Origin of the sequence: Marinibacterium profundimaris, from assembly GCF_002210095.1 — a bacterium.
GTDB lineage: Bacteria > Pseudomonadota > Alphaproteobacteria > Rhodobacterales > Rhodobacteraceae > Marinibacterium > Marinibacterium profundimaris.
Genome location: NZ_AQQR01000011.1, coordinates 55,534 through 110,348 on the forward strand (window position 1 = coordinate 55,534; position 54,815 = coordinate 110,348).

Genomic DNA, 54,815 nt, shown 5'->3' on the forward strand with positions numbered 1-54,815 from the left:
TGGCCATGGCCTCGATCCGGTCGCTTTCCTTGACCCGCAGTTCCTTGACGCCCTTCATCACCGTCTGCCCTTCGGCGAAGGCGGCGACGACCGACAGGATCGGGTATTCGTCGATCATGCTCGCCGCGCGCTCCGGCGGCACGGCGATCCCCTTCATCTCGGGGGAATATCTTGCGCGCAGGTCGGCGACGGGCTCGCCCCCTTCCTCGCGCATGTTCTCGAAGGTCAGGTCGGCACCCATCTCCTGCAGGGTATAGAACAGCCCCGCCCGCGTCGGGTTCAGCCCGATGCCCGGCACCAGCACGTCCGAGCCCGGCACGATCAGCGCGGCGCAGACCGGGAAGGCGGCGCTGGAGGGATCGCGCGGCACGGTAATGTCCTGCGGCTTCAGCTCGGGCTGGCCGGTCAGGGTGATGACGCGGCCTTCATCGGTCTCGTCGGTGGTGATCTCGGCGCCGAAGCCTTCCAGCATCCGCTCGGTATGGTCGCGGGTGGCCTCCTTCTCGATCACGACGGTCTGGCCGGGGGCGTTGAGCCCGGCCAGCAGCACGGCGGATTTCACCTGCGCCGAAGGCACCGGCGTGGTGTAGCGCACCGGCACCGGGTCGGCGGCACCGACAAGGGTCAGCGGCAGGCGCCCGCCGGAGCGGCCATGCGACGCGGCGCCGAACAGCGCCAGCGGATCGGTGATCCGCGCCATGGGCCGCTTGTTGAGCGAGGCATCGCCGGTGAAGGTCGCCGCGATCGGCGAGGTTGCCATGGCGCCCATGATCAGCCGCACGCCGGTGCCGGAATTGCCGCAGTCGATCACCTGGTCGGGCTCGGCGAAACCGCCGACGCCCACGCCCTGCACCGTCCAGGCGCCGGGGCCGTCGTTGATGACCGTGGCCCCGAAGGCGCGCATCGCCTTGGCGGTGTCCAGCACGTCCTGCCCTTCGAGCAGGCCGGTGATGCGGGTTTCGCCCACGCTGAGCGCGCCGAGGATCAGCGCACGGTGCGAGATCGACTTGTCGCCCGGCACCTCGGCCTCGCCTGTCAGCGCGCCGCAGGGATGCGAGGTCATCGGGATCGTGGGGCCATGTGCGGACATGCGCATCTCCTTGGACTTACGTGCGGTCCCGCGATTAACGCATCGGGGCCGTTAGCGTCCAGAGACAAAGGGCGCCGCACCGGATGGGCGGCGCCGGGCCGCGCTTAGCCGGGCCGGCCGGTCAGCCAACGCAGCGGGTTCGTCTCGGCGATCTGGCGAAAGATCTCCTCTCCCAGCTCGTTGCGCAGACGGAAGCAGACGGCGCGCTCCGACAGCACCTCCTGCCGCGTCATGTAGTAATCCGAGCCGAAAAGCACATGGGCGCGCAGCCGGTCGGCTCCCTCGCCTTCGGAGGTCAGGAAGTGCCTGAGGAAGGGAATGTTCTCTTCGAAATCGAAGAGCGTGTAGGAGATGTCGGTATAAAGGTTGGGGTAGTCGCCGCTTTCGATCATCCAGCGGATCTGGTTGAACCAGTTTCGGTCGCGCCGATGCTCGTCCGCCGGCGGCCTCGGGTTTTCCGGGTTCACATAGGCATGCCAATCGCGCGAGCCGCCGAAATGCGCGAGGCAGACCTTCAGATCGGGGAAGGCCTTCAGCACCGGATCGAACGCATGTGGTTCGGTATACCGGTCGGCCCAGAAGGCGTTCAGGGGCTTGGGCGTGCCGGGATCGGCCGGATCATAGCGCGTCCGGCCCTGCACGCCCCCGCGCGAGCAATGGGACATGATCGGCAGCCCCTCGGCCTCGGCCCTGGGATAGACATGCTCCATCAGCGCAGGATGGTCGGGCGGAAAGCCCAACCGGGGGTAGATCTTGATCCCCTTGAAATGCAGCTTGTTGAGCGCGCGCCAAAGCTCTTGTGCCTGCGGATCTGCCCGGGGATCAATCGTGGCGAAGGGGATGACCTTCCGGCCCAGCGTCTCGTCCGCGGCCAGGCGCGCGAGTTCGTCGTGCTGGTCCCTGAGGGGAACGGGCACCGCGCCATGGCCGATCTGGCTAAGATCCATCGGCAGGACGACAAAGCGCGTCCGGTCGGGGGAATGGCGACAGAGGTTTTCCAGGATGCTCTTCTGCGTGGGCATCTCGGTTTCCGCGTGGAACCGGCGCAGGCGAAGTATCTGCTCGGCGGCATCGGGAAAGCCCAGGACCCGCACCAGCCAGGCGATCGGGCCGGCCAGCCCGGGGAAGCGCTTGACCGGGGCGACGAGGCGGCTGGGATAATGTTGGGGCGTATGCGTCCTGTTGAACAGGTGCACATGGCAATTGACGATCTCGATCGGTTTCTCGGCCATGACTGCCCCCCGTGAATCACTCCCGGGAGAGTATAGCAGCCTCAGCCGTCGCGAATGAACGTCAGGTAATGCGGCACGCGGCCCTCCCGCAGGGCCTTCTGTTCGTAGCGGGTCGAGATCCAGTCGTCCCAGGGGTCGCGCCAGTCGGCGGGGCGCTCGGCGGTCCAGGTAAAGCCGGCCTTCGGCACCTCCTCCAGCGTCTGGCGGACGTAGTCGGGGATGTCGGTCGCGACACGGAACACCGCGCCGGGTTTCATCACCCGGGCCAGCGGCTCCAGGTGTTCGGGCGTCACGAAACGGCGGCGGTGATGGCGTTTCTTGGGCCAGGGATCGGGATACAGCAGGAAGGCCCGCGAGATCGAGGCCGGGGCCAGCACGTCCATCAGGTCGCGCGCGTCGCCGGGATGCACGGCGAGGTTCTCGACGCCCGCCCGCCGGATCTTGCCCAGCAGCATGGCCACACCGTTGATGTAGGGCTCGGCCCCGATGATCCCGACATCCGGGTTCGAGGCCGCCTGGTGCACGAGATGCTCGCCCCCGCCAAAACCGACCTCCAGCCACACCGGCTTGCCCCCGAAAAGCGTGTCGAGGTCGAGCGGCCTGCGCTCGGGGTTGTCGTCCCAGTCGACCGGGCCGGGCGACAGCTGGCCCAGATCCTCGTCGAGATAGGTCTTCTGGCTTTTCTTCAGGCTCTTGCCCTTGAGGCGGCCGTAGAAGTTGCGGTGGGGGCGTTCGGTGCTCATGGGCTGGGCGTTTAGCGCGCGGCGCGGGGCGCGGCAACACTTCGGCGCGGGCGGGGCGGCGATTGCCGGGCGCGGTGCGGGCCGTCGGGGGCCGTCGGGGGCCGGGTTTTGCAGGGGCAATGCGGCACTGACGGGACACGGTCACCGAAAAGCCCCGCAATTGCCGCCTCCCGGGGCGGGACAAAGCGCGCGGGATGCGGTTTTATGGCGCCGCACCACCGGAGAGCCCCTACATGTTTCTAGCCATTTCCCTTCCGATCCTGACGCTGGCGGTGCTGGCGGCCTCGCTCTGGGCCTCCTGGCGGGCGATCCGCACCGCGCGGACGCCGCAGGGTGCGGTCGGCTGGGTCGTGTTCCTGCTTACGGCGCCCTATATCGCGCTGGTGCTTTACCTCTTCCTCGGACACCACCGCTATCGGCATTACCAGGTCTCGCGCCGGGAAAGCGGGCGCATCGTCGAGGCGGCGCGGGATTTCACCACGCGCTTTGCCCCGGGGCCGACGCCGGACGGGCTGAACCCCGAACCCTTCGAGAAGCTCGCCGCCATGGGCGCCACCCGCGGCAACGACATGGAGCTGCTGGTCGACGGCAACGCCACCTTCGACGCGCTTTTTGCCGCGATCGACGGGGCCGAGCACTACATCCTGGCGCAGTTCTTCATCATCCACGACGACGAGATCGGGAAGGCCTTTGCCGACCGGCTGATCGATGCCGCCGACCGGGGCGTGAGTGTGCGGCTGATCTTCGACCCGATCGGCTGCCGGACCCTGCCCGATGCCTATCTGGACCGGCTGCGCGACGCCGGTGTGCATGTCCCGCGCAAGCAGAAGCTCGCGCGCCGGTCGGGGCGGTTGCAGATCAATTACCGCAACCACCGCAAGACGCTGATCGTCGACGGCCACATCGGCTTCACCGGCGGGTTGAACGTGGGTGACGAATACCTGGGCCGCAGCGAGCGCTTTGGCCATTGGCGCGACACCTTCATCCGGGTCACCGGCCCCATGGTGGCCGAACTGCAGCTGGTCTTTGCCGAGGACTGGCACTGGGGCACGCGCGAGACGCTGGTCGCGCCGCTGCACTGGGAGCCGGCCGCGGCCGAGGCCGACATGACCGGGCTGGTCCTGCCCGCGGGCCCGGCGGACGAGGTCGAGACGGGGACGATGTTCTTCCTGTCGGCCATCGTCGCGGCGCAACACCGGCTGTGGATCGCCTCGCCCTATTTCGTGCCCGACACGGACGTTCTGAGCGCTCTGAAACAGGCCGCCATGCGCGGGGTGGACGTGCGGGTCATGGTCCCCGATGCGATCGACCACACTCTGCCCTGGCTTGCCGCCTTCGCGGCCTTCGACGAATGCCGTGCCGCCGGGGTCGAGATCTGGCGCTACAAGACGGGCTTCCTGCACCAGAAGGTCGTGCTGGTCGATGACCGGATGGCGGCGGTGGGGTCGATGAACATGGACAACCGCTCGTTCCGGCTGAACTTCGAAACCATGGCGGTACTGTTCGACAAGCGCGCCGCCGCCGCCGTCGAAGAGATGCTGACCGAGGATTTCACAAAGGCCGAGAAGATGGAGAAGAGCCTGTCGCAACAACCCCTGAAGATCCGTGTCGGCGCGCCGGTGGCGCGCCTGTTCGGACCGCTGCTATGATACGGGTCGCCAGCTACAACATCCGTAAGGCGCGCGGGATGGACCAGAAACGCGCGCCCGAACGGATCCTCGAGGTGATCTCTCGCCTGGGCGCCGACGCGGTGCTGCTGCAGGAGGCCGACCTGCGGCTGGGCTCCCGCCCCACCGCCCTGCCCCGCGAGATGATCGAGCGCGAGACGGATTTCCACGTGGCACCGCTGGCCGAGAACGACGTGAGCCTGGGCTGGCACGGCAACGCGCTTCTGGTGCGCAAGGGCTACGAGCTGGAGCAGGTCAACCGCTACAACCTGCCGGGCCTGGAACCGCGCGGCGCGGTCTCGGCCCTGCTGAGCGGCGGCGAGGAACAGGTGCGGCTGGTCGGCGTGCACCTGGGCCTGCTGCGCCCGTCACGGCGGCTGCAGCTTGAGATGATCCGCAACGTGCTGGACGACGACCACGTGCACCGCACGGTGATCGGCGGGGATTTCAACGAATGGTCGGCGCGCCACGCCCATGGGCCGCTGGAGCCGGATTTTCACATGGTACCCGAGCAGCGCAGCTTTCCCGCGACCTACCCGGTGGCGGCGCTGGACCGGATCGCGCACGGGCCCGGGCTGCTGCTGACGGCGTCCGGTGTCGAGGACGGGCCGGAAAGCCGGGCGGCCTCGGACCACCTGCCGATCTGGGCGGATTTCGCGATCCGCTCGCCGGAGTAACCGGCGCCGGGCGACAGCCGCGGGACCCGACCCCAAGATCAAACGCAAAAGGGCCGGCGCATTCGCCGGCCCTTTCGTGCAGAGTACAGACGTCCGGCTCAGACGGCCTTCTTGAAGGCCTCGGCCAGGTCGGTCTTCTCCCAGGAGAAACCGCCGTCCGCTTCCGGCTCGCGGCCGAAGTGGCCATAGGCCGAGGTGCGGGCGTAGATCGGCTTGTTCAACTCCAGGTGGGTGCGGATGCCGCGCGGGGTGAGGTCCATGACCTCGGCCGCGGCCTTTTCGATGACCTCGTCCGGGACCTGGCCGGTGCCGTAGGTGTCGACATAGACCGACAGCGGCTTGGCCACGCCGATGGCATAGGACAGCTGCAGCGTCGCCTTGTCGGCAAGGCCGGCGGCCACGATGTTCTTCGCAAGGTAGCGCGCGGCATAAGCGGCCGAGCGGTCGACCTTGGTCGGATCCTTGCCCGAGAAGGCACCGCCGCCATGGGGGGCCGCGCCGCCATAGGTGTCGACGATGATCTTGCGGCCCGTCAGGCCCGCGTCGCCGTCCGGCCCGCCGATCACGAAGGTGCCGGTCGGGTTGACCCACCATTCGGTGTCCTCGGTGATCCAGCCCTCGGGCAGCACTTCGCGGATATAGGGTTCCACGATGGCGCGGATGTCGTCGCTGGACTGGTCCTCGCTCTCGTGCTGGGTCGACAGCACGATCGAGGACACGCCCACCGGCTTGCCGCCTTCATAGACGACCGACAGCTGGCTTTTCGCATCGGGGCGCAGGCTCGGCTCGGCGCCGGACTTGCGGGCCTCGGCCAGGCGGCGGAGGATCTTGTGCGAATACTGGATCGGCGCCGGCATGAGTTCCGGCGTCTCGTTGGTGGCGAAGCCGAACATGATGCCCTGGTCACCGGCGCCGTCCTTGTCGACGCCCTGCGCGATATGCGCGGATTGCTCGTGCAGGAAGTTCAGCACGTGGCAGGTGTTCCAGTGGAAATGCTCCTGCTCGTAGCCGATGTCCTTGATGCAGTCGCGGGCGATCTGGGTGATGCGCCCCATGTAGTTCTTCAGCTTTTCCTGATCGGACAGGCCGACCTCACCGCCGATCACCACCATGCCCGACGTGGCAAAGGTTTCGCAGGCGACGCGGGCGTTTGCCTCCTCGGTGAGGAAGGCATCGAGGATGGCGTCGGAAATCCGGTCGCAAACCTTGTCCGGGTGACCCTCGGAAACGGATTCCGAGGTGAAGGTGTAGTTGTTACGGGTCATGAAAGGTGCTCCATTGAGTGTCTGTCCGTCACGCCAGGAAGCCGTTGTGACGGTGCTCGATTGGCCTATGCCGCCCGGAGGGGCTGGTCAATCGGAAAGTGTCTCGATCTTTCGTGATCCCGGGGAAAGCGCCCATCCCAGCAGCAGAAGTGTCACGATCAGCCAGGGCAGATCGCCGCTGCGCGCATAGAGCGTGGGCGGCAGGGGCGCGGGAAGGGCCGCCTGGACATAGCCGGTCTTGCCCAGTCCGAGGCTGTCGAGGATGCGGCCGTCGGGGGCGATGATGGCCGAAATGCCGGTATTGGCGGCACGCAGCATGGGCAGGCCCTGTTCGACCGCGCGCATCCGGGCCTGGGCCAGGTGCTGGTAGGGGCCGACGCGCTGGCCGAACCAGGCGTCGTTGGTGACCTGCAGTAGGAAGGCCGCCCGCCCCGGGGCACCGTTCACGTCCTGGGGAAACACCGCCTCGTAACAGATCAGCGGCAGCGCCCGGCCCAGCGGGCCGAAATCCATCAGCGCCGGTCCGGGGCCGGAGCTGTAGCCGTCGCCATCCTCGGCCGCGAGCCCCTGGATCCCGACCCGCTTGGCCAGGCCGCCCAGCGGGATGTACTCGCCGAAGGGCACCAGGTGATGCTTGTCGTAGACGCCCGTCGCAAGGCCGCCCCGGTCCAGCCGGACAAGCGCGTTGTAAAGCCGCCCATCCTCGTAGCGGCGGATGCCAAGCGCTACCTGCGCGTCGCCCGCGGCGGCGGATATGGCCTCGTACCAGGGGCCGGCCCGCTCGTGCACGGGGGCGATGGCGCTTTCCGGCCAGACGATCAGGTCGGGCCGCTCGCCCGCCGCGCTCAGCTCCAGCTGGCGCTGGAAGAAGACGGGGATGAACTCGGGATCCCATTTCTGGTGCTGTGGCGCATTGGGCTGGATCACCCGGACCAGATGACCGGTCGACCCGATCCCGGGCCGTGAAAGCTGCGCCGCAACGGTCAGCCCCAGCAACAGCGCCAGCGGCACCAGCAGCGCGGGACGGTCACGGTGCAGGATCCACAGCCCCACCCCGAAGGACGCGGCCAGCGCCAGCAGGCCCAGCCCATGCGGCCCGATCCAGGCCAGCAGCGGCAACATCGGACTGTCGACCAGCGTCTGCGCGGGCGCCGCCCAGGGAAACCCCGTCATAAGGTAGGCCCGGCCGAATTCGGCCAGCCCCAGGCAAGGGACCAGCAGCAGGCCGCGCCGCAGCGCCGTCCCGGCCAGCCGGTGCGCGGCCCAGGCACCCGCCGCCCAGAACAGCGCCAGCCCGCCGGCCATGAAGATTAGCGCGAAGGGCGCCATCCAGCCATGGCGTTCGATATCCACCAGGAAGGGCTCGACGATCCACATCAGCCCGTGTGCCAGGAAGCCGGTCGCAAAGGCCCAGCCGATGCAGGCGGCGCGCCCGGCCGTGCCCGCCGCGGTCAGCAGCACCGGCAGCAATGCCCAGCCCGCCAGCGTCACGATCCAGAGCCCGTAGGGCTCCAGCCCGAACCCCGACACGGCGCCAAGCCCGGCGGCAAGCAGCATCTGCGCCCAGGCCGGCCAGCGCGCCAGGAAAGCGGCGGGGTACATGTTCAGTGGCTGTCGTCCGGCAGGCGCACGCGCAGGCGCTTGATCCGGCGCGGGTCGGCATCGACCACCTCGAACTCGGCGCCGTCGGGATGTTCCACCACCTCGCCGCGCGCCGGCACCCGGCCCGAAATCATGATGACCAGACCGCCAAGCGTGTCGATCTCTTCCTCGTCCACCTCTTCGCTGTCGGTGAGCGAGCGGCCGATCTCTTCCTCGAATTCGTCGAGCGGGGTCTTGGCCAGAGCCAGGTAGACGCCGGGTTTCTCCTGCACCCAGGTGCGGTCCTCGTCGGTGTCGTGCTCGTCCTCGATCTCGCCCACGACCTGTTCGAGCAGGTCCTCGATCGTGACAAGCCCGTCGACCCCGCCGTATTCGTCGATCACCAGCGCCATGTGGCGGCGTTCGGCCTGCATCTTGGTCAGCAGAACCCCGATCGGCATCGAGGGCGGCACAAAGAGCAGATCGCGCAGCATCGAATGCAAGTCGAACGGCGTGTTCTTGCCGTTGAACCCGTGTGTCAGGGCGAAATCCTTCAGGTGAACGAAGCCCACCGGCGTATCCAGGGTGCCCTCGTAGACGGGGATTCGGGTCATGCCGCTCTCGCGGAAAACCTCGACCAGTTCATCGGCGGTGACCGTATCGGGCACCGCGACGATGTCGGCAGACGGGATCGCCACGTCTTCCACCCGCATGCGGCGCAGGTTCATCATCCCATGTCTTGGAGGTTCGGGTGCGGTGATCTCGGCCTCATCGTGGCCATTCACGGCAGCTCCGGGGCTCAGCACCCCAACTATCCGGCCAAAAAACCCACCCTGACCGGTACTTTCCTCGTCGTCCTCGTGCGCGCGCTGCGCTGCGCCAGACGAACCGTCGATATCGCCCATTTTTCCTATCTCAAACCGGGCCATCAGGACCCATTTGCGACGATATATGGATTTTCCAGCCCCAGTCCAGAGAGGATCTCCACCTCGAGCGCCTCCATCCGGGCCGCATCCGCATCGTCGACGTGGTCATAGCCCAGAAGATGCAACACTCCGTGAACCACCAGATGCGTCACATGGTCCGCCATTGGCTTGCCCGCGGCACTGGCTTCGCGGGCGCAGGTGTCCCATGCGATGGCGATATCCCCAAGCGTCAGATCCCCCCCGGGATCGGGTTCGGGCGTCAGCGGATCGCCGCCGGGCGTGTCGGGCGACAGGTCCTCGGCCGGCCAGCTGAGCACGTTGGTCGGCGCGGGCTTGCCCCGGAACTCGGCGTTCAGCACGGCGATGCGGGCGTCGTCGCAGGCCAGCAGGGATATCTCTGCCGCCTCCGGGGCGAGACCCAGACGGGTCAGCGCCGCATCGGCCGCCCGGTCCGCCAGGGCCTCGAGGTCCAGCGCCTCCCAGCGGCTGTCCTCGGTGATCGTCTCCACCGGCATGTCGGTCAGTCCAGCTTCAGGCTCAGCGCCATGTCGTCCAGCTCCCGCGTGAGAAAGCCCGAGGCAGGATCGGAAACATGGGCAAGATAGGGTTGCGAGGCGTCCAGCCGGATGTTGTCGGCGGCGACCAGGGCGCCTGCGCGCAGCCTTGGCGACAGCAGGTGCAGCACCGGCAGGTACATGCTTTTCCAGCCGTCGAGCAGCACCATGTCCAGCGGGCCCTCCACCGTTATCAGCGTCTCGCGCGCGTCGCCTTCCAGTAGGGTCACGATGTCCCCCACCCCGGCGCGGTCAAAGCTCTCGCGCAGGGCACGGCACTTTTCGGGATGCACCTCGGTCGTGAAAAGCTGACCGCCCGTCTCGCGCAGCGCGGCGGCCAGGTAAAGCGTCGACAGCCCGAAGGAGGCGCCGAATTCCACCACCCGCCGGGCCTGCGCCCCGCGCGCCAGCATGTAAAGCAGCCGCCCCTCTTCCGGCGACACGGCCAGGTATTCGGATCCCAGGCGCACGATGTCGTCGGTGTCCTCTTCCGGCAGGAACCCGCCCCGCGCCTCGCGCGCCTCGTCCGACGCGCGCGAGGCGGCATGCAGCCGCGACAGTTCCGCGGCGATGGCGGGATCCCGGGGGAGCCACATCGGTTCAGGCGGTTTCATCGGCCTCGTAGGCTTCGATGATCGCCGCGACCAGCGGATGGCGCACCACGTCCTTGGCCGTGAAATAGTTGAACGAGATCTTGGGGATCGACTTCAGCAGCCGTTCCGCGTCGGCCAGCCCCGAGGGCACACCGCGCGGCAGGTCGACCTGGCTGCGGTCGCCGGTGATGACCATGCGCGAGCCCTCGCCGAGGCGGGTCAGGAACATCTTCATCTGCATCGCCGTGGCGTTCTGCGCCTCGTCCAGCACCACGAAGGCATTGGCCAGCGTCCGGCCGCGCATGAAAGCCAGCGGCGCGATCTCGATCTGCTTTTCCTCGCGCAGCTTCTGCAGCTGCTTGCCGGGCAGGAAATCGTTCAGCGCGTCATAGAGCGGCTGCATGTAGGGATCGACCTTTTCCTCCTGGGTGCCGGGCAGAAAGCCCAGACGTTCGCCCGCCTCGACGGCGGGGCGGCAGAGGATGATCTTGTCGACATGGCCCTGGATGAACATGTTCACGCCCACGGCGACGGCGAGGTAGGTCTTGCCGGTGCCGGCCGGACCAATGCCGAAGGCCAGTTCGTTCTCGTACAGCGACTGCACATAGGCCTTCTGCGCGTCGGTGCGCGGCTCGACCAGCTTCTTGCGGGTCTTGATCTCGATCGTGCCGCCCTGGAACATCTCCAACTGGTCACCGGAGGTCTCTTCCTCCTCGACCGTGTTCATGCGGATCTCGCGGTCGATATCGCCGGCCTCGACGCTCTTGCCGGCCTCCAGCCGCTGATAGAGCGCCTGCAGAACGTGGGCGGCACGTTCCATCGCACCGTCCTCGCCGTGGATCGCCAGCGCGTTGCCGACGCGGATGATCTGCACGCCAAGCTTCTGTTCGACATCCGCCAGGTTGCGGTCGAACTCGCCACACAGGTCTATGAGCAGACGGTTGTCAGGGAAATCGATGCGCACCCCGCGTGGGGCGCTTTCGGAAAGGGGCGGGGTCAGGGCGCCTATGGCCAATCCGGTCTCCTTGTCAGATCTCATGATCGACCGTGCCAAGATCCGGGGGACCGTGCAAGCGCAGCGTGGCGAAAATTCACGCGATTGCAACAAAAGGGCCGCCCCATTGGGCGACCTGTGCCGACTTGTCCGGCGGGATCGTGCCGTCTGCGGCCGTTCCCGGTGCATGACGCAAGGGAAGGCAGCGCCCGGTGCCCCCGTGTGTCAGAGCAGGTCCGGAACCCCCGAGCCGCCCTTGAAATTGCCGGTCGCGGTGTTGGGCGGGGCAATACCCGAGCAGACGGGCTTGCCGTACTTGTCGAGCCGCTGGGACAGATAGCCTTCGAGCCCGTCGTCGATGATCCAGTGGTCGCAGCCGTTGGGGTCGACCCAGATGCCCGCCTCGAGCGTGGACAGGCTCTTGCGGTCGATGAAACCGTCGTAGCTCTTGTCCTCGCCCACGCAGGCGGTCAGCCCGGTGACGATCGCGAGGGGGACGATGATCCTGGAGAATGTCATTCGGGGGCCCCTCACTGGATGCAGATGATTTCGACGCGGCGGTTTCTGGCCATGCCGTCGCGGGTGGTGTTGGAAGCCACCGGCATCCGTTCGCCGTAGCCACGCACGTCGGAGATCCGCGCCCCGGTGGAGGCGGCGACCTTGGCCACCGAATTGGCGCGCCGTTCCGACAGGCGAAGATTGTACTCGTCCGAGGCGCGCGCATCGGTATGACCGATGATGATGAAGGCCGTGGCCGAGGATTGCGTGAAGAACTCGGCCAGGCGCTGCTTGCCGGCGGGGCTGACATGGGAACTGTCGGTCGAGAAGAACTGATCCGTGTTCAGCACGCCGCAGAGGTTGCCCCGGCGGCAGACCGGGATGCCCTGGCGGTTCACGTGGGGCGACATGTAGCCCTCGGCCCCGTCGTCCATCACCCAATGCTCGCAGCCGTCGGGATCGACCCAGATGCCCGGCACGTATCGCTCTCCGGACACGGTTGCCTGAGCCGACACGGCGTGGGGCGCCGCGATGATCTGCATCGCGGCCAGGGCCCCGACCAGCGCCAAACCCGCTACCCGGGCTCCGATCCGATCAAACACGCTTGTTCTTCCCTCGTTCTATTATTCTGCCGGACGCGGCCGGGGCCGCGACCTTCGCTGTTCTCACGCAAGGTTAAGCAAAGCCCAAGGGATTGTGAAGAAATTCCGGGAAGACCTCGCGCAGGCATAATGCCGGCACGACCCCTGCCGCAGCCCGGCCAGGCGAATCGCGCCTTTGAAAACTTGGGCGCGGCGGATCCCGAAGAGGCAAAGCGCGACATTTCGGCCGCCGCACATTTATGCGTTTCCCCGAGGCGCACAATCCACAGATTGCGCCATAATTGTGGCACATCTCCGGTCATCGCCCGCGCGTATGGGCCAGGTGCTTGGTCTTCGCCGCCAGAGTTAACTATTGCTGACCCGGAAATCTGGACGGCGTGGCCAGGCGCGGCCAGACAGGATTTACCGTCAAATTGCAGGATACCAATATGACCTCCATTTCTCGCCACATGTCGCGCGGCCTTCTCGGGATGGCCCTGGCTTCGATGATCCCGCTCGGGGCCGCTGCGCTGGATTACCCGACACGTCCCGGCACCGCGCCGAACCAGATCACGATTTCCTGCTTCCGCGGGCTGGTCGATGCCGTGGTCTGGGACCGCCCCAACGCGGTCTTCGTCGATGACCTCGTGCGGATCGGATACGAGTATCCGCAGGCCTACGCGATCGCGCAGACCGTCTGCCGTGACGAATATGGCGTGAACAACCCGGGCTACATGACCCAGCGCCTGCAGCAGCTGATGGCCACCACCCCCGTCACGCGCTGAGGCGGCACTTACCTGTGCAAAGAGGCCCGGGTCATGAACGCCGGGTCCGGACGCATCGGACCAGGTGCACAGGATGCGCCCGCCTCGCCCCGGACCATGCCGGGGCGCCGGATCAGACCAATTCGCCTGCGAGCGAATTGGGGCCCGACGCGGTGATCCGCACCCGGGCCAGATCACCGACAGAGACCTTGTCCGTGGTCACGTGAACCGCATGAAGGTGATCGGACTTGCCGACCATCTGCCCCGGGTTCCGCCCCGCCTTTTCGAACAGAACCCCGACCTCGCGGCCGACCATCGCGTCCTGCGCCGCGCGCTGCTGCCTGGTGATCAGCGCCTGAAGACGCTGCAGCCGGTCGTCGGCCTCGGCCGGATCGACCTGCGCGCGTTCCGCCGCCGGGGTGCCCGGACGGGTGGAATACTTGAACGAGAAGGCCGAGCCGTAGCCCACCGTCTCGATCAGAGCCATCGTCTCCTGGAAATGCGCCTCGGTCTCTTCGGGGAAACCGACGATGAAATCGCCCGACAGAAGGATGTCGGGGCGCGCCGCGCGGATGCGCTCGATCAGGCGGATATAGCTTTCGGCCGTGTGGCTGCGGTTCATGCGCTTGAGGATAAAATCGCTGCCCGATTGCACCGGCAGGTGCAGGTAGGGCATCAGCTTCTCGCAATCGCCATGGGCGGCGATCAGGTCGTCTTCCATGTCGTTGGGATGCGAGGTGGTGAAGCGGATGCGCTTGAGTTCGTCGATCTCGGCCAGCTCTCGGATCAGCTGCGCCAGCGTCCAGTCGCCCCCCTGCGGACCTTCGCCATGGTAGGCATTCACGTTCTGGCCCAGCAGGGTGATCTCGCGCACGCCACGCTCGACCAGGTCGCGCGCCTCGGTCACCACGCGGGCAACGGGGCGCGAGACCTCGGCACCCCGTGTATAGGGCACCACGCAGAAGGCGCAGAACTTGTCACAGCCTTCCTGCACGGTGAGGAAGGCGGTCGGTCCGCGCCTGGCCTTGGCGCGGCCCTTGAGATGCTCGAACTTGTCCTCTTCGGGGAAATCCGTATCCAGCGCCTTCTCGCCGCCGCGCGCCTTCGCTTCCAGCTCGGGCAGGCGGTGATAGCTTTGCGGGCCGACGACCAGGTCGACCATCGGCTGACGCCGCATGATCTCCTCGCCCTCGGCCTGGGCGACACAGCCGGCCACGCCGATCTTGAGATCCGGGCGTTCGGCCTTGAGCCCCTTGAAGCGGCCCAGTTCGGAATAGACCTTCTCGGCCGCCTTCTCGCGGATATGGCAGGTGTTGAGCAGGATCATGTCCGCATCGTCGGGCGTCGCGGTCTCGACATAGCCCTGGCCACCCAGCGCCTCGGCCATGCGTTCGCTGTCGTAGACGTTCATCTGACAGCCATAGGTCTTGATATAGAGCTTCTTCGGAGCGGACATGGGGCGCGGTTCCGGATTGTCGGGAAAACGAGGGGCTGACTACCGCATGGCGCGTGATCTTGCAATGCGCGGCGGATTGTCGGACGCTCGCCGGCGGCCGGGCCGTCCCGAAACGCACCCTTGTCGCGCGGCGGGCGGTCACGCCTTGGCCATCAGCACGGGGTATGGCACTGGGTATGGCGCCGCCGGGCCGGGCGGCCCGCGACGAGAGACGGAGCAGGTTTTGTACTACGGGTCGTTCGAGGATTTCCTGAATAAGCCGGATCGCTGGGCGGTCGGCCCGCTGGCGATGATCTTCGTGGAAGACGAGGTGGAGATCGACACCACGCTGCGCCACCACCGCGACTGCGGCTTTCGCACCATCGTCGCCTTCATGCCCGACGACTACCCCTCGGCCCCCGACCTGGTGGAGCAGATCCACCGCGTGCGGCTGGACACGGTGCGGCGGGACGTGGTGCCCGACACCGTGAACCGCATGATCGCCGCGGCGCCGGGGCTGTGGATGTATTACTGCTACAACGCCGAGTACCTCTATTACCCGTTCTCCGAGACCCGCAGCGTGGGCGAGATGCTGAGCTTTCATACCGAAGAGCGGCGCGATGCGATGCTGACCTACGTGGTGGATCTCTATGCCGACGACCTGAAGGCCCATCCTTCGGCGGTCTCGCTCGACCGGGCGCATCTGGACCGCACGGGGTATTATGCGCTCGCCCGGCTGGATCCGGACAGCGGTTTCGCCCTGGAACGGCAGCTGGATTTCTTCGGCGGGCTGCGCTGGCGGTTCGAGGAACACGTGCCCAGGACAAGCCGGCGGATCGACCGGGTCGGGCTGTTCCGGTCGAAGCCGGGCCTGTCGCTGCGCGGCGATCACACCTTCGACGACGAGGAATACAACACCTACGCCTGTCCCTGGCATCACAACCTGACGGCGGCGATCTGTTCCTTCCGGACCGCGAAGGCGCTGAAGCGCAACCCCGGGTCGACGTTCGACATCACGACGTTCCACTGGCACAACTCGGTGCCCTTCAACTGGCAGTCGCGGCAATTGCTGGACCTTGGGCTGATGGAACCCGGGCAGTGGTTCTGAGCGGGCTGCGCGACCGCTGACGGGTCCCCGCGCGCCGGACTGCCCCGGAAACCGGGGTGGGCGGGTGGGAGGTTCGCCGGGGCAGTCCGGCCCTTCCGCACGGCACCCTCCAATCACAAGCCAGCCGGCCGGGCGGCGGCTACGCTCCCGCCCGACCCACCCCGCTGCGCCGCCGCCCTTGCGCGCAGCGGCCAGGGCCGGTTCAGGGCAGCGGGTCAGTCCGATACAGCCGGATCTTCAACCCGCCGTGAGGCACCTGCACGCCGGTGGGCAGCCAGGGCAGGCCCGTCGCCTTCGCCAACCCGCCATCGGTCGTCACCAGCCCGACGCGCCAGCCCCGGAACCGGGTCTTCAACCCCTCGCCCAAGGCACCGTACAGTCCGAAGAGCAGCTTCCGGTCGCCGATCCGCGCGCCATAGGGCGGGTTGATCATCACCAGCCCCGGCGGGCCATCGGGCGGCGCGGCCTCGGACACCGGGCACTGGCGGAAGGACACCAGCCCGTCCAGCCCCGCCCGCGCGGCATTCTCCGCAGCCATCGACACGGCGCCCGGATCCCGGTCCGAGCCGCCAAACCGGAAATCGGGACGCGCCCCCTGCCCGGCTGCCGCGCGCATCGCGGCCCAGATCCCGGGGTCGAAATCCGGCAGGCTCTCGAAGGCGAAACCGCGGCTGCGGCCCGGGGCAAGGCCCAGGGCGATCTCGGCCGCTTCCAGCGGGAAGGTGCCCGAGCCGCACATGGGGTCATAGACCGGCTCGCGGCCGTCATAGCCGCACTGGCGCAGGAACAACGCGGCAAGCGTCTCGCGCAGGGGCGCCTTGCCGACGGCCTGCTTGGTCCCGCGCATGTGCAGCGGCGCGCCGGAGGTGTCGAGGCTGAGGGTGCAGAGATCGTCCTCGATCCGCGCCATGATCTTCAGCTTCGGCGCGCGGCTGTCCGTCTCGCCGCCGCCCGCCGCCTCGCCCAGGGCCTCGCGAATCGCCGTCTCGATCCGCTGGGTGGCGGCGCCGGCGTGATAGATCTTGGACTTGCGGCAGACGGTTTCCACCTGCACCTGCCGCCCCTCGCCCAGGATCGACATCCAGTCCACCCGCCGCACCCGCTTGTCGAGCTGCGCCAGGTGCATGGCCCGGAACTCGGCCAGCCTGACAAGCACGCGCGTCGCGCCCCGGCTCAGCAGGTTCACGCGCCAGACCTCGGGCCAGCCGCCGCGCAGCGTCACGCCGCCCGGCACCTCGGCCGCGTCGGCAAAGCCCAGGGCGCGCGTTTCCTCGGTCAGCACGTGTTCCAGCCCCGGGGGGCCGGCGAGGAAGATGTCGAACGGAGGTTCGGGCCGGATCGGGGCGGCCGGCGCCGGCGGGGCGACGGCGGTTTCGCCCGCGGGGCGTTTCTTGCGGCGTCGCGACGACGAGGTGCGGGCCATCAGCGGACCCCGCCCCGGACAATTGAACCGGTCATATTCGGGCAGGCGCGGCTCAGTTGCGGCGACGCAGGCGGATCACCACGTCGACCGAGGCGATCTCGGCCCCTTCGGGCGCTTCCGGCAAGCGGGTGATTTCCAGCTGGTCGGCCGGCGCGTCGAACAGATGCGCCTCGTCCTCCCAGAAGAAATGCGGGTGGTCATGGGTGTTGGTGTCGAAGTAGCTCTTGGAGCCGTCAACCGTCACTTCCTGCAGCAATCCTGCCTCGCAGAAGGCGCGCAGCGTGTTGTAGACGGTGGCCAGGGACACAGCGACGCCCCGATCCTTGGCCGAGTCGAACAGGCTTTCGGCCGTCACGTGCCGATCCTTCCCGTCGCCCACGAGCAATTCGGCCAGCGCCACGCGTTGCCGCGTCGGGCGCAGCCCCGCCTGGCCCAGCCAGGTCATCGCTCTTTCCTCGGATTGTGCCACCGGTGCCACGGGCAAGACCTCCCAGACGTCCATTCAAAGGTCTATATAAAGCTTGACCTGCCCCGAACTCAATGGGAATCCGGCAAAAACGCCGGGACAGGCCATGGAGGGGCCAGAATGAGGCCCGGATCCCGATCCGCAAACCGCCGCAGGAGAGGACCGCGGCGTAGCCGGCCGAGTGGCCCTGACATTTTGCCTCTGTCCCTGTGGCCCGCATGGCCTTGCAGGACATCCGGCGGCGGTGATAGAGGGGTCGAAATGCACCATTGAGACGAGCAGGAGACGCGCCAGCATGGCGAACCTTCCCACCTTCTTCGACAAGGATGCGCTCCTGAAATGCGCCCGTGGCGAACTTTTCGGCCCGGGGAATGCACAATTGCCCGAACCGCCCATGCTGATGATGGATCGCATCACCGATGTCAGCGCCGATGGCGGCAGCCATGGCAAGGGCCATGTCGTGGCCGAGTTCGACATCCATCCGGACCTGTGGTTCTTCGAATGCCACTTCCCCGGCAACCCGATCATGCCCGGCTGCCTTGGCCTTGACGGGCTGTGGCAGCTGACCGGCTTCAACCTTGGCTGGCGCGGCATGCCCGGCAAGGGCATGGCCCTTGGCGTGGGCGAGGTGAAGCTGAGCGGGATGGTCACGCCGGACCGCAAGATGCTGACCTATTACGTGGACATGGTCCGCGTCATCGACCGCAAGCTGAAGATGGGCGTCGCCGACGGACGGGTTGAGGCCGACGGAGAAGAGATCTATTCGGTCAAGGGCATGAAAGTGGGGCTCTCCGCAGGAGAGTAGCCCGACGCGCCCAGGCCCGGTTCGGGCCATACCAGACAAGGGAGACCCCAATGCGCCGCGTCGTCGTAACAGGACTTGGCATCGTGTCGTCCATCGGGAGCGACAGGAGCACCGTGCTCCAGTCGCTGAAGGAAGGCCGGTCCGGTATCGTGGCCAGCCCCGAGATGGCCGAGCACGGTTTCCGCAGCCGGATCGCGGGGACCATCGACGTCGATCCCAAGGATCACGTGGACAAGCGCACCCTGCGTTTCATGGGTCCCGGGGCCGCCTATGCCCACATGGCGATGAGCCAGGCGATCGAGGATGCCGGGCTGGAACAGTCGGATATCGTCAACGAACGCACCGGCATTGTCGCCGGCTCCGGCGGACCTTCGACCAGCGCGATCTTCCAGGCGCATCAGACGGTGCTGAAATCCGGCGCCACCAAGCGCATCGGCCCCTTCGCGGTGCCCAAGGCGATGTCGTCCACGATCTCGGCGAACCTGTCGACCGCCTACAAGATCAAGGGCATCAACTATTCCATCACCTCGGCCTGCTCGACCTCGCTGCACTGCATCGGCAACGCGGCAGAACAGATCATGATGGGCAAGCAGGACATCATGTTCGCCGGTGGCGGGGAAGAGCTCGACTGGACCCTGTCCTGCCTCTTCGACGCGATGGGCGCGATGTCGTCGAAATTCAATGACACGCCCGAAAAGGCCAGCCGCGCCTTCGACAAGGACCGCGACGGGTTCGTCATCTCCGGTGGCGGTGGCATGCTGGTGCTCGAAGAGCTGGAGCACGCCAAGGCCCGCGGCGCGAAGATCTATGCCGAGGTCACCGGCTATGCCGCGACGTCGGACGGCCACGACATGGTGGCCCCCTCGGGCGAGGGTGGCGAACGCGCGATGCGCGGGGCTCTCACGACCTTCGACAAGGACCGGACCATCGGCTACATCAATGCGCATGGTACCTCGACCCCGGTCGGCGACGTGGGCGAGATCGAGGCGGTGCGCCGGGTCTTCGGCAACGGCCCTGCCCCCGTGGTGTCGTCGACCAAGTCGATGACCGGCCATGCCCAGGGCGCCGCCGGCGCGCTCGAAGCCGTGTTCTGTCTGCTGATGCTCGAGCATGACTTCATTGCGCCGTCGATCAATGTCGATGCGCTGGACCCCGAGCTGACAGAGGGCGAGATCGCGACGAAGCTGATCGAGAACGCCGGGCTCGACAGCGTCATGACCAATTCCTTCGGATTTGGCGGCACCAACGGATCTATGATCCTTTCCAGATACGACGGATAAGAAACATGTCGGACCTTCTGAAGGGCAAGCGCGGCCTGATCATGGGCGTTGCCAATGACCGCTCCATCGCATGGGGCGTGGCCCGCGCCTGCCACGAGGCCGGGGCCGAGCTGGCCTTCACCTACCAGGGTGAAGCCTTCGGCAAGCGGCTGGAGCCGCTGGCCCAGTCCATCGGGTCGGACTTCATGGTCGATTGCGACGTGACCGACGATGCCTCGCTCGACCGGGCCTTTGCCGCGCTGGCGGCGCGATGGTCCTCGATCGACTTCGTCGTCCATGCCATCGCCTTTTCCGAGAAATCCGAGCTTGCCGGCCGGTTCCTCGATACCAGCCGGGCGAATTTCAAGAATTCCATGGATATCTCGGCCTATTCCTTCGTCGAGATCGCGCGCCGCGCCTATCCGCTGATGAAGGAGAACGGCGGCACGCTGCTGACGATGACCTACCAGGGCTCGCAGCGGGTGGTGCCGAACTACAACGTGATGGGTGTGGCCAAGGCCGCGCTCGAATCGGCGACCCGGTACCTGGCGAACGACCTCGGCCCCGACGGGATCCGCGTGAACGCGATCTCGCCCGGCCCGATGAAGACCCTGGCCGGCGCGGCGATCGGCGGCGCGCGCAAGACCTACAAGCATTGCGAACAGAACGCGCCGATGCGCTCGAACGCGACTTTGCAAGCCGTTGGCGGCACTGCCGTCTACCTGATTTCCGATGCCGGCGCCTACACGACCGGTGAAATCATCAAGGTCGACGGCGGCTTCCACATACTGGGCATGCCGCAACCCGATCATCTTTGACCGGGGGTGAGAATTCGTCACGCAACTGCCACGTGACGGCCTCTTTTCATCGTTAAGCGTCTGCGTGACAACGATTACGGATGTTTATGTAGCGATGAATGACCCCAGACATTTTCAGACCCCGGGCCTGAGGCGCCCAAGATGGGCAAGATGGCTGACCCGCGTTTTGATGACCTTCTGCGCCTTTCTGATGATCCTCGCGGTCCTCTCGCAACCCAAGGTCTCGCGACTGACAGGGCGGGCCGCAGATCATGTGTCGGCCCTTGCCGGGTGGATTGCCCATCAGGTCAAGGGAGATGCGGTCACCTCGAACCAGACTGCCCTACCCTCGGGTCAGGGCATGTCCGGCAGCCCGTCCGGCCTGATCGGTCGCTGAAGCCCCGGCTTTGCCAATCGCATTCGGCACGGTCCCTCCGTGGGACCGCGTCGGTCCCGCAGGGCCGCGTCAGGCTCGTCCCACCAAGCCCTTTTGCCCTGCCCTGATCGGCCTGAACCCTTGGGGCCGCGCAACCGTTGCGTGAAACCCGGCCGTGTTGATGTTGGGCCATTCAACCGTCTCCCGGCGACGCGCAGGCGGGCCTTCCTCTTGGTTTGACCGCCGTGGCTCTTCCTTCTGTCGCACCGCTGTGCCAGAGTTTGCGCGGACGGAGGAGGCGACATGCCAATCAGGACCTGTATCTTCGATGCATACGGGACCCTGTTCGACGTGGCGGCCGCAGCGCGGCAGGCGGCACAAGAGCCAGGGTTTTCAATACTTTCCGACCGGTGGGAAGCGGTTGCGCGCGACTGGCGCAGCAAGCAGCTGCAATACACCTGGCTGCGGGCGGTCACCGGGGCGCATGCGGATTTCTGGCAGGTCACCCAGGACGGGCTGGACTGGGCGCTGGAGGCCGCAGGCCTTGACGACACGCGCCTGCGCATGCGCCTGCTGGATCTCTACTGGGAGTTGCAGGCCTATCCCGAAGTGCCCGGCATGCTGGCCGAACTGAAAGCGGCGGGCAAGGCCACGGCGATCCTGTCGAACGGGTCTCCGGGGATGCTGAAGGGGGCGGTGGCCTCGGCCGGGTTGGGCGCGGTGCTGGACGATCTGTTGTCTGTGGAAAGCGTGGGTGTGTTCAAACCGGACCGGCGGGTCTATGACCTCGTGACCGAGCGATTCGGCGGCACCCCGGACGAGGTGCTGTTCGTATCTTCCAACGGATGGGACGCGGCGGCTGCGGCTGGCTACGGCTTTGTCACCGCCTGGGTGAACAGAGCGGGAGAGCCGATTGACCGGCTACCCTGGACCCCGGCCCATGTCCTGTCCGATCTCAACGGCATACCAGAACTGGCGGCGCATTAATGGCAACCTTCCGAACATCCGACGGATTGACCCTGTATTACGAAGTGACAGGATCCGGCCCGCCGCTGTTGTGCCTGGCCGGTCTTACCCGCAACAGCCGGGATTTCGATCCGCTGCGCGCAGCACTTCCGGGCGTGCAGATCATCACGCTGGATTATCGCGGCCGGGGCCTGTCGGAATTCGACGCCGACGCCCACAATTACAACGTCCTGCGCGAGGCCCGCGATGCGGTGGACCTGATCGCCCATCTGGGTCTGGGTCGGGTCACGCTGCTGGGCACCTCGCGCGGGGGGCTTATCGCCATGGCGATGGCGGCCCGCCACCCCGAGACCCTCTCGGGCGTTGTCCTGAACGATGTCGGACCCGAGATCGGCCCCGCCGGCATCGCCCGGATCATGGAATACCTGGGCCAGGCGCCGCAGGTCCGGGACCTTGATGCGGCGGCGCGCCAGATGCAGGCAGAGAATGCCCACAGCTTCCCCGGCGTGCCTTTCGACGTCTGGCGACAGCAGGCCGAGGCGCAGTTCCGCGCAACCGACGCGGGCCTCGCCCTGCGCTACGATCCCAGGCTGCGCCAGGCGATCCTCGAACAGGCGGCGTCCGAGGCGGCACCGGACCTGTGGCTGTTCTTTGACGCGTTGAAAACCCTGCCGGTCGGCTTGCTCCGGGGTGCCAATTCGGACATTCTCCTGCCCGAAACGGTGGCCGAGATGCGCCGGCGGCATCCGGGGCTGATCGTCAGCGAGGTGCCTGACCGGGGTCACGTGCCATTCCTGGACGAACCTCAAAGCCTGGACGTGATCCGGGCCATACTGGCCGAGGCGGAATGTCTGACATTGACATGATCTCGGCGGCCGCCGGCCGGCTTTCGGGCCATATCCGGCGGACGCCTCTCCTGACTTCTCCCTTCCTGGACGAGATCGCCGGCCGGCGCGTCTTCGTCAAACCCGAATGCCTGCAGCACACCGGCAGCTTCAAGTTCCGCGGCGCCTGGTCGGCGATCTCGGCGCTGGATCCCGGGCTGCGCGCCAAGGGCGTTCTGGCATATTCCAGCGGCAACCACGCCCAGGGCGTGGCCTTGGCGGCGCAGATGCACGGGGCGCCAAGCGTGATCGTCATGCCCTCGGACGCGCCGGCGCTGAAGATCGCGAACACGAAGGCGCTTGGCGCCGAGGTGGTCCTTTATGACCGCGGCCGCGAGGCCCGGGAAGAGATCGGCGACCGGCTGGCCGCCGAACGCGGGCTGACCCTGATCCGGCCCTATGACGAACCGCAGGTCATCGCGGGCCAGGCCAGCGTCGGGCTCGAGATCGCCGAACAGGCGGCCGAGCTGGGCGTGGCGGACAGCGCGCAGGTGCTGGTCTGCTGCGGCGGCGGCGGGCTGACCTCGGGCGTGGCGCTTGCACTGGAGGCAAAGGCGCCGAAGATGACGGTGCGCCCGGTGGAGCCAGAGGGCTTCGACGATGTCGCCCGGTCGCTGCAGGCGGGCGCGATCCAGCGCAATGCGGCCGAAGCCGGCGGGCTGTGCGATGCGATCCTGACCCCCGCGCCGGGGCAGATCACCTTTCCGATCCTGTCGCGGCTGTGTGGCCCCGGTCTGGTGGTCACCGAGGAGGAGGCGTTGCGCGCCATGGCCCTGGCCTTCCTGCGGCTGAAGATCGTTCTGGAACCCGGGGGCGCCGTGGCCCTGGCCGCCGCGCTGTTCCATGGGACAGAGATCGACGGCGAAGAGGTGATCGCCGTCGCCTCAGGTGGTAACGTGGACCCGGAGGTGTTCCGACTGGCATTGGACCGCCTGGACCAGGCCTGACCCCTCGGGGGCCCGTCGCGGAAGGCCCGGATCGTTTTCGCGCAGGAAAACGGCGGCGCGGCCCGGTTCGTTTCGGGGATCCGGGCCGAGAGGAGCAAAGGAGAAGACCCATGAACCTCGCCGATCTCGGAGATGTCCAGCTGCATTACCGCGTCGATGGGCCGGAGAACGGACCGCCGGTGGTCTTTGCCAATTCGCTGGGGACGGACCTGCGGCTCTGGGACGACCTTCTGCCGATGCTGCCCGCCGGGCTGAAGATCGTCCGCTACGACAAACGCGGGCACGGGCTGTCGTCGCTGCCGCGCGGGCCCTATCACATGGGCGCGCTGGTCAAGGACGTGGAGGCGCTGCTGGATTACCTCGGCGTGCGCGACGCGGTCTTTGTCGGCCTGTCGATCGGCGGGATGATCGCGCAGGGGCTGGCCGTCAAGCGGCTGGACCAGGTGCGGGCGGTGGTCCTGTCGAACACCGGGGCCAAGATCGGCACCCGGGACATGTGGGACGAACGCGTCGCCGCCGTCGAGGCCTCGGGGATCGAGCCCATGGCCGATACCGTGATGGAGCGCTGGTTCTCCCCCGCTTTCCGCGCCACGCCCGAGCTGCAGCTTTGGCGCAACATGCTGATCCGGCAACCGGCCGAGGGCTATGCCGGCTGCGCCGCTGCCATCGGCGGCACGGATTTCTACACCACAACCGCCGGGCTGCGCCTGCCCGCCCTGGGCATCGCGGGGTCCGACGACGGCTCCACCCCGCCGGACCTGGTGCGCGAGACGGTCGACCTGATCCCCGGATCGCGCTTTCACCTGATCCGGGGCGCCGGGCACCTGCCCTGCGTCGAGACCCCCGTGGAATACGCCAACGTGCTGAACGCCTTCCTGCATGAAGTTGGCCATATCTGATCCCCTGAACATCCGAAACGAGATCCAATGCCCGCATCTGTCTTCGACAGCGCCCTCTACGGCCGCCTGTTTCCGACCGGCGAGGTCGGCCGCCTGTTCACCGACACCGCCGAAATCCGCGCCATGCTGCTGGTCGAAGGGGCCCTGGCCAAGGCCCAGGGCGCGCGCGGGGTGATCCCCGAGACCGCCGCGACCCAGATCCACCGTGCCGCGCTCGAGGCACAGATCGACCCCTCGGCGCTGGCCGAGGCCACCGGCACCAACGGGGTCAGCGTCCCGGCGCTGGTCAGTGCCTTCCGGGCCGAGATCGGCGCACCCGAGGCGCGCGCCTTCGTGCATTGGGGCGCGACCTCGCAGGATATCGCGGACACCGGGTTGATGCTGCGGCTGCGCCAGTCGTTCGGCCTGATCGAGGCCGATGTCGTCGCCTGTGTGCAGGCGCTGGGGCTGCTGGCCCGCGACCATGCCGAAACGCCCATGGCCGCGCGCACCTATGGCCAGCACGCCACGCCCACTGCCTTCGGCGCCGTGGTCGCCTCGTGGGGCATGCCGCTGCTGGATCTGCTGGACGAGCTGCCGGCGCTGCGCGAGCGCTGCCTGCTGGTTTCGCTGTCGGGCGCTGCCGGCACCGGCGCGGCGCTGGGGCCCGAGGCGGCGGCGCTGCGCGCCGACCTGGCGCAGGCGCTGGCGCTTGGCGATCCGGGGCGCAGCTGGCACACCGACCGCGCGCCAATCCTGCGGATCGCCGACTGGCTGGCGCGGCTGACGCTGGCCTTCGGCAAGATCGGCGAAGACCTGACCCTGCACGCCCAATCCGACCTGGGCGAGGTGCGGCTTGGCGGGGCCGGAGGATCCTCCACCATGCCGCAGAAACAGAACCCGGTGGGGCCCTCTGTGCTGGTGGCCCTGGCGCGGCAGGCCACGGCGCTGCACGGGGCGCTGCAATTGGCGGGGATGCACCGGTTTCAGCGCGACGGCGCGGCGTGGTTCACCGAATGGATGGCCCTTCCCCAGCTCGTGCTGGGCGCCGCCTCGGCCGCGCAGACGGGGGCGCGACTGGCCGGGGGCATCGCACCGGACAGGCAAGCCATGGTCCGTGCCTTCGACGGCCCGGGCGAGATGATGATGGCCGAGGCGCTGTCCTTCGCGCTGGCCGCCACCCTGCCCCGGCCCGAGGCGCAGGCCGAGGTCAAGGCGCTCTGCCGCGCCGCCGCCGAGACGGACGAGCCGCTTTCGGTCCTCGTCGCGCGGCAGCACCCGGGACTCGACCCGGGGCTTTTCGACCCGGCCGGCCAGCTGGGCCAGGCCCCGGCAGAGGCGCGGGCCTTTGCGGATCGCGCGGCCAGGGCCGCCTCGGGCCGCGATTGACCGGGGCGGCACGGGCCCGTGCCGTTTCCGTTCCCAAGAACCGCGCCGGTGCGGCCGCCACCGACCGGACGGGACTGTTTCAGGATTGCCTTCTCGCGAACGCGCGCTCACCTTGGCCGGGAAGATCCCAGCGGAGCGCCTGACATGTCCGACATTTCTCCCTCCCCTGTACCCGACACCGCGACCGGCCCGACCACGGTCCGCGCCGCGCTCTGCCGGGCCTTCGGTGCGCCTATGACGATCGAGGAGGTGGTCCTGGCCCCGCCCCGCGCGGGCCAGGTGCAGGTCACGCTGGAGGCGGTGGCGATCTGCCATTCCGACATTTCCTTCGCCGAAGGCGCCTGGGGCGGGCACCTGCCGGCGGTCTACGGGCACGAGGCGGCGGGGCGGATCACCGCCCTGGGCGACGGTGTGACGGGGCTGGAGATCGGCGATCCGGTGGTGGTCACGCTGATCCGGCCCTGCGGCCATTGCCTGAACTGCGAAACCGGACAGCCGACGATCTGCACCACGCCGAAGGACAATGTCACGCATCCGCTTTCCCTGCCCGACGGATCGCAGGTCTTTCAGGCGATGGATTGCGGTGCCTTCGCCGAGAAGGTCGTTGTCGATGCCGTGCAGGTGGTGAAACTGCCCGAAGGGCTTGCCTTCGACATCGCCTGCCTGCTGAGCTGCGGTGTGATCACCGGCGTCGGCGCGGCCGTGAATGCCGCCGGGCTGCGCGCCGGGCAGGACGTGGTGGTGATCGGCGCCGGGGGCGTCGGGCTGAATGCGATCCAGGGAGCGCGCATCGCCGGGGCCCGGCGCATCGTCGCCGTGGACGTGACCGAGGAAAAGCTCGCCATGGCCCGGGATTTCGGCGCCACCCACGGCGTTCTGGCGACCGAGCCGAAACCCTGGCGCGCGGCGCAGGCAGCGCTGGGGCGCGGCGCCGACGCGGTGCTGGTGACGGTGGGCTTTGCCCCGGCCTACACGGATGCGCCGCGCTACATGGGCTTTGGCGGCAAGGTCGTGGCCATCGGCATGCCCCACGGCGGACAGATGGCGGAATATGAGCCGGTGACGCTGTCCTTCGCGGGGCAGAAGATCATCGGCTCGAAGATGGGCGACGTGGTGATCCGCCGCGATATCCCGTGGATGGTGGACCTGTACCAGCAGGGGCGGCTGAAGCTGGACGAGCTGATCTCGGGCCGCTGGCGGCTGGAGCAGATCAACGAGGCCATCGCCGACACAAAGGGTGGCGGCGCGAAGCGCAACGTGATCCTGTTCCGCTAAGCCCGGGCTGAGGCCTCGCTTCCGGCACCATCAGATCGCATCCGAGGAGGTGCCATGAAACTCGCCGATCTCGACATCATCGTCACCGCCCCGCCCGCGCCGGGCTGGGGCGGGCGCTACTGGATCCTGGTGAAGCTGACCACCGCCTGCGGCATCACCGGCTGGGGCGAATGTTACGCCGCCAGCGTCGGCCCCGCGGCGATGGAGGCGGTGATCCGCGACGTCTTTGCCCGCCACATGGCCGAGGAGGACCCGGCCAATATCGAGCTGATGAAGCGCCGCGCCTATTCCTCGGGCTTCACCCAGCGGCCGGACCTGACGGTGATGGGCGGGTTCTCGGGGCTGGAGATCGCCTGCTGGGACATCCTCGGCAAGCACCGCGACTGTCCGGTCCATGCGCTGATCGGCGGGCGGATGAACGACCGGATCCGCGCCTATTCCTACCTCTATCCCCTGCCCCGGCACGACATATCGGCCTTCTGGAGTTCGGCCGAACAGGCCGCCGAAAGCGCGCTTGACCTGGTCGCGCGCGGCTATACGGCGGTGAAATTCGACCCGGCCGGTCCCTACACGATCCGCGGCGGGCACATGCCCTCGATGCGGGACATTGGCCAGTCCGTGGCCTTCTGCGCCGCGATCCGCGAGGCTGCGGGCGACCGGGCCGATCTGCTTTTCGGGACGCATGGCCAGTTCTCGACCGCAGGGGCGATCCGGCTGGGCCAGGCGCTGGAGCCGTTCTCTCCGCTCTGGTACGAGGAGCCGGTGCCGCCCGACGACATCCCCGCCATGGCGCAGGTGGCCCGGAGCGTGCGCGTTCCCGTGGCCACGGGCGAGCGGCTGACGACACTGCCGGAATTCACCGCGGTTCTGCGCGCGGGCGCGGCCGAGATCCTGCAGCCGGCGCTGGGGCGCGCGGGCGGCATCTGGGAGGCGCGCAAGATCGCGGCCCTGGCCGAGGCGTTCTCGGCCCAGGTGGCGCCGCATCTTTATGCCGGGCCGGTGGAATGGGCGGCGAATGTCCAGCTGGCGGCGGCGATACCCAACATCCTGATGGCCGAGACGATCGAGACGCCGTTCCACGCCGCCCTGATCCGCGACGGGATCACGGTCGACGACGGATACATCCCGGTGCCCACCGGACCCGGCCTTGGCATCGAGGTCGACGAGGCGCTGGCCCGCGCGCATGCCTGGACCGGGGAGACGCTGCATCTGCAGATGCAAGAGGCGCCCTGCTCCTACGACCGGGGCAATGCCTTTGCCGGGGGCGCGCCACCCGAGTAAGCGCGCCGGGGCGTGCGAGGCCGGCCGATCCGCAGTGACAGCATGGGGGTTACCGCATGGCAGGCTTTCGTGCATGATGGTGCAAACCGAAATTCCAGACCGCGTGCCGTTCCGTGACAGATTCTGACCTTCTCTCGCCCGAGACACCCGGTGACATGGCCGTTGCTGCAAGTGCGGCGACGTCCTATCTCAAGACGCTTGCGCATGAGGGCCGGCTGATGATCCTGTGTCATCTTGCGGGCGGCGAGAAATCCGTGGGCGAACTGGAACGGTTGCTGGACATGCGCCAGGCGGCGGTGAGCCAGATGCTGGCGCGGCTGCGGGACGAGGGGCTGGTGTCGACGCGGCGGGACGGAAAGACGATCTTCTACGACCTGGCGGACGACAAGACGAAGCAGGTGATCGGCCTGCTGCATTCGATCTTCTGCGCCCCCTGACCGCCCGATCCGGCGGTCCTGATGCCGGGCATTCCATACCGACAGCGTCGCCAGGCGGTGGGGTGTAACCCCACCCTACGGAGATCCGCGACCCGGTACGCGCAAAGGGCAGCCCGGCGCTGCGGGGTGGGTGGGCGGGAGCTGCGACGGGCTGCCCGGCCTCGCCACTGTCTCAGACCAGCGGCGACCGCGCCCGCTTCCGCTGCAATTCGAAGTGACCCAGCGGGGTCCAGCCTGACAGCACCGTCTCCACCGGATCGGCCCGGAAGGCCGCGCGCAGCGCGCTTTCAAAGGTGCGGCGGTCCTTCTTCGGCATCGGCGCCAGGTCCAGCACGATCTGCCCGCCAAGCCCCCGCACCCGCAGCGCGCGCGGCAAAGCCCGGGCGCAGGCGATATTCGCCTTCAGCCCCGCCGCCAGCGAGGTATCCGCCCCGGTGTTCACATCCACCGCAACCAGAGCCCGCGTCGGCTCCACGTAAAGAGAACCGCCACCGGGCAGGCCGACGCGCGCCCCACGGGCAGCCTCGATCGCCTCGGTCACGCCGTGGGTCTCGAAACATCCCGCTTCGGTCACCACCTCGGCCGGCTCCGACCAGTCGCGCCAGGCCAGCAGGTGCGGGCCATCGCCCTCCACCAGCTTCTCGGGTTCGCCGTCCAGGTCGGCCATCACCCGCGTCGCGAGTTCGGACATGGCGGCGATGTCCTCGGCGATCTCGTCCTCGTCCGCGCCCTCGGCGGCGGAGCGGACGATCAGCCCGTGGAGGGCCGCGTCCTTCGGCCCCATGACCTCGTGTGCAATTTCCAGAAGCCGGTCGCGTTCTTCATCTTCGCGGATCCCGCGCGAGATGTTCAGCCCGGGCGCACCCGGGGTCACGATGGCAAAACGGCTCTTGAACAGCAGCCGGTTGGTCACCGGCACCGCCTTGCCCGGCTCGGCATGGCCGGTCACCTGCACCAGCAGGTTCTCCCCCGGCGACAGACCCTTGACCTGGCGCAGGAACGCCGGCCCGTCAGGGGTCGACAGGAACATGCCGCCCTGCCCCTTCACCGGCCGGTCGGCGCGCGCGCGATAGATCGTGCCCGGCGCCGGCGTGTCCGTCTCGACCAGCAGGTCGTCCAGCTGGCCATCCACCATCAGGGCCGCCGCCTCGCGGCCGTCCAGATGATCGAGCAGGATCTGCCGTCCCTTCATGCCGCCTCCCTGTAAAGCGGGTAGCCCGCCGCCTGCAGCAGCCCCGCCGTCTCGGCGAGCGGAAGCCCGACGATCCCGGTGAAGGATCCGCTGATCCATGGAATGAAGGCCCCCGCGGGACCCTGGATGCCGTAGCCGCCGGCCTTGCCCTCCCAGTCGCCGGTGGAGAGGTAGGCGTTGATCTCGGGATCCGACAGGCGCTTCATCTTCACCGCGCTGACCACGTCGCGTTCCCAGACGCGATCGCCCAGCCGCAGCGCCACCGCCGTGATCACGCGGTGCCGCCGTCCGGACAGCAGATGCAGGAACTGCGCGGCCTCGCCGGCATCCGCGGGCTTGCCCAGGATGCGCCGACCCAGCGCCACGGTGGTGTCCGCGCACAGCACAAGCTCATCCGGCGCGGCCCCGACGGCCTGCGCCTTCTCGCGCGCCATGCGCTGGCAATAGGGGCGAGGCAACTCGTCCCGTGCCGGTGATTCGTCGATATCTGGGGGGCGCACGCCTTCGGCCACGACGCCGAGTTGCGCCAGCAGGTCGCGCCGGCGCGGAGACCCAGATCCCAGGATCAGCCGCATGCGCCGGTCGCCGTCGTCACTTGAAGCGATAGTTGATTCGCCCCTTGGTGAGGTCGTAGGGGGTCATTTCCACCTGGACCCGGTCGCCAGCCAGAACTCGGATGCGGTTCTTGCGCATCTTGCCTGCCGTATGTGCGATGATTTCATGGCCGTTTTCAAGCTCGACCCGAAACGTCGCATTGGGCAGGAGTTCCTTCACGACACCGGGAAATTCGAGCGTATCTTCCTTGGCCATGTTGTCTCCATCCTTGCACGCCCGCCATAGTCACGGGCGCGCTTTAAATGGACCTTCACAGACCTTAATTCAAGGGCCTTGTCAGCGAAGCTCGATCATGTCCGGCGTACCGTCGCGGCCCGACTGGTCCGCCCAGTGCGCGCGGTTGAGCACGACACCCTCGGACCGGACCCGGTGAATCAGCCCCGGCTCGACCTCGGCACAGGTCCAGGCGGGCACATCGAAGACCCCTTCGGCCAGCACACCGCTGTCGGGAAAGCCCTTGTCCGGCGGTCCGAAGATCCCGCCGCGGCCGGTGTTGACCTCGACCGCCTCGTTCCAGTCGACCTCGCCCACCAGCGAGGCCATGACCGACACACACTGATTCTCCAGCGCCCGCGCCATCGACCCGATTCGCACCCGGGAATGGCCGGTGCGCGCCTCGGTCGCCGAAGGCACCAGCAGCAGGTCGGCCTCGGTCAGGGCGTGGGCCAGCAGGGGGAATTCGCTGTCGTAACAGATCAGCACGCCGATCTTGCCCAACGCGGTGTCAAAGAGGCGCAGCGGACCGCCCGGGTCCATGTCCATCTGGTCACGCTCGTAGGGGATCAGGATCTGCTTGTCCTGCACGCCGATCTGCCCGGTCGGCGTGATCAGCCGCGCCCGGTTGACGGGTTTGGTCCCCGTGCCGCTCTCGGCCCGCGCCGGGCCGGAGGCGGCCAGGATATGCACGCCGTATTCCGCCGCAAGTGTCACGTGGACCTTGTCGGCCTCCTCCAACCTGTCGGCCACGGCCCAGCAGGACTTCTGCAGGTCCTGCGCCGTCTCGCGCCCATCGAGCGTGGCAAGCTCCATCGCGCCATATTCTGGAAAGACGAGCAGTTCGGCCCCCTGCCCGGCCGCGTCGGCGACCCAGGTTGAGATCTTGTCCTCGTATTGCGACCAGCTGTCGAGCCAGTCGAGCGGATATGCGGCGGCGGCAACTTTCATGGCTTATCGGTAGCGCCGCCGCCGGGCCTGCACAAGGGGCGGATTAGCCGCCGGTGGTCGGGTCGATGACGGTCTTGACCTCGGTGATCACGTTGGCCGGAAAACCGCTGATCTCGGCATGTTTGCGGATCGCGTCCTCGCTGTCAGCCAGGTAGATGCAGAAGGTCTTGTCGCCGGTCACGTAGGAGTGCTGCCATTGCACGCCGGGCACCTGCTCCAGCGCCGCGTTCGACGTGTTGGCCGCGCCGCAAAGCTCCTCGGCATTCATCGCGCCCACACCAGGCAGGTCACGTTCGATGACATATTTCTTCATGGGGTCCTCCTCTCCTTGAAGGGGGACAGGATACGCCCGTCGGGCGTTTCGCTCCAGCTCTCAGGGAATCCACGGTCGGGCCCCTGTCCGTCCAGGGCTGCGGGCCCGCGCGCCGAACTGGCAGGCCTTCCCCCACGCAGGCCCCGGAGTCGCGCCGAATGCCCGGGAACGCACGGCCAGCCATCCCGCGCCGGGCGGTGGCGGGCCGGGGGTGGGCGGGCGGGAGGCCTGCCACCGCCCGTCCCGCCGCTTACAGCTCGCGCATCCAGAACTGCAGGGGCTTGTCGGTCTCCGCCTCCTGGTCGATGTCCTTCCAGGAAAAATGCGCGACCACGCCGGGCAGCGGCGCATAGCCCCTGCCCCGCCAGAACGGCTCCAGCGAACGCGCACCCTCGGGCCGCAACGGATGATCGCCGGGGCGCATCACCCCGCAGAACGCGATCCTGTCATAGCCCAGCCGCCGCGCATGGGCCTCGCGTTCGTCAAAGAACCGATGCCCGATCCCGTGGCCCCGGCATTCTGCCAGAAGCACCGATTCGGCGCAGTAGAAGACCGATCCCATGTCGATCCCCGACCCCGCGAAGGCGGCGGCGAAATCGTCGGCGTGATCGGCCAGCGGCATGCCTGTCGCAGCACCCACCAGCCGGTCACCGTCATGGGCACCGACCACGATGGCCGCCGCGCTCTCACGGTAGACCTGCAGGTAGCGGCGTTCGTAATCTACATCCCCGTCATAGAGATAGGGCCAGTCGCGAAACACGGTGATGCGCAGCCGGGCCACATCATCCAGCGCGGCGTCAAGCGCCGCGCCGGTCAGCACGCGGACCTCCATCAGGAGACCTGCGCGACCCAATCGGCGAGGTTGTAGTATGTGGTCACGCGGGAGATCTTGCCGTCCTTGATGTCAAAGAACGACCCGGCCGGCAGGCGATAGGTCTGGCCCCTGGCCTCCGGCAGGCCCGCGTCGGTGGCAAGGTAGGTGCCGTTGACGATGTACTCGGCCGCGGCACGGGTGCCGCCCTCCGCCTCGAACACCACCATGTCGGTCAGCTCTTCGCGGTAGCAATGGCTCATATGTGCGCAGAACTCGGCGAACTTGATCTTGCCGACACGGATGCGGCCCTCGTTGACGTGATGCGCCACGTCGGTGTCCAGGCAGGCCAGCATGGCCTCCGTGTCGCCGGCGTTGAAGGCCTCGAAATACTGCTTCACGATGTCGGACATATCGTCTCCTTGGGCGCGCCCCAGCGTTCGGTCAGCTTGCCGATGATCTGGTCGCGGGCCTTCCTGTATTGCGCCAGCTTGTCGGCGCGGGTTTCGCCCAGCCCCGTGGGGTCGAGGATCGGCCAGTATTCCACGTCGAGGTGGAAATACCGCGTCAGCTCCAGCGCCCGCCGCTGGCTTGCGGGCGACAGGGCAATCACCAGGTCGAAGGACGACAGGTCGTCGCCCCATTGCTCCATCTCGTCGAAAGAGCGCGACCGGTGCCGGGCCAGCTCCACGCCCATCTCCTCGCAGACGGCGACCGAGAATCCGTCGATCTCCATGTCGTTCTTCACCCCGACCGACTGGACATAGGTGCCTTCGCCATAAAACTTCTTCATCAGCCCCTCGGCCATCGGGGAGCGGACGGCATTGTGATCGCAACAGAACAGAACCGATTGGGGCAACGGTTCCGACATGGCCCTCAGCCCCCGAAATGCAGGACGCAGATCAGGGTGAAGAGCCTGCGGGCCGTGTCGTCGTCGACCTCCACCTTGCCCTCCAGCCGTTCCCGCAGAACCCGGCTGCCCTCGTTGTGGATGCCGCGCCGGGCCATGTCGATCGTTTCGATCTGGCTGGGCGGCAGGGTCTTCACCGCGTCGAAGTAACTTTCGCAGATCTGGAAGTAATCCTTCACCACCTGCCGGAACGGCCCGAGCGAGAGGTGGAATTCAGCCGCGCGTTCATCGTCGGTCGTATCGACCTCGAAAACCAGGCGCTTGTCGCGGATCGACAGGGTCACCCGGTAGGGGCCATCGGCCACGGGCCGTCCGTCGCGCGCGGGCAGGATGAACGTGTTGTCCTCGAGCAGGTCGTAGATCGCCACCTTGCGCTCCTGCTCGATCTCCGGCGTGGGCGGCGGCAGGGCGGAATCGTCCAGCGTGATCTCGGCGATATGGGACATCGGCGGTTACCTGTTCAACATGTCGAGCCGCGCGCGAACGGACAATCCGTGGGCTTCCAGGCTCTCGGACTGCGCAAGGCGCTCTGCGGAAGGTCCGATAGCACGGAGCGCCTCCGGAGTCATCCGCGCCAGCGTGGTGCGCTTGAGGAAATCCATGACCGACAGCCCCGAGGAGAAGCGCGCCGACCGCGCGGTGGGCAGAACGTGGTTCGGGCCGCCCACGTAGTCGCCGATCGCCTCGGGCGTCCACTGACCCAGGAAGATCGCGCCGGCATGAATGCAATGCGGCGCCAGCGCCTCCGGATCCGCCACGCAGAGTTCGAGATGCTCAGGCGCGATGCGGTTCGACAGCTTCGCGGCTGTGGCCAGATCGGGCACGGTGATGACCGCGCCAAAGTCGCGCCAGGAGATGCCGGCGATGGTGCGGCGCTCCAGCGTTTCAAGCCGCTTGTCCACCGCTGCGGCCACCGCCTGGCCAAACGCGGCGTCGGTGGTGATCAGCAGCGATTGCGCGCTTTCGTCATGTTCAGCCTGGCTGAGCAGGTCGAGCGCGATCCAGTCCGGATCGTTGTCGCCATCGGCGATCACCAGGATCTCGGACGGTCCCGCGATCATATCGATGCCGACCTTGCCGAAGACCCGCCGTTTCGCGGCGGCGACAAAGGCGTTGCCCGGCCCGGTGATCTTGTCCACGGGGGGAATGGTTTCGGTGCCATAGGCCAGCGCGGCGATCGCCTGCGCGCCGCCGATGCGATAGATCTCGTCCACCCCCGCCAGCCGCGCGGCCAGCAGGACCAGCGGGTTCACCTCACCCCCCGGGGTGGGCACGGTAATCGCCAGCCGCTCCACGCCCGCCACCTTGGCCGGGATCGCGTTCATCAGGACCGACGACGGATAGCTTGCCAGCCCGCCCGGGACGTAGAGGCCGGCGGCCGAGACCGGAGACCAGCGCCAGCCCAGCGTGGCTCCGGCGGGATCGGTCCAGCTGGCATCCTCGGGCATCTGCCGGTCGTGGTAGGCGCGGATGCGCGCGGCGGCCTGATCCAGAGCGGCGCGGTCCTCGGCGCCGACTTTCTCGATCTGCGCGTCGACCTCCTGCGCTGTGAACGCCAGCGTGTCGGGCGTCAACGTCAGGCGGTCGAACTTCTCGGTCAGGGCCACCAGCGCCGCGTCGCCTTCGGCACGCACACGCGCGATGATGCCCGCGACGATGTCGTCGACATCCGCGCTGTCCTCGCGCTTGGCGGCCAGCAGCGTGGCAAAGGATGCTTCGAACTCCGGATCGGCGCTGTTGAGAAAGACCGGCATGACATGTTCCTCGATTGATCCGCCGCACATAGCGGGACGCCGGGGCAGGCTCAAGATCTGCGCCCGTGCGACGAAAGCATCAGCGCGATGGGCATTCGGGCCGCGCGGACCAAATTTCTTCAAGAGAAATTTGCCAAGATTTTCCGGGAAAATCTTGTTGCGCCCGGCTCAGGCGTCGTGATCGGGGATCTTGCCCGAGGGCGCCTCGTAGGGCCGGGTCACATCGCGCAGCGTGACATCCAGCGCCTCGACCTCCAGCCGGATGCCGCCGTCACCGGCCAGCGTCAGCACCACGTGGCCGGTGCCGTCCTCGGCCGGCTCGAAGGTCACCGACAGCAGCGACAGGATCACGTCCTTGTCCGCCCGGTCGATCCCCTGCGAGGCCACGCGCAGCACGTTCTCGACGCTCAGCACCGATTGCACCCGTTCGACGGGTCGGTTGCGGGCCTTGGCGTTCGGCGCGTCCTCCCAGCGGAAGCGGTTGAGCAGGATGGCGAACTGGCGCGCCTTGGGGCGCCAGGCCATCTCGGTGATCGGAAAGACCGCGTCCTGCACCAGCGCGGCCAGGACACCGAGATCCTCGTCATCCAGCGCACCAAGATAAAGCGGCGCCTCGCCTCCGTCCTCGAACCGCGCGTCCTCAGTCATCAGCCCGGCACCCGTTCGATGATCGCACCCACGGCGCGCAGCTTTTCCTCGACCTGCTCATAGCCGCGGTCCAGGTGATAGACCCGGCTGACCGTGGTGTCGCCCTCGGCCGCGAGCCCCGCGAGGATCAGCGAGACCGAGGCGCGCAGATCCGTCGCCATGACCGGAGCCCCCTTCAGCTTGGACACGCCCGTGACCTTCGCGGTGCCGCCCTGCACGTCGATCCGCGCGCCCATGCGCATCAGCTCGGGCGCATGCATGAAGCGGTTCTCGAAGATCTTCTCTTCCAGCACGCTCACCCCTTCGGCCGTCGTCAGCAGCGCCATCATCTGCGCCTGCAGGTCGGTCGGGAAGCCCGGGAAGGGCGCGGTGGTCACGTCCACCGCGTGGATGCCGTTGCCATTTCGGCTGACCTTGATGCCCTTGTCGGTGTCGGTGACCGTCACGCCGGCTTCTTCAAGCTTCTCGATGAAGGCCGTCAGCAGGTCCTGCCGGCCGCCCAGCAGCTCCACCTCGCCGCCGGCAATGGCCGGGGCCAGCATGTAGGTGCCCAGTTCGATCCGGTCGGTCACCACCTGGTGCGTCGCGCCCGACAGGCGCTCGACCCCCTGGATGGTGATCGTGTCGGTGCCCTCGCCGTCGATCTGCGCCCCCATGCGGCGCAGGCACTGGGCCAGGTCGACGATCTCGGGCTCGCGCGCGGCGTTTTTCAGAACGGTCGTGCCCTTCGCCAGCGTCGCGGCCATCAGCGCGTTCTCGGTCGCACCCACGGAGACGAAGGGGAATTCGAACACCGCCCCTTTCAGCCCGCCCGGGGCCTTGGCATGGACATAGCCGTCACGCAGCTCCAGCTCGGCGCCCAGCGCCTCCAGCGCCTTGAGATGCAGGTCCACGGGCCGCGCGCCGATCGCGCAGCCGCCCGGCAGAGACACCACGGCCGCCCCGGCGCGCGCCAGCATCGGCCCCAGCACGAGGATCGAGGCGCGCATCTTGCGGACGATGTCGTAATCCGCCGTGAGGTTCGACAGGTCATGGCTCGACATCGCCAGCACCTTGCCCTCGTTCAGGGTCGACACCTCGGCGCCCAGCGATTGCAGCAGCGTCGTCATGGTGCGGATGTCCGACAGCCGCGGCGCATTGGTCAGCGTCAGCGGCTCGTCCGACAGCAGGGTCGCGGGCATCAGCGTCAGGCAGGCGTTCTTGGCGCCTGCGATCGGGATCTGCCCGTTCAGCGGGCCATTGCCCGTCACGATAATGGAATCCATACCTGTCTCAGTCCTCGTTCCCGGCCTCTTCGGGCGTTTCACCTGTCCCGTGCTTCGGTGCGGAGGAAGTTGATCGGGCGCGCGCCTGTGCCTTGCGCCGGGCCATGTTGGCCTTCAGCGCGGCTTTCAGCCGGTCTTCCCGAGTCGTCGCCTGTTTTGCCCCGCCCGACGGGCTTTTCTTATCCGTCATGCCCCTGTCTATCGCAGCATGAAAAACACGTCCAGATAGCCCTTGCGCCCCCCGGAATTTGCAATTAGAGACCCGCCCACGGCGCTGCTGTAGCTCAGAGGTAGAGCACTCCCTTGGTAAGGGAGAGGTCGAGAGTTCAATTCTCTCCAGCAGCACCATCTCTCCTGAAATCATCGTTTTCGGCAGTTTGACGGCGACTTTCCCATTAAGCCGCGCGTTTCGCCGATCTGTCGCGGCCCCTGGGCCGCAACAGGCGGATCCCTGCCGCCCGGGCCGAATCCCGGCCCGGGCGTTCGGCGTGATTCTCTCGCGCGGGTCAGCGGCGGAACCGCACCGCCCGACGCGCAAAGACCCCCGGGCAATGAACCGGACCGCTCCGCCCGAGGCTGGTGGGTCCTCGCGGTTCGGGCGAAGTAGAGCAATGGGGCCTGCCCTTCCCCGCCCCGGCTCCGGCCATGCTTGCAGGGAACAAGGTCTGGACGGCAGGTTGATCGGGCGCTAGCGGGTCGCGATCGCCCCGGGCGCCGTGCCGGGAACGCAAGGTTGGGTCATGACGGAGGGTCTGACATGAACAAGGTGATACCGGACCCTGAGGATACGCGGGACGTCTATGAGCGCCAGGCGGCGCTTTACGATGCCGCGCGGTCGCGGGCATTGTTCGAGGCAAAGTGGCTGGCGCGCTTCACCGCAAGCCTGCCACCGGGCGGGCGCGTGCTGGACCTGGGCTGCGGCAGTGGCGAGCCGATCGCGCGGTGGTTCATCGCCGAGGGCTTCACCGTCACCGGCGTCGATTTCGCCCGCGCCATGCTGGACATCGCCCGGGGCCGCTGGCCCGAGGGCGACTGGCGCGAGGCCGACATGCGGCAGCTGGAGCTGGGCGAGACCTTTGACGGGATCATCGCCTGGGACAGCTTCTTCCACCTGCGCCCCGAGGAACAGGCCGATTGCATCGCCCGGATCGCGGCGCATCTGGAACCGGGTGGCGCGTTTCTCACCACGGTCGGTCATCGCGCCGGGTCCGAGGCGGGGACCGTGGGCAATGAGCCGGTCTATCACGCCTCGCTCTCGCCCGCCGGATATGCGCAATGCCTGGAAGAGAACGGCATGCGGCTGACCGGTTTCATGGCCCGCGATCCAGAAACACAGGATCACAGCGTGCTGATGGCCCGCAAGGACGGCTGATCCGGCTCCCGCCCTGGCCGCGCCCTGTGGCCCCCGGGGATTGCCACGCCCCTGCCCCGCCGCTAGGCCATGACCGCGCCGCGCAATCCGGCGGCGCGTGGATGACGCCCGGAGGATGCGCCCCGTGACCAAGCTCTACATCGATGCTGATGCCTGCCCGGTGAAGGCCGAGGCCGAGCGCGTGGCCACACGGCTGAAGGTCGAGATGCTGCTGGTCTGCAACGGCGGGCTGCGGCCCTCGCAGAACCCGCTGGTCAGGCTGATCATCGTCGATGAAGGCGCGGACGAGGCGGATCGATGGATTGCCGACCAGTGCGGGCCGGGCGATGTGGTGGTGACTTCGGACCTGCCGCTGGCGGACCGCTGCCTGAAGGCCGGGGCGCAGGTGCTTCAGCACAACGGCGAGGCTTTGAGCATCGCCAACATCGGCCCGCGCCTGGCGACGCGGGACCTGATGCAGGACATCCGCGCCTCAGACCCGTTCCACCAGGGCGGCGGGCGCGCGTTTTCCAAGGCGGACAGGTCGCGCTTCCTGCAGGCGCTGGACCGGGCCCTGAGCGCCGCATTGCGCGGCTGAGCGCAGGGCCGACGGTTCAGGGGCGGACGCCCGGCCGATCCGCGTCAGGGCGATCCCGGCTGTCTCGGGCCCCGCCGACACCCACGATCACAGCGGGAAGTGGCACCGCACCCGGTGTCCGCCGCCGGTGTCGAACTCCTCGGGCAGGACCGACCGGCAGATCGCCTTGGCCGCCCGGCAGCGCGGGGCAAAGCTGCACCCGGACGGCAGGGCGCGCAGATCGGGGGGCGTGCCGGGGATGGCGCCCAGCGGCTTGCCCTTCTCCTGCTCGGCCACGGTCGAGGCGAGCATCCCCTTGGTATAGTGATGTTTCGGGTCCAGCAGCACGTCGCGGACCGAGCCGTATTCGACCAGCCGGCCGGCGTACATCACCGCCACCTTGTCGGCGATCTGCGCCGCCACGCCCAGGTCATGGGTGACAAAGATCACCGACATGCCCAGCTCTTTCTGCAGCCGTCGCAGCAGCACCAGCACCTGAATCTGGACCGAGGCATCGAGCGCCGTGGTCGGTTCGTCCGCCAGCAGCAGGCTGGGGTTGCAGGACAGCGCCACCGCGATCATCGCCCGCTGGCGCAGCCCGCCCGATAGCTCGTGCGGATAGGCCTTCAGCCGCCGTTCCGGCGACGGCACGCGGACCAGTTCCAGCAGCTCCAGCGCACGTTTCATCGCGGCCTCCTGCGGGATGCCCTCGTGCAGGCGCACCGTCTCGGCGATCTGCTCGCCCACGGTATAAAGCGGGTCCAGCGCGGTCATCGGCTCCTGGAAGATCATCGACACGGTGGAGCCACGCAGCTTGCGCATCTGCCGCTCCGGGACGGACTGGATATCGTGGCCGTCGACTTCCATCGTGCCCTCGATCACCGTGCGTTTCGGCGGATGCAGCCGCATGAGCGCGCGCATCATCACCGACTTGCCCGACCCGCTTTCGCCGATCACGCACATGACTTCGCCGCGCTTGAGCTCGAAGTTGATGCCGTTGACGGCGCTGACGGATTCCTCGCGGCTGACGAAGGTGACCTTCAGATCCTCGACCCGCACCAGCGGGCCCGTGGTGGCGCCGGGGGCGGGTTTGGCGGGGGACATGTCGTTCATGGATCAGGCCTCCATCGGCGCGGGGGCGGCCGCGCTGCGCTTGAGCAGCTCCGCCTGGGTCGGCGCCTTCGAATGGCCGGAGTTCGGCTGGGCCATGAAACAGGCCGTCAGATGTTGGTCGCGCCCGGCGCGCAGGGTGTCGCCCAGCTCCGGCATCTTCGATGAACAGATCTCTTCGGCGAAGGGGCAGCGCGGGTGAAAGCGGCAGCCCGAGGGCGGGTTCACCGGGTTCGGCGGATCGCCCGCCAGCGGCGCCTGTTCGACCCGGTCGTCGGGATGCATCGACAGCTGACAGTCCAGCAGCGCCCTGGTGTAGGGATGACGCGGATCGGCATAGATCCGGTCCACCGGCCCGATCTCGACCACCTGGCCCAGGTACATGACCAGCACCCGGTCCGAGATGTAATGCACCACGTGCAGGTCATGGCTGATGAAGACATAGGTCAGGTCCAGCTGTGCCTTCAGCGCGTTGAGCAGGTTCAGAACCTGCGCCTCGACCGACTTGTCCAGAGCCGAAACGGCCTCGTCCAGGATCAGCATCCGGGGATCCAGCGCAAGCGCACGGGCGATGTTTACCCGCTGCTTCTGCCCGCCCGACAGCTCGTGCGGATAACGCGCGCCAAAAAGAGAGGGCCGCAGCCCAACCTTCTCGAGGATGTCGCGCGCGATCTCGCGCGCTTTCTTCTTCGAGATGCCCGGCTGTTTCGAGGGACCGTAGGCCACCGAATCCTCGACCGTCAGCCGGGGATTGAGCGAAGAATAGCTGTCCTGGAACACCATCTGCATCGACCGGCGCAGGTCCTGCAGGGGCATCCCCTGGTAGGTGCCCACCGAGAGACCGTCGAGGATGATCTCGCCTTCGTCCTTGTCCATCAGGTGCATCAGCAGTCGCGCCAGCGTGGACTTGCCGCAGCCGGATTCGCCCACTACGCCCAGCGTCTCTCCCTTCATGACCGAGAACGATACGCCGTCCACCGCCTTCACCTCGGCCACCTGACGGTTCAACAGGCCGGCGTGGATCGGGAAGTGCTTCTTGACGTCTCGGGCGATAAGCATCGGCTGGGCGGGGCCGCCGGTATCGCGGGGATGGGGGTCGCGGACATGGGGTTCGGGTTTCTTCGGGTGTTCCATGGCTTGGCCTTTCCGGGGGCTCAGGACTTCACGTCCATCGCGACGCGCAACCCGTCGCTGACGATGTTGAAGGCGATCGAGGTGATCAGTATGGCGATGCCGGGAATGGCGCAGACCAGCGGCTGGACCCAGATTGACTGGCGCAGGGTCGACAGCATCAGGCCCCAGTCCGGCGTTGGCGGCGAGACGCCCAGCCCGAGGAACGACAGCCCCGAGGCCAACAGGATCGAGGCCGAGACCAGCGTCGAGGCATAGACCAGCACCGGCGAGATCACGGTGATCAGCACGTGATCCTTCAGGATCGAGAAGGTCGAGGCGCCCGACGCCCGGGCGGCATCGACGAAATCCATCGTCCGCACCTGGCTCGCCGCCGTCTCCGCCACCCGGCAGAGCGGCGGGATGAAGACGATGGTCAGCGAGGCGAGCTGGTTCTGAAGTCCACCGCCCAGCGAGCCCGAGATCGCCACCGCCAGCAGGACCGACGGGAAGGCAAAGAAGACGTCCATCGTCCGCATGATGATCATGTTGACCCGGCCGCCGTAATAGCCCGCGATGATGCCGAAGAGCCCGCCGATCAGCGTGCCGAAGGCCACCGGCAGGATCCCCATCGCCAGCGAGGTGCGGCCGCCGTAGAGGATCCGGCTGAGGATATCGCGGCCCTGCTCGTCGGTGCCAAGGAGGTACTCCTTGTAGCCCACCGGTTTGAGACGGTTCGCCATCGAGCTCTTCTCGGGATCGAAGGGCGCCAGCCAAGGGGCAAACACGGCCGAAAGGACGATCAGCACGATCAGCACGAGGCAGAACAGCGTGACGTAATCGTATTTCAGCCGGTTCCAGACAGAGGCCCAATAGCCACGGACGACGGCCTGCGGCAGGTCGGCTTCCTGGTTGAGGGTGATCGGGTCGGAGGTTGCGTCGGTCATGGGTTCCTCAGCTCCGCTTGATGCGGGGATCGATGATGGACTGGGCCAGGTCGATGAGCAGGTTGATCATCACGAAGGAGGTGGCGAGCACGAGGATCGTGCCCTGCAGCACCGGCAGGTCGCGGCTGAGGATCGCCTTGTTCAGCAGGTAGCCGGTGCCGGGCCAGTTGAAGACCATCTCGACCAGGACAGACCCGCCGATCAGGTAGCCCAGCTGCAGGCCCAGCATGGCGATGATCTGCGGCATCGCGTTCTTGACCGCGTGGCGCAGCACGGCCGCCTCGCCCAGGCCCTTGGCGCGCAGGGTCTGCACGAAATCCTGGTTCAGCACCTCCTCGACCGAGGACCGGGTCGTGCGGGTCATGATCCCCAGCGGCGGCAGCGCCAGGGCGATCATGGGCATGATGGCGAATTTGAAATCCTCCCACCTCAGGTAGGAAAAATGCTCGGACCCGCTGGAGCCCATGCCGGCGGCTGGCAGCCAGTTGAGCTCCACCGCGAAGATGATGACCAGCACGACGCCCAGCCAGAAGGTCGGCACCGAGATCCCGAAGACCGCGACCGAGGTGAAGAGCTTGTCGATCCAGGTGCCGGACTTGTAGGCCGCGATCACGCCAAGGATCATCGACACGATGAAGGCCAGCGCCACCGCCAGCAGCGCCAGCGTGATCGTGTTGGCAAAGGCGCGGCCGACCTCTTCGGCCACCGGTGCGTCGACCTGGATCGACATGCCCAGGTCCCCGGTCAGCACCTTGCCAAGCCAGACGGCATACTGGATGACCAGCGGTTTATCGAGCCCGTAATAAGCGCGCAGGGCTGCCGCATCGGCTTCGCTGGCGTCGGGCGGCAGAAGCGACTGGATCGGATCGCCCGGGGCGATCTGCACCAGCAGGAAACAGATGATCGTCACGCCTAGCAGAATGGGGATGGTCAGGATGAGGCGGCGGAGCGCGTAGATCCACATGGGTCTTGCTGTCCTTTCAGGTCTGGCCGGGGCGGTCGGGCTCTGGCTGCGGCGCGGCGGGTTTTCGCCCGCCGACATGAAGAGCGTGAAAGAAACACGCCGCATATCAAATATGGAAAATGATAATACCTGAGGATTGATGCCATCTGCCCGCGTTGCGGTCAATCCCGGCTCCGCCCGCCCAAAAAGACATCATCGATAGGACGAACCCGGGGTCTGCTCCCTCCTTCCGGAACAAATTCCCTTGCCCGGCACGCGCATTTATTTGAATTTTCAAATATCGAATACCGCTCGCCAACAGCAGAAGGAGACCCCGGCATGGAGAAGACGATCAGCGAGGCGCGTACCGCCGAAATCCGGGCGCGCTATGCCATGGCGGGCATCACCCTGCCGCCCGATCTCGAATCGGGGGCCATCGGCACCGCCGACGCGCTGTTGTCGATGGGCGGCCTGCTGCACAGCCTGCGCCCCGCCGCCGACGAGCCGTCCAACATCTTTACCCTCACGCCGAGGGCCGCATCATGACCGCGCTGCACGATCTGTCCATCGCCGAGGCCGGCATCAAGCTGCGCGAAGGCGCCCTGACCTCGACCGCCCTGACTGAGGCGCTGCTGGCGCGGATCACCGAGATGGAGCCGGTGCTGAACGCCTTCATCACCGTCACGCCCGAGCGCGCGCTGGCCGATGCGAAACAGGCCGATGCCGATTTCGCCGCCGGGATCGACAAGGGCCCGATGCAGGGCATCCCGTACGGGTTGAAGGACATCTACGGCACCGCCGGGATCCGCACGACCTGCCATTCGCGCGTGCTGCTGGACAACGTGCCGGACGAGGATTGCGTGGTCGAACAGAAGTTCAAGGACGGCGGCGGTGTGCTTCTGGGCAAACTCGGCACCTTCGAATTCGCCCTCGGCGGCCCGGCCTTCGATCTGCCCTTCCCGCCAGCGCGCAACCCGTGGAACACCGATCACCAGACCGGCGGATCCTCCTCCGGTTCGGGCGCGGCGATCGCGGCCAGCTACATGCGCACGGCGATGGGGTCGGACACCGGAGGATCCATTCGCGGCCCGGCCGCCTATTGCGGCACCGTGGGGATCAAGCCCACCTATGGCCGCGTCTCGCGCCGCGGGATCTTTCCGCTCAGCTACACGCTGGATCACGCCGGGCCGCTGACCCAATCGGTTGAGGATGCCGCGCTGACGATGCAGGTGATCTCGGGCCACGATCCGCTCGATCCGGCCTCGGCCGACGTGCCGGTGCCGAATTTCTCGGAAGGGCTGGACGCCGGGGTCCAGGGGCTGCGGATCGGCTACACCCGTGCCTTCTACATCCACAACGAGATGGCCAACCCCGAGATCATCGCCGCGCTCGACAAGACCGCCGAGACGCTGGCCGGGCTGGGCGCCGACGTGGTCGAGGTCGACATGCCGTCCTGGGAGCTGTTCCAGGCCTGCGGATCCACCATCATGTCGTCCGAGGCCTATACGATCCACGAGGCCGACCTGAAGACCCGCCCCACCGCCTACGGCCGCTATGCCTACCAGCGGATCATCGCCGGCGGGCTGGTCTCGGCCTCGGATTACATCAACGCCCTGCGGCTGCGGCGGGAGCTGACGGATATCGTGAATTCCGGTCCCCTGACCGCCTGCGACGCGCTGCTGGCGCCCACCGGGCTGACCCCGGCCAACCGGCTCGACGACTTTGGCCGCGATGCCGGCCCTTGGAAGGGGATGCTGACAATGGTCTACAACGTCACCGGCAACCCGGCCCTTTCGGTGCCCATCGGTTTCTCGGCCAACGGCCTGCCGCTGGGCTGCCAGATTGTGGGTCGCCCCTTTGACGAGGTCATGTGCTTCCGCGTCGGCGCCGCGCTCGAGGCCGCCCTGGGCGTCGCAAGCAGCCGGCCGGACCTTGCACCGGCCCTGGCCGCGGAATGAGCGACATGAGCCATTATTCCGCCCTGACGGATGTCTCTGCGGCGGTGCGCCGCGGGGCGGCCAGCCCCGTCGCGCTGACCGAGGCGCTTTTAACCCGGATCGCCGAGGTGGACCCGACGCTGAACGCCTTCCTGTCGACCAGTGCCGAGACCGCCTTGCAAGAGGCGGACGAAGCGGCCACCGAGATCGCCTCGGGCCGCTGGCGCGGGCCGCTGCACGGGGTGCCCATCGCGATCAAGGATCTGTTCCACACCGCCGGGACGCCTTCGACCTTCGGCACCACGGTCTATGCCGATTTCACCGCCAACGAGGACGCCACCATCCTCCGCCGTCTCAAACAGGCCGGCGCGGTGATCGTCGGCCGGCTGCACCTGCACGAAGGGGCCTATGGCGAACACCACCCCGAACTCGGCGACGTGATGAACCCCTGGAACCACGCCTACTGGCCCGGGGGATCCTCCTCCGGCTCCGGCGCGGCCACGGCGGCGGGGCTCTGCTACGGCTCGCTTGGCACCGACACCGGCGGGTCGATCCGCTTCCCCTCGGCCGCCAATGGCGTGACGGGGCTGAAGCCCACCTGGGGCCGCACCAGCCGCAAGGGCGCTTTCCCGCTGGCCGACAGCCTCGACACGATCGGGCCGATGTGCCGCTCGGCGGCCGATGCGGCGGCCATGCTCGGCGCCTTTGCCGGGGCCGATCCCGGCGATCCCACCTGCCTGCGCGCACCGGTGCCCGACTACCTCGGCGCGCTGCGCGGCGTGGCGGGGATGCGCGGTCTGAAGCTGGGCCTCGACCCGGCGATGCTCGACGTGGCCGAACCCGAGATGCGCGCCGCGATCACCGCCGCGACCGAGGTCTTCGCCGATCTCGGCGCCGAGATCGTGCCGGTGAAGGTCCCTTCCCTCGCCCCCGCGACCGAGGCGCAGCTGGTGATCTGTGAAACCGAATGCGCCCGCTTTCACGCCCCGGCCTTTGCCGAGGCGCCCGGGGCCTTCGGCGCGGCGCTCTCCGGCGCGATCACCCGGGGGCTGGCCTATGACAGCCTGACCGTTGCCGGCGCCTATATCGAACAGGCCCGTTTCAAGGGTCGCCTTGCCCGGCTGTTCGAGGACATCGACGCCCTGATCAGCCCGGTCACACCGCTTGTCGGCTACCGCTACGACGATTTCAGCAGCTTTCTCGACAACCTGATGGACTCGCTCTCGTTCACCGCGCCCTTCAACCTGTCGGGCTCGCCCACGGTGACCTTCCCCTGCGGGATCTCACCGACCATCGGCCTGCCCATCGGCATGCAGCTGATCGGCCCGCACCTGACCGAGGACGTGCTGCTGCGCGCCGCCCATGCCTACCAGCAGGCCACCGACTGGCACCTCAAGCGGCCCATGGCCTGACCGCATTCCCAAGAACCGGAGACCCGAATGACCGATATCGCCTTCCAGCCCCTCACCCTGGTCGCCGCCCAGATCAAGAGCGGCGCCGTCTCGCCCGTCGAGGTGACCGAGGCCGTACTTGCCCAGGTCGAGAAGCTGAACCCGAAGCTCACCGCCTACTGGACCGTGACGGCCGATCTGGCCCGCGAACAGGCGAAACAGGCCGAGGCCGAAATCGCCGCGGGCCGCTATCGCGGGCCGCTGCACGGCATCCCGATGGCGGTGAAGGATTTGTGTTTCACCAAGGGGATCAAGACCACCGGCGGCATGAAGATCTACGAGGATTTCGTGCCCGATCATGACGCCACCGTGGTCGAGAACCTGCGCAATGCCGGCGCCGTGCTGATCGGCAAGCTGCACATGACCGAAGGCGCCACGCTGGAGCATCACCCGGAGTTCACCGAGCCGGTGAACCCCTGGAAGGAAGACCTCTGGACCGGTGTGTCGTCGTCGGGCTCGGGCATCGCCCCGGCCACGGGCATGGCCTATTGCACCATCGGGTCCGACACCGGCGGGTCGATCCGCTTCCCCTCGGCCTGCAACAACCTGACCGGCGTGAAACCGACCTGGGGCCGGATCTCGCGCTTCGGTATCTTCGACCTGGCGGCGACCTTCGACCACCTCGGGCCCATGGCGCGCTCGGCCGCGGACGCGGCGGCGATGCTGGAGGTTCTGGCCGGCCATGACCCGAAAGATCCGACCTCGCTGAACGAGCCGGTGCCGGATTACCTGGGCCTGCTCGACGGCGCCTTCGGGGCGCGCGGCATGACCATCGGCATTCCGAACGGCTACATCGAACCGGATGCCGATCCCGAAACCGTCGCCTGCCTGAAGGACGCGGTGGCCGAGCTGAAGAAGGTAGGCGCCAAGCCGGTGGATTGCGATTTTCCCGACGTGGACACCTTCCTCGAGAAAGCCATGTCGCTGACCATGATCGAACTGGCGGCCACCCATGCGGACACCTTCCCCAGCCAGTCGAACATGTACGGCGAATGGATCCGCGAAGGGATCGAGGCCGGAATGGCGGCAAATCCGGTGGATGTCGCCAACGGGGTGATCGAGCGCAGGAAGTTCACCGGCGCCCTGACCGACCTGCTGGACGAGATCGACATGATCGCGATCCCCGTCTTCCAGAAGGTCACACCCACCTGGGACGAGGTCCGCGCCCAGCAGGAAGGCGGCTCTCGCGCGCTGTTCCGCTTCACCTCGCCCTTCAACGCCTCCGGCGTGCCTTCGGTCACGCTGCCATGCGGCATGACGTCGGACGGCCGGCCGATCGCCTTCCAGCTGATCGGCACCTACGGGACCGAGGCCAAGCTGCTGCGCGCGGCTCATGCCTACCAGCAGGTGACGGACTGGCACACGGCGAAACCGCCTGTGCACTGAGCCCCCCGAAGACACGAAAGGCGGACCGGGGGTCATCCCGTCGGCCGCCTTTTCATTCGGATACGGGGCGAAGGCGCCTCAGCGCTCCAGCAGTTCCCGCAGCAAGGTCTTCAGCTCTGCCGCCTTTTCACCGGCCAGTACCTCTGCCAGCCGCTTCTCCTGGGCGGAACTGACACCACTCAACCTTTTGTAGAGTGCTTTGCCTTCCGCTGCGGTCAGGATCAGCACCTTGCGCCGGTCGTCGGGATCGGGGGCGCGGTAGACGAGGTTGTCGCGCACCATGCGGTCGATGATCTTGGTCAGGGTCGCCGGGTCGATCAGCGAGCGCCGCGCGATCTCGCCCATGGCGCAGGGTTCGTTTTCGGACAGAACCTCGAGAATGCGGAATTGTTCTATGGGGACACCGCCGGGGCGCAGCCGTTCTTCCAGTTCGGTCTCGATCCGCCGGTTGGCGCTTGCGATCAGGTAACTCAACTGATCGTCCAATGTCTTAGGCGCCATGACGCCCCTCCTTGCCACTATCGCATTGCGGTCGGGCGACACGAAAACTCATCGACCGTCCCTGTTTTTTTCCGGCCATCGTAGGGTCCTCGTGACAGACCCGACTAAGACGCAGCCGTTTGAATGCACGTCCGGTACCACCACAAAGATCGAATTTCAATATTGAATTTTCAAGTATTAATTTAATGTTAACGACGAAACGATCGACATGGCAACCCCGTCTGCGCGGGCGATGTGAACCGTCTTGCAGCGCCCGATCGGCTGGCCGCGCAGATGGTGCCGCGCGGCATCGCGCTGCAGCGGGCGACGGGCCAGTTCGGCCATGCGCGAGATCCCGGGATCTGCGCGGCGCCCGGCCAGCCCGGCCAGCAGGTGGATCCCCTCGTAGCAGCTGAGGCTGGTCGAGCTCACAGGCGGCGCCAGGCGGCCGAAGGCCCCGTGGTAGCGATCCAGAAACCGCATGTTTTCAGGACTTTTCCAGCCCGAGAAGTAGTTGGACACCGAATACAGATCATGCGTCGCATCCTGTCCGATCCCGCAAAGGACGTTTTCGTCCACCAGAAGGCCCAGCCGGATGACCGACCGGTCCAGCCCCGCCGCGGCGAAGGCGCGGTTGAAGCGGACGGTATCCTCGCCCACCAGCGCCTGCACCACGACGTCGGGCCGCGCCTCGCGGATCTTGCTGAACGTGGCCGAGAAATCCTCGGCCTCGAAGGGCATCAGGGCGTGGCCGACGAACTGCGCGCCTTCGTGGGCGATCAGCGACCGAGAGGTCTGCAGCCCGACGCGGGGCCAGATGTAATCGTTGCCGACAAAGAAGAACCGCTGCGCCTTGCGCTGCGCGATCAGCCAGGAGATCGCGGGCCAAAGCAGCTCGCCGTCCGTGGCGCCGATCATGATCGCGGCGCGCGGGTCGGGAAGCCCCTCGTGCTGCGAGGCATAGACGAAGGGCACCCGCCCGTTGACCCGGTTGCGGATCACGTCGCGCACGTTGGACGGGTGCTGGCCGACGATGGCATCGACCTGCAGCGTCTCAAGCACGTGATCGACCGCCTCGAGCGCGCTCTCGCGCGACAGGCCGCAATCGATGTGGAACAGCTCCAGCTGCGCGCCAAGGGCGCCACCGGCCGCGTTGACCTCTGCGGCGGCCAGCTGGGTCGAGGCATCCACCGAGGGCGTCCAAAGACCGGTTAGCCCTTTGCGCGGATGAAGAACGGCAATCTTCAACGGCAATCTCCGACAAATCAGGGCGGCCCGTGCGGGGCCGGGGTACGGGATGGGCGTCCGCCACCATGCTGCCGAGACCAGGGGCTTCCGCTGGGGGCTGGCCTGGGACGGGCGGCGGCGGGCCATCGGGACAGGCCCGATTGCAGTCAGGTTAACGGCCGCTCCAAGCCGCAGACCAAGCGCAATTTCCGGACAGTGTCCGTTTTGGCGGATAATTCCCGATCCCCCGTCGCGCCTGCGGCGAAATGCCCAAAAGCCGGGCAGAGCCCGGAAACCGCATTGAAAACCGGTCCGGTCCCGCGATCCGGCGGGCAGGCCCCTATCCGGGCTCGGCCGGGTGCCGCTTTTCCCCGGTCCGGCCGGGCCCAGGCGCCCGGCCCAGGATGCGCGCGCGTCCCGCGCTCCAGCTCAAGTCCATGCCGCGGCGCAGCGCACGTGCGTCGCGGGACACCAGCCGCAGACCGACGCCCATCCCGTGGGGCAGCGGGCTGGCCGCGCCGTAAAGCCCGGGCACCGCCGCGAGCGCGCGCGAGAGGCTGGCCGAGACCTCTGCCGCCTGTGCGTCGGCGCCGGGCCAGAGGATATAGAGCCCGGCATGGCAGGTCTCGGCCGGGGGCGGATCCGGCAGCCGCTGACGATCCAGCACCAGGGGCCGCCCGACCGGCCGGCGCAGCGTGATGTCCGACCGGTAGCGCACCGGCGCCGCTTCGGCGCCCGAGGGCCGGTGCAGGGCGAAGCTGTCGGAGATGATCGCGGCCCCGCCGGGCGCCAGCGTCAGATCAAGCCGCTGCGTCAGCGCGGCCCCGGGAAAGAGGATGCGCGGATCGGGCAGGAATTCCAGGTACCCGCCCCCGGCCACCTGAAGGTCGATCCGCTCGCTGCTGCCCGGCCCGGGATCGGCGCGGTGCACCACCGTCGCCGCCTGGGTCGAGACATGCGCCGCCGCGCCCTCGGCCACGACGATACGCTGGCTCAGCCGGTCATCCCCGGTCATCGCGCCGCTGGAGGATTGCAGGATGACCGAGCGCAGATACGGCGGATCACCGTCCAGCACGAAGCTGCCGGTCAGAACGAAGGGCCAGCGGAACCGCCGCCGGTCGATCCGCGTCTCGCCTCCGCGCCGCACGAAGGACAGGTCCAGCAGCGCCGGCGGGCGGACGGGGGGCAGCTCCATCATCTGCGGAACAGCACGCGGGTCTCGATCAGCTCCACCAGCGCGTCGATCCCGTGCCCGTGGCGGCAGTCCGTCATCAGGACGGGACGGCCGCCACGAACGGCGCAGGCCTCCTCCTCCATGCGTGCCAGGTCGACGCCCACGTGGGGCGCCAGGTCCGTCTTGTTGATCACCAGCGCGTCGGCCTTCAGAACGCCGGGGCCGCGTTTGCGCGGAATGTCGTCGCCGCCCGACACGTCGATCACGAAGATCCAGAAATCCGTCAGGTCCAGCGAGAAGGTCGAGGCCAGGTTGTCGCCGCCGCTTTCCAGCAGGATCAGCTCCACCCCCGGAAAGCGCCGTTCCAGCGCATCCGCCGCCTCGATGTTCAGGGTCGGATCCTCGCGGATGATCGTGTGCGGGCAGGCCCCGGCCTCCACCGCCGAGACGCGCTCGGGGTCGATCAGGCCGGAACGCCGCAGCCGCTCGGCATCCTCGGCGGTGACAAGGTCATTGGTGATCACCGCCAGATCCACGCCGCGCTCCAGCAGCGCCGGGATCAGCCGTTCGACCAGCGCCGTCTTGCCCGATCCCACTGGCCCGCCGATCCCGAACCTTGCGGCCGGAGCCGTGGTCGTGAGGCTCTCTCGCATATTCATCGCAACATGTACCTCCGCGACAGGGGCACCCGCGTCGCCGCCGGCGCCGTCAGCAATTGCCCGTCGGCCCGCACCTCGAAGCTTTCGGGATCGACCTCGACATGCGGCATCGCGGCGTTGCGGATCATGTGGCGCTTGGTCAGGTGACGCACCGGCTTGATCTGGATCGCCCGCTTGTCCAGCCGCAGCTTGCTCTTCACGTCCGCCTGCATGGCGATCTCGGAAAAGAAGTTCACACCCAGCTCCTGCGGCGCCTTGCCAAGCGATCCCCAGAGCGGCCGCTGCACCAGCGGCTCGGATGTCGAGAGCGAGCCGTTGCCGTCGCCCATCTTGGCCCAGGCGACGAAGCCGGACTTGATCACCATCACCGGCTTGATGCCAAAGCTTTCGCGCGGCCAGACCACAAGGTCGGCGATCTTGCCCGGTTCGATAGAGCCGATGTGATCCTCGACGCCCACGGCAATCGCCGGGTTGATCGTCAGCTTGGCGACGTAGCGTTTCACCCGCTCGTTGTCGGCGCGGGCCGTCGTCTCTTCGGGCAGGCGCCCGATCCGGTCCTTCATGACAGAGGCCAGCTGCCAGCAATTGGCGACATTCTCGGCCAGCCGCCCCATGCCCTGCGTGTCGGTCCCGAAGATCGAAATCGCGCCCATGTCGTGCAGGAAATCCTCGGCCACCATGGATTGCGCGCGCACCCGGCTGTCGCCAAAGGCCACGTCCTCGGGCGAGTTGTAATCCAGCTGGTGGGCGATCATGGTCATCGGCAGACCTTCCTCCAGCGCGTAGGGCGTGAAGGGGTTCGTGGGGTTGGTCGAGGACGGGATCACGTTCTCCCAGCTGACCACCTTCAGCAGGTCGGGCGCATGGCCGCCGCCGGCGCCTTCAACGTGGTACATGTGGATCGTACGGCCCTCGCAGGCGGCCATCGTGTCCTCGGCAAATCCGAATTCGTTGATGCTGTCGGTGTGCAGGTGGACGGCGAAGTCATGACGGTCGGCCGCGGTGAGCGATCCGTCGATGACCGAAGGCGCCGCGCCGAAATCCTCGTGGATCTTGACCGACATGCCCCCCGCCCGCACGGATTCGACCACCGAATCCGGATCCGACGACCCCCGCCCGAACAGCGCGAAGTTCAGCGGCGAATGTTCGGTCCCCTGCAGGAAGCGCGCGAAGGTCGTCGCGGCCCCGCTGCCGACCTCGAACAGCGCGCCGGGCCCGCCGCCGATCAGCGTCGTGGTGCCGCCCGCCAGCGCATGGTCCGATTGTTCGGGAGAGCCGATGTGACCGTGGCATTCGATGGCCCCGGCCGTGACGATGAACTTCTGCCCCGGCAACGGCGTGGTGGTGGAGCCGACGATCAGGTCCGGGTGCACGCCGGGCATGATGTCGGGATTGCCGGCCTTGCCGATACCGACGATCTTGCCGTCCCGGATGCCGATATCGGCCTTCACGATGCCGATCACCGCGTCGATGATCGTGGCATTCATGATGACGATGTCCAGCGCCCCGGTGGAGGACCGGGCGTGGGGCGTGATCCCCTCGCCGTCGCGAAAGCTCTTGCCGGCGCCGATCAGCAGCTCGTCACCCGGGCAGGTCAGATCCTCCTCGATCTCGATCCAGAGGCTGGTGTCGCCAAGGCGCACCATGTCGCCCTTGGTGGGGCCGTAGGTCTCGGCATAGGCGCGGCGGGTCATGGTTACCATCGTGCCGCCCTCACGCCCCGAGGTACCCGGCAGCGGCGGCGCGCGCGAGCGCGGCCTCGCGCGCGCCGTCCTGGTCGAGGGGGCCCTGCACCAGCCCGGCCTCGCCCATGACCTGGCGGTTGCCTCCGAACGCCACAAGGCGCACCGTCCTGGTCAATCCCGGTTCGAACCGCGCGCCAAGCCCTGCGGGGCGGTCCAGTTTCATGCCCCAGGCCGCGGCGCGGTCGAAGTGCAGGGCGCGGTTGGCCTCGAAGAAATGGCTGTGGCTGCGCACCTGGATGTCCCGGTCGCCGGTGTTGGTCACCTCGACCTCCACCGCGTCGCGGTCGGCGAAAAGCTCGATGATCTCGTCCGGGGTCACGATCTCGCCGGGGACCAGCTCGGCCTGCGGTTCGCCCTCGGCCGGGCCGATCGGCTCGAACAGCGCCATGGCCTTGGTGCCCTCGGCAAAGGGGCATTCGAAGTAGATCATCTTGACCATCTCGGCCACGCCCGGCTCCACATCGGCGGTGGTCAGCAGGCGGCCGGCCATGTCGCGGATATCCTCGTAGTCCATGTCGCGGCGGGCGGCGAACATGCATTCGTCGGTCAGGAAGGCGACGGCTTCGGGATAGCTGAGACGGACGCCATGCGCCTTGTTGCGCCGCGCCATCTCGGCGGCCGTGAAGATGGTGAGCCGGTCCAGTTCGGTGGGGGTCAGGTTCATTTTCGGCCTCTCGTCAGGTGGCGAACATGCGCTGTTCCCGCAAGGGCGCGCGGGCGATGGCGATGTCGCAGATGGGGGTGAAGGCGCAGGGCTCGTCCTCCGGCTCGGTGTCCAGCAGCGCCTCCAGCCGGCGGCCCGCGGCGGCCATGACGCGCTGTCCGTCCAGGTGGCCCACGGTGCCAAGGCGGACGGCGGCACTGACCAGCCCGGTGATCAGGGTCCAGCCCGACAGCAGCTCGGCCGCGCCACGGTCCAGCCCGGTGTCTCGCGCCGCGATCGCCTGGGCCGGCGCCAGGTGCCCCGGAGCGGTATCGAGACGCGCCCGATAGGGAGCGGCGAGAGCGCCACCCAGCCGCGCATGCACCCCGATCAGCGCCCGCCCCGCCCGGCGCGAGCCCGCGCGCATCTCGGCGCCAGGGGTCAGGGCCTCGGTCTCGTGGTCGATCTCCTCCAGCGCGTCGAGGTCGGCGGCAAAGGCCCGGCGCAGCAGC

At 67.6% G+C, this 54,815-nt stretch carries 59 protein-coding genes, 1 tRNA gene and 1 riboswitch (2 of these 61 only partly in view); of the genes, 22 read left to right on the forward strand and 38 right to left on the reverse strand.

Translation table 11 applies throughout. From position 1 onward, the window contains the following. From aroA to trmB, 3 genes are all read right to left on the reverse strand, one after another. Positions 1-1,090, reverse strand: the 5' portion of a protein-coding gene (aroA, locus tag ATO3_RS19975; protein WP_088651674.1) for a 3-phosphoshikimate 1-carboxyvinyltransferase. It extends 284 nt beyond the left edge of the window; the window shows 1,090 of its 1,374 coding nt (coding positions 1-1,090); its start codon is at positions 1,088-1,090; the stop codon falls past the left edge of the window. Between the two features lie 104 nt (positions 1,091-1,194). Continuing rightward, positions 1,195-2,322, reverse strand: a complete 1,128-nt coding sequence (locus tag ATO3_RS19980) for an amidohydrolase family protein (RefSeq protein WP_088651675.1) — start codon at positions 2,320-2,322, stop codon at positions 1,195-1,197. A 41-nt stretch (positions 2,323-2,363) separates the two neighbouring features. Continuing rightward, positions 2,364-3,065, reverse strand: a complete 702-nt coding sequence (gene trmB, locus ATO3_RS19985; RefSeq protein ID WP_088651676.1) for a tRNA (guanosine(46)-N7)-methyltransferase TrmB — start codon at positions 3,063-3,065, stop codon at positions 2,364-2,366. A gap of 233 nt (positions 3,066-3,298) precedes the next feature. Between trmB and cls the strand changes: the two genes are divergently transcribed. Both cls and ATO3_RS19995 read left to right on the forward strand, forming a co-directional pair. Beyond that, positions 3,299-4,714 carry a cardiolipin synthase gene (gene cls / locus ATO3_RS19990; RefSeq protein ID WP_088651677.1) on the forward strand — a complete coding sequence of 472 codons (1,416 nt, stop codon included), beginning with the start codon at positions 3,299-3,301 and terminating at the stop codon, positions 4,712-4,714. Then, a complete protein-coding gene (locus ATO3_RS19995; RefSeq protein ID WP_088651678.1) occupies positions 4,711-5,409 on the forward strand; it encodes an endonuclease/exonuclease/phosphatase family protein in 699 nt (232 codons plus the stop codon). The genes cls and ATO3_RS19995 overlap by 4 nt, the downstream gene beginning before the upstream one ends. Positions 5,410-5,507: 98 nt before the next feature. Here the strand turns inward: ATO3_RS19995 and metK are convergent, their stop codons facing one another. The 8 genes from metK to ATO3_RS20035 all read right to left on the reverse strand — a co-directional run bounded on the left by metK (position 5,508) and on the right by ATO3_RS20035 (position 12,362). Then, positions 5,508-6,674, reverse strand: coding sequence for a methionine adenosyltransferase (gene metK, locus ATO3_RS20000; RefSeq protein WP_088651679.1), 1,167 nt, complete (start codon positions 6,672-6,674; stop codon positions 5,508-5,510). Between the two features lie 6 nt (positions 6,675-6,680). Beyond that, positions 6,681-6,730, reverse strand: a riboswitch (SAM-SAH riboswitch). Between the two features lie 31 nt (positions 6,731-6,761). Beyond that, positions 6,762-8,276, reverse strand: coding sequence for an apolipoprotein N-acyltransferase (gene lnt, locus ATO3_RS20005; protein ID WP_088651680.1), 1,515 nt, complete (start codon positions 8,274-8,276; stop codon positions 6,762-6,764). Between the two features lie 2 nt (positions 8,277-8,278). After that, positions 8,279-9,160 carry a hemolysin family protein gene (locus ATO3_RS20010; protein ID WP_088651681.1) on the reverse strand — a complete coding sequence of 294 codons (882 nt, stop codon included), beginning with the start codon at positions 9,158-9,160 and terminating at the stop codon, positions 8,279-8,281. A gap of 23 nt (positions 9,161-9,183) precedes the next feature. After that, a complete protein-coding gene (gene ybeY / locus ATO3_RS20015) occupies positions 9,184-9,696 on the reverse strand; it encodes an rRNA maturation RNase YbeY (protein WP_088651682.1) in 513 nt (170 codons plus the stop codon). A gap of 5 nt (positions 9,697-9,701) precedes the next feature. Then, positions 9,702-10,331, reverse strand: coding sequence for an O-methyltransferase (locus ATO3_RS20020; RefSeq protein ID WP_088651683.1), 630 nt, complete (start codon positions 10,329-10,331; stop codon positions 9,702-9,704). 4 nt (positions 10,332-10,335) lie between these two features. Then, a complete protein-coding gene (locus tag ATO3_RS20025; RefSeq protein WP_233152231.1) occupies positions 10,336-11,343 on the reverse strand; it encodes a PhoH family protein in 1,008 nt (335 codons plus the stop codon). Between the two features lie 204 nt (positions 11,344-11,547). Further along, positions 11,548-11,841: a hypothetical protein gene (locus ATO3_RS20030; protein WP_088651685.1), complete on the reverse strand. Its 294-nt coding sequence runs from the start codon at positions 11,839-11,841 to the stop codon at positions 11,548-11,550. An 11-nt stretch (positions 11,842-11,852) separates the two neighbouring features. Beyond that, positions 11,853-12,362: an OmpA family protein gene (locus ATO3_RS20035; RefSeq protein ID WP_088651752.1), complete on the reverse strand. Its 510-nt coding sequence runs from the start codon at positions 12,360-12,362 to the stop codon at positions 11,853-11,855. Between the two features lie 488 nt (positions 12,363-12,850). Between ATO3_RS20035 and ATO3_RS20040 the strand changes: the two genes are divergently transcribed. Next, complete coding sequence (locus tag ATO3_RS20040) at positions 12,851-13,186, forward strand: hypothetical protein (protein WP_143747313.1); 336 nt, start codon at positions 12,851-12,853, stop codon at positions 13,184-13,186. Positions 13,187-13,298: 112 nt separating this feature from the next. On the opposite strand, the gene miaB is transcribed toward ATO3_RS20040, so the two are convergent. After that, on the reverse strand, positions 13,299-14,621 hold the full coding sequence (gene miaB, locus ATO3_RS20045) for a tRNA (N6-isopentenyl adenosine(37)-C2)-methylthiotransferase MiaB (protein ID WP_088651687.1): 1,323 nt from the start codon (positions 14,619-14,621) through the stop codon (positions 13,299-13,301). Positions 14,622-14,844: 223 nt separating this feature from the next. Here miaB and ATO3_RS20050 point away from each other — a divergent pair, with 223 nt between their 5' ends. Continuing rightward, positions 14,845-15,708 (forward strand): glycosyltransferase family 2 protein, encoded by an 864-nt coding sequence (locus ATO3_RS20050; RefSeq protein ID WP_088651688.1) that lies wholly within the window; start codon positions 14,845-14,847, stop codon positions 15,706-15,708. A gap of 202 nt (positions 15,709-15,910) precedes the next feature. Here the strand turns inward: ATO3_RS20050 and ATO3_RS20055 are convergent, their stop codons facing one another. Continuing rightward, entirely contained in the window at positions 15,911-17,131 is a 1,221-nt protein-coding gene (locus tag ATO3_RS20055; RefSeq protein ID WP_088651689.1) for a THUMP domain-containing class I SAM-dependent RNA methyltransferase, read from the reverse strand. Between the two features lie 52 nt (positions 17,132-17,183). Next, positions 17,184-17,576 carry a Fur family transcriptional regulator Irr gene (irr, locus tag ATO3_RS20060; RefSeq protein ID WP_198963327.1) on the reverse strand — a complete coding sequence of 131 codons (393 nt, stop codon included), beginning with the start codon at positions 17,574-17,576 and terminating at the stop codon, positions 17,184-17,186. Between the two features lie 316 nt (positions 17,577-17,892). Here irr and fabA point away from each other — a divergent pair, with 316 nt between their 5' ends. The 11 genes from fabA (at position 17,893) to ATO3_RS20120 (ending at position 28,891) form a co-directional block, all read left to right on the forward strand. Next, complete coding sequence (gene fabA / locus ATO3_RS20065) at positions 17,893-18,402, forward strand: 3-hydroxyacyl-[acyl-carrier-protein] dehydratase FabA (RefSeq protein ID WP_088651691.1); 510 nt, start codon at positions 17,893-17,895, stop codon at positions 18,400-18,402. Positions 18,403-18,452: 50 nt separating this feature from the next. Continuing rightward, positions 18,453-19,682 (forward strand): beta-ketoacyl-ACP synthase I, encoded by a 1,230-nt coding sequence (gene fabB / locus ATO3_RS20070; RefSeq protein ID WP_088651692.1) that lies wholly within the window; start codon positions 18,453-18,455, stop codon positions 19,680-19,682. 5 nt (positions 19,683-19,687) lie between these two features. After that, positions 19,688-20,479: an enoyl-ACP reductase FabI gene (locus ATO3_RS20075; RefSeq protein ID WP_088651693.1), complete on the forward strand. Its 792-nt coding sequence runs from the start codon at positions 19,688-19,690 to the stop codon at positions 20,477-20,479. 658 nt (positions 20,480-21,137) lie between these two features. Further along, the gene (locus ATO3_RS20085; protein WP_088651695.1) at positions 21,138-21,821 is read left to right on the forward strand and encodes a haloacid dehalogenase type II; all 684 of its coding nucleotides are present in this window, start codon (positions 21,138-21,140) and stop codon (positions 21,819-21,821) included. Beyond that, on the forward strand, positions 21,821-22,666 hold the full coding sequence (locus ATO3_RS20090) for an alpha/beta fold hydrolase (RefSeq protein ID WP_088651696.1): 846 nt from the start codon (positions 21,821-21,823) through the stop codon (positions 22,664-22,666). The genes ATO3_RS20085 and ATO3_RS20090 overlap by 1 nt, the downstream gene beginning before the upstream one ends. Next, positions 22,648-23,631, forward strand: coding sequence for a threonine ammonia-lyase (locus ATO3_RS20095; protein WP_088651697.1), 984 nt, complete (start codon positions 22,648-22,650; stop codon positions 23,629-23,631). Before ATO3_RS20090 ends, ATO3_RS20095 begins: the two co-directional genes overlap by 19 nt. Positions 23,632-23,741: 110 nt before the next feature. Beyond that, a complete protein-coding gene (pcaD, locus tag ATO3_RS20100) occupies positions 23,742-24,530 on the forward strand; it encodes a 3-oxoadipate enol-lactonase (protein ID WP_088651698.1) in 789 nt (262 codons plus the stop codon). A 27-nt stretch (positions 24,531-24,557) separates the two neighbouring features. After that, positions 24,558-25,898, forward strand: a complete 1,341-nt coding sequence (locus tag ATO3_RS20105; protein WP_088651699.1) for a lyase family protein — start codon at positions 24,558-24,560, stop codon at positions 25,896-25,898. A gap of 144 nt (positions 25,899-26,042) precedes the next feature. Continuing rightward, positions 26,043-27,173: an alcohol dehydrogenase catalytic domain-containing protein gene (locus ATO3_RS20110; RefSeq protein WP_088651700.1), complete on the forward strand. Its 1,131-nt coding sequence runs from the start codon at positions 26,043-26,045 to the stop codon at positions 27,171-27,173. Between the two features lie 54 nt (positions 27,174-27,227). Continuing rightward, a complete protein-coding gene (locus ATO3_RS20115; protein WP_088651701.1) occupies positions 27,228-28,454 on the forward strand; it encodes a mandelate racemase/muconate lactonizing enzyme family protein in 1,227 nt (408 codons plus the stop codon). Positions 28,455-28,609: 155 nt separating this feature from the next. Then, positions 28,610-28,891, forward strand: coding sequence for an ArsR/SmtB family transcription factor (locus tag ATO3_RS20120; protein WP_088651702.1), 282 nt, complete (start codon positions 28,610-28,612; stop codon positions 28,889-28,891). Positions 28,892-29,063: 172 nt separating this feature from the next. Here ATO3_RS20120 and ATO3_RS20125 read toward each other — a convergent pair whose 3' ends face one another. The 13 genes from ATO3_RS20125 to ATO3_RS20185 form a co-directional block, all read right to left on the reverse strand. After that, entirely contained in the window at positions 29,064-30,083 is a 1,020-nt protein-coding gene (locus ATO3_RS20125; protein ID WP_088651703.1) for a ribonuclease E/G, read from the reverse strand. Further along, entirely contained in the window at positions 30,080-30,658 is a 579-nt protein-coding gene (locus ATO3_RS20130) for a Maf family protein (RefSeq protein WP_088651704.1), read from the reverse strand. The genes ATO3_RS20125 and ATO3_RS20130 overlap by 4 nt, the downstream gene beginning before the upstream one ends. Positions 30,659-30,674: 16 nt before the next feature. After that, on the reverse strand, positions 30,675-30,893 hold the full coding sequence (gene infA, locus ATO3_RS20135; protein WP_005620785.1) for a translation initiation factor IF-1: 219 nt from the start codon (positions 30,891-30,893) through the stop codon (positions 30,675-30,677). A gap of 81 nt (positions 30,894-30,974) precedes the next feature. Beyond that, positions 30,975-31,862 (reverse strand): carbon-nitrogen hydrolase family protein, encoded by an 888-nt coding sequence (locus ATO3_RS20140; RefSeq protein WP_088651705.1) that lies wholly within the window; start codon positions 31,860-31,862, stop codon positions 30,975-30,977. Positions 31,863-31,905: 43 nt separating this feature from the next. Further along, on the reverse strand, positions 31,906-32,175 hold the full coding sequence (locus tag ATO3_RS20145) for a DUF4242 domain-containing protein (RefSeq protein ID WP_088651706.1): 270 nt from the start codon (positions 32,173-32,175) through the stop codon (positions 31,906-31,908). A 250-nt stretch (positions 32,176-32,425) separates the two neighbouring features. Next, complete coding sequence (locus ATO3_RS20150; protein ID WP_088651707.1) at positions 32,426-33,007, reverse strand: GNAT family N-acetyltransferase; 582 nt, start codon at positions 33,005-33,007, stop codon at positions 32,426-32,428. Further along, complete coding sequence (locus ATO3_RS20155) at positions 33,007-33,399, reverse strand: ketosteroid isomerase-related protein (protein ID WP_088651708.1); 393 nt, start codon at positions 33,397-33,399, stop codon at positions 33,007-33,009. The genes ATO3_RS20150 and ATO3_RS20155 overlap by 1 nt, the downstream gene beginning before the upstream one ends. Continuing rightward, complete coding sequence (locus ATO3_RS20160) at positions 33,384-33,857, reverse strand: arsenate-mycothiol transferase ArsC (protein ID WP_088651709.1); 474 nt, start codon at positions 33,855-33,857, stop codon at positions 33,384-33,386. Before ATO3_RS20160 ends, ATO3_RS20155 begins: the two co-directional genes overlap by 16 nt. Before the next feature lie 5 nt (positions 33,858-33,862). After that, on the reverse strand, positions 33,863-34,342 hold the full coding sequence (locus tag ATO3_RS20165; RefSeq protein ID WP_088651710.1) for a UPF0262 family protein: 480 nt from the start codon (positions 34,340-34,342) through the stop codon (positions 33,863-33,865). Between the two features lie 6 nt (positions 34,343-34,348). Beyond that, positions 34,349-35,650: a histidinol dehydrogenase gene (gene hisD / locus ATO3_RS20170; RefSeq protein ID WP_088651711.1), complete on the reverse strand. Its 1,302-nt coding sequence runs from the start codon at positions 35,648-35,650 to the stop codon at positions 34,349-34,351. 168 nt (positions 35,651-35,818) lie between these two features. Then, a complete protein-coding gene (locus tag ATO3_RS20175; RefSeq protein WP_088651712.1) occupies positions 35,819-36,298 on the reverse strand; it encodes a DUF2948 family protein in 480 nt (159 codons plus the stop codon). Beyond that, complete coding sequence (gene murA, locus ATO3_RS20180) at positions 36,298-37,563, reverse strand: UDP-N-acetylglucosamine 1-carboxyvinyltransferase (protein WP_088651713.1); 1,266 nt, start codon at positions 37,561-37,563, stop codon at positions 36,298-36,300. Before murA ends, ATO3_RS20175 begins: the two co-directional genes overlap by 1 nt. Before the next feature lie 7 nt (positions 37,564-37,570). Beyond that, complete coding sequence (locus ATO3_RS20185; protein WP_088651714.1) at positions 37,571-37,753, reverse strand: hypothetical protein; 183 nt, start codon at positions 37,751-37,753, stop codon at positions 37,571-37,573. Between the two features lie 83 nt (positions 37,754-37,836). On the opposite strand from ATO3_RS20185, the gene ATO3_RS20190 reads away from it, so the two are divergent. From ATO3_RS20190 to ATO3_RS20200, 3 genes are all read left to right on the forward strand, one after another. Next, positions 37,837-37,911 (forward strand) — tRNA-Thr (locus ATO3_RS20190). 409 nt (positions 37,912-38,320) lie between these two features. Then, positions 38,321-38,935 carry a class I SAM-dependent DNA methyltransferase gene (locus ATO3_RS20195; protein WP_088651715.1) on the forward strand — a complete coding sequence of 205 codons (615 nt, stop codon included), beginning with the start codon at positions 38,321-38,323 and terminating at the stop codon, positions 38,933-38,935. A 124-nt stretch (positions 38,936-39,059) separates the two neighbouring features. Continuing rightward, positions 39,060-39,512 (forward strand): YaiI/YqxD family protein, encoded by a 453-nt coding sequence (locus ATO3_RS20200; protein ID WP_088651753.1) that lies wholly within the window; start codon positions 39,060-39,062, stop codon positions 39,510-39,512. A gap of 87 nt (positions 39,513-39,599) precedes the next feature. On the opposite strand, the gene ATO3_RS20205 is transcribed toward ATO3_RS20200, so the two are convergent. From ATO3_RS20205 to ATO3_RS20220, 4 genes are read right to left on the reverse strand one after another with little or no spacing between them, the layout of a single operon-like run. Beyond that, positions 39,600-40,604, reverse strand: coding sequence for an ABC transporter ATP-binding protein (locus ATO3_RS20205; protein ID WP_233152232.1), 1,005 nt, complete (start codon positions 40,602-40,604; stop codon positions 39,600-39,602). A gap of 3 nt (positions 40,605-40,607) precedes the next feature. Further along, entirely contained in the window at positions 40,608-41,735 is a 1,128-nt protein-coding gene (locus ATO3_RS20210; RefSeq protein ID WP_088651716.1) for an ABC transporter ATP-binding protein, read from the reverse strand. A 20-nt stretch (positions 41,736-41,755) separates the two neighbouring features. After that, positions 41,756-42,658 (reverse strand): ABC transporter permease, encoded by a 903-nt coding sequence (locus tag ATO3_RS20215; RefSeq protein WP_088651717.1) that lies wholly within the window; start codon positions 42,656-42,658, stop codon positions 41,756-41,758. Positions 42,659-42,665: 7 nt separating this feature from the next. After that, complete coding sequence (locus ATO3_RS20220) at positions 42,666-43,622, reverse strand: ABC transporter permease (RefSeq protein ID WP_088651718.1); 957 nt, start codon at positions 43,620-43,622, stop codon at positions 42,666-42,668. A 318-nt stretch (positions 43,623-43,940) separates the two neighbouring features. Between ATO3_RS20220 and ATO3_RS20225 the strand changes: the two genes are divergently transcribed. Genes ATO3_RS20225 through ATO3_RS20240 form a run of 4 tightly spaced genes read left to right on the forward strand, consistent with a single transcriptional unit; the run spans position 43,941 to position 48,375 of the window. After that, the gene (locus tag ATO3_RS20225; RefSeq protein WP_088651719.1) at positions 43,941-44,147 is read left to right on the forward strand and encodes a hypothetical protein; all 207 of its coding nucleotides are present in this window, start codon (positions 43,941-43,943) and stop codon (positions 44,145-44,147) included. Continuing rightward, positions 44,144-45,559: an amidase gene (locus tag ATO3_RS20230; RefSeq protein WP_088651720.1), complete on the forward strand. Its 1,416-nt coding sequence runs from the start codon at positions 44,144-44,146 to the stop codon at positions 45,557-45,559. Before ATO3_RS20225 ends, ATO3_RS20230 begins: the two co-directional genes overlap by 4 nt. 5 nt (positions 45,560-45,564) lie before the next feature. Further along, on the forward strand, positions 45,565-46,950 hold the full coding sequence (locus ATO3_RS20235; protein ID WP_158218026.1) for an amidase: 1,386 nt from the start codon (positions 45,565-45,567) through the stop codon (positions 46,948-46,950). A gap of 27 nt (positions 46,951-46,977) precedes the next feature. Continuing rightward, positions 46,978-48,375, forward strand: a complete 1,398-nt coding sequence (locus ATO3_RS20240) for an amidase (protein WP_088651722.1) — start codon at positions 46,978-46,980, stop codon at positions 48,373-48,375. 78 nt (positions 48,376-48,453) lie between these two features. On the opposite strand, the gene ATO3_RS20245 is transcribed toward ATO3_RS20240, so the two are convergent. The 7 genes from ATO3_RS20245 to ATO3_RS20275 form a co-directional block, all read right to left on the reverse strand. Then, entirely contained in the window at positions 48,454-48,876 is a 423-nt protein-coding gene (locus ATO3_RS20245; protein WP_088651723.1) for a MarR family winged helix-turn-helix transcriptional regulator, read from the reverse strand. Between the two features lie 177 nt (positions 48,877-49,053). Next, on the reverse strand, positions 49,054-50,103 hold the full coding sequence (locus ATO3_RS20250) for a substrate-binding domain-containing protein (RefSeq protein ID WP_158218027.1): 1,050 nt from the start codon (positions 50,101-50,103) through the stop codon (positions 49,054-49,056). Positions 50,104-50,422: 319 nt separating this feature from the next. Further along, positions 50,423-51,280 (reverse strand): urease accessory protein UreD, encoded by an 858-nt coding sequence (locus ATO3_RS20255; protein ID WP_088651725.1) that lies wholly within the window; start codon positions 51,278-51,280, stop codon positions 50,423-50,425. After that, positions 51,277-51,915, reverse strand: a complete 639-nt coding sequence (ureG, locus tag ATO3_RS20260; RefSeq protein ID WP_088651726.1) for an urease accessory protein UreG — start codon at positions 51,913-51,915, stop codon at positions 51,277-51,279. Before ureG ends, ATO3_RS20255 begins: the two co-directional genes overlap by 4 nt. Beyond that, on the reverse strand, positions 51,912-53,618 hold the full coding sequence (gene ureC / locus ATO3_RS20265) for an urease subunit alpha (protein WP_088651727.1): 1,707 nt from the start codon (positions 53,616-53,618) through the stop codon (positions 51,912-51,914). The genes ureG and ureC overlap by 4 nt, the downstream gene beginning before the upstream one ends. Positions 53,619-53,628: 10 nt before the next feature. After that, positions 53,629-54,324, reverse strand: coding sequence for an urease subunit beta (gene ureB, locus ATO3_RS20270; RefSeq protein WP_088651728.1), 696 nt, complete (start codon positions 54,322-54,324; stop codon positions 53,629-53,631). A 13-nt stretch (positions 54,325-54,337) separates the two neighbouring features. Further along, positions 54,338-54,815, reverse strand: the 3' portion of a protein-coding gene (locus ATO3_RS20275; RefSeq protein ID WP_088651729.1) for an urease accessory protein UreF. 188 nt of this gene lie beyond the right edge of the window; the window shows 478 of its 666 coding nt (coding positions 189-666); its start codon lies beyond the right edge, outside the window; it ends in the stop codon at positions 54,338-54,340.

Coding starts and splice junctions, on each gene's coding strand:
- ATO3_RS20205 (WP_233152232.1), bottom strand. CDS start 40,604: ATGAACGACATGTCCCCCGCCAAACCCGCCCCCGGCGCCACCACGGGC.
- ATO3_RS20155 (WP_088651708.1), bottom strand. CDS start 33,399: ATGTCCGACATCGTGAAGCAGTATTTCGAGGCCTTCAACGCCGGCGAC.
- ATO3_RS20035 (WP_088651752.1), bottom strand. CDS start 12,362: ATGCAGATCATCGCGGCGCCCCACGCCGTGTCGGCTCAGGCAACCGTG.
- fabA (WP_088651691.1), top strand. CDS start 17,893: ATGGCGAACCTTCCCACCTTCTTCGACAAGGATGCGCTCCTGAAATGC.
- ATO3_RS20030 (WP_088651685.1), bottom strand. CDS start 11,841: ATGACATTCTCCAGGATCATCGTCCCCCTCGCGATCGTCACCGGGCTG.
- hisD (WP_088651711.1), bottom strand. CDS start 35,650: ATGCCGGTCTTTCTCAACAGCGCCGATCCGGAGTTCGAAGCATCCTTT.
- cls (WP_088651677.1), top strand. CDS start 3,299: ATGTTTCTAGCCATTTCCCTTCCGATCCTGACGCTGGCGGTGCTGGCG.
- ATO3_RS20230 (WP_088651720.1), top strand. CDS start 44,144: ATGACCGCGCTGCACGATCTGTCCATCGCCGAGGCCGGCATCAAGCTG.
- ATO3_RS20245 (WP_088651723.1), bottom strand. CDS start 48,876: ATGGCGCCTAAGACATTGGACGATCAGTTGAGTTACCTGATCGCAAGC.
- ureG (WP_088651726.1), bottom strand. CDS start 51,915: ATGAATATGCGAGAGAGCCTCACGACCACGGCTCCGGCCGCAAGGTTC.
- ATO3_RS20220 (WP_088651718.1), bottom strand. CDS start 43,622: ATGTGGATCTACGCGCTCCGCCGCCTCATCCTGACCATCCCCATTCTG.
- ATO3_RS20175 (WP_088651712.1), bottom strand. CDS start 36,298: ATGACTGAGGACGCGCGGTTCGAGGACGGAGGCGAGGCGCCGCTTTAT.
- infA (WP_005620785.1), bottom strand. CDS start 30,893: ATGGCCAAGGAAGATACGCTCGAATTTCCCGGTGTCGTGAAGGAACTC.
- ATO3_RS19995 (WP_088651678.1), top strand. CDS start 4,711: ATGATACGGGTCGCCAGCTACAACATCCGTAAGGCGCGCGGGATGGAC.
- ATO3_RS20115 (WP_088651701.1), top strand. CDS start 27,228: ATGAAACTCGCCGATCTCGACATCATCGTCACCGCCCCGCCCGCGCCG.
- ATO3_RS20145 (WP_088651706.1), bottom strand. CDS start 32,175: ATGAAGAAATATGTCATCGAACGTGACCTGCCTGGTGTGGGCGCGATG.
- ATO3_RS20040 (WP_143747313.1), top strand. CDS start 12,851: ATGACCTCCATTTCTCGCCACATGTCGCGCGGCCTTCTCGGGATGGCC.
- ATO3_RS20240 (WP_088651722.1), top strand. CDS start 46,978: ATGACCGATATCGCCTTCCAGCCCCTCACCCTGGTCGCCGCCCAGATC.
- ATO3_RS20125 (WP_088651703.1), bottom strand. CDS start 30,083: ATGAAGGGACGGCAGATCCTGCTCGATCATCTGGACGGCCGCGAGGCG.
- ybeY (WP_088651682.1), bottom strand. CDS start 9,696: ATGCCGGTGGAGACGATCACCGAGGACAGCCGCTGGGAGGCGCTGGAC.
- ATO3_RS20165 (WP_088651710.1), bottom strand. CDS start 34,342: ATGTCCCATATCGCCGAGATCACGCTGGACGATTCCGCCCTGCCGCCG.
- ATO3_RS20090 (WP_088651696.1), top strand. CDS start 21,821: ATGGCAACCTTCCGAACATCCGACGGATTGACCCTGTATTACGAAGTG.
- ATO3_RS20075 (WP_088651693.1), top strand. CDS start 19,688: ATGTCGGACCTTCTGAAGGGCAAGCGCGGCCTGATCATGGGCGTTGCC.
- ATO3_RS20085 (WP_088651695.1), top strand. CDS start 21,138: ATGCCAATCAGGACCTGTATCTTCGATGCATACGGGACCCTGTTCGAC.
- ATO3_RS20020 (WP_088651683.1), bottom strand. CDS start 10,331: ATGTGGCTCCCCCGGGATCCCGCCATCGCCGCGGAACTGTCGCGGCTG.
- ureC (WP_088651727.1), bottom strand. CDS start 53,618: ATGGTAACCATGACCCGCCGCGCCTATGCCGAGACCTACGGCCCCACC.
- ATO3_RS20105 (WP_088651699.1), top strand. CDS start 24,558: ATGCCCGCATCTGTCTTCGACAGCGCCCTCTACGGCCGCCTGTTTCCG.
- ATO3_RS20235 (WP_158218026.1), top strand. CDS start 45,565: ATGAGCCATTATTCCGCCCTGACGGATGTCTCTGCGGCGGTGCGCCGC.
- trmB (WP_088651676.1), bottom strand. CDS start 3,065: ATGAGCACCGAACGCCCCCACCGCAACTTCTACGGCCGCCTCAAGGGC.
- ATO3_RS20255 (WP_088651725.1), bottom strand. CDS start 51,280: ATGATGGAGCTGCCCCCCGTCCGCCCGCCGGCGCTGCTGGACCTGTCC.
- ATO3_RS19980 (WP_088651675.1), bottom strand. CDS start 2,322: ATGGCCGAGAAACCGATCGAGATCGTCAATTGCCATGTGCACCTGTTC.
- ATO3_RS20055 (WP_088651689.1), bottom strand. CDS start 17,131: ATGGCCCGCACCTCGTCGTCGCGACGCCGCAAGAAACGCCCCGCGGGC.
- metK (WP_088651679.1), bottom strand. CDS start 6,674: ATGACCCGTAACAACTACACCTTCACCTCGGAATCCGTTTCCGAGGGT.
- ATO3_RS20215 (WP_088651717.1), bottom strand. CDS start 42,658: ATGACCGACGCAACCTCCGACCCGATCACCCTCAACCAGGAAGCCGAC.
- ATO3_RS20185 (WP_088651714.1), bottom strand. CDS start 37,753: ATGACGGATAAGAAAAGCCCGTCGGGCGGGGCAAAACAGGCGACGACT.
- ATO3_RS20210 (WP_088651716.1), bottom strand. CDS start 41,735: ATGGAACACCCGAAGAAACCCGAACCCCATGTCCGCGACCCCCATCCC.
- lnt (WP_088651680.1), bottom strand. CDS start 8,276: ATGTACCCCGCCGCTTTCCTGGCGCGCTGGCCGGCCTGGGCGCAGATG.
- ATO3_RS20195 (WP_088651715.1), top strand. CDS start 38,321: ATGAACAAGGTGATACCGGACCCTGAGGATACGCGGGACGTCTATGAG.
- ATO3_RS20010 (WP_088651681.1), bottom strand. CDS start 9,160: ATGGGCGATATCGACGGTTCGTCTGGCGCAGCGCAGCGCGCGCACGAG.
- irr (WP_198963327.1), bottom strand. CDS start 17,576: ATGACCTGGCTGGGCCAGGCGGGGCTGCGCCCGACGCGGCAACGCGTG.
- ATO3_RS20120 (WP_088651702.1), top strand. CDS start 28,610: ATGGCCGTTGCTGCAAGTGCGGCGACGTCCTATCTCAAGACGCTTGCG.
- ATO3_RS20110 (WP_088651700.1), top strand. CDS start 26,043: ATGTCCGACATTTCTCCCTCCCCTGTACCCGACACCGCGACCGGCCCG.
- ATO3_RS20160 (WP_088651709.1), bottom strand. CDS start 33,857: ATGTCGGAACCGTTGCCCCAATCGGTTCTGTTCTGTTGCGATCACAAT.
- ATO3_RS20130 (WP_088651704.1), bottom strand. CDS start 30,658: ATGCGGCTGATCCTGGGATCTGGGTCTCCGCGCCGGCGCGACCTGCTG.
- pcaD (WP_088651698.1), top strand. CDS start 23,742: ATGAACCTCGCCGATCTCGGAGATGTCCAGCTGCATTACCGCGTCGAT.
- ATO3_RS20095 (WP_088651697.1), top strand. CDS start 22,648: ATGTCTGACATTGACATGATCTCGGCGGCCGCCGGCCGGCTTTCGGGC.
- ATO3_RS20150 (WP_088651707.1), bottom strand. CDS start 33,007: ATGGAGGTCCGCGTGCTGACCGGCGCGGCGCTTGACGCCGCGCTGGAT.
- miaB (WP_088651687.1), bottom strand. CDS start 14,621: ATGTCCGCTCCGAAGAAGCTCTATATCAAGACCTATGGCTGTCAGATG.
- murA (WP_088651713.1), bottom strand. CDS start 37,563: ATGGATTCCATTATCGTGACGGGCAATGGCCCGCTGAACGGGCAGATC.
- fabB (WP_088651692.1), top strand. CDS start 18,453: ATGCGCCGCGTCGTCGTAACAGGACTTGGCATCGTGTCGTCCATCGGG.
- ATO3_RS20140 (WP_088651705.1), bottom strand. CDS start 31,862: ATGAAAGTTGCCGCCGCCGCATATCCGCTCGACTGGCTCGACAGCTGG.
- ureB (WP_088651728.1), bottom strand. CDS start 54,324: ATGAACCTGACCCCCACCGAACTGGACCGGCTCACCATCTTCACGGCC.
- ATO3_RS20225 (WP_088651719.1), top strand. CDS start 43,941: ATGGAGAAGACGATCAGCGAGGCGCGTACCGCCGAAATCCGGGCGCGC.